The following is a 57,229-nucleotide window of genomic DNA, read 5'->3' on the forward strand; positions in this document are numbered from 1 at the left end:
CCAGCGCGCCGGCCAGGTGCGCGAGCCGGTCCCAGGGCGCGGTGCCCATGACCACGGGGGTCACGTCCGGCTCCCGCTCCCACAGCGCCAGCGACTCCTCCAGCGTCGCCGCGCCGGCCTCCAGCCTGCGCACCACGTCGATCAGCTCGTCCCTGGCCTGCTCGTAGCTGAGGGCGGTGCCCGCGTCCGCTTCGGTCATGGCCGCCACCCTATGCCCGCGCCCTCCGGCCGCCCGTCGACCGTCACCCGGAACGAGCCGTCCGCCACCCGGGCCCGCAGCGGCTCGCCCTCCGTCACCTCGTCCGCCGCCCGCACCGCCGAGCCGTCCGCCCGCTGCAGCACCGCGTACCCGCGCCGCAGCGTCGCCGCCGGGGACAGCGCGATCACCCGCGCCCGCGTGTGCTCCAGATCCGCGCACGCGCGGTCCAGCAGATGTCCCAGCGTGCGCCGGGAGCGCCCGAGCAGCGCCGCGATCTCCTCCGCGCGACCGTCCATCATCCGGTGCGGCTCGGCCAGCACCGGCCGGCTCCGGGTGGCGGCCAGCCCCCGCTCCTCCCGGTCCAGCCGGGCCTGGAGCACCCAGCGCGCCCGGTCCCGCAACTGCCGCACCCGGGCCAGCTCCTCGCCCACGTCGGGCACGACGCGCTTGGCCGCGTCCGTCGGCGTGGAGGCCCGCAGGTCGGCCACCAGGTCGAGCAGCGGCGCGTCCGGCTCGTGCCCGATGGCCGAGACCACCGGCGTGCGGCAGTCCGCGACCGCGCGCACCAGCCGCTCGTCGGAGAACGGCAGCAGGTCCTCCACGCTGCCGCCGCCCCTGGCCACCACGATCACGTCCACCGCGGGGTCGGCGTCGAGGTCCCGGACCGCCTCGATCACCTGCGGCACGGCGTGCACCCCCTGGACCGCCACGTTCCGCACGGCGAAGCGCACCGCGGGCCAGCGCAGCCGCGCGTTCTCCAGCACGTCGCGCTCGGCCGCCGAGGCACGGCCCGTCACCAGGCCCACGCAGCCGGGCAGGAACGGCAGTGGCCGCTTGCGCTCCGCCGCGAACAGCCCCTCCGCCGCCAGCGCCCGCTTCAGCCGCTCCAGCCGCAGCAGCAGCTCGCCCATCCCCACCGCGCGGATCTCCGTCGCCCGCAGCGACAGCTCACCGCGCGGCGCGTACCACTCCGGCTTGGCGAGCAGCACGACCCGGGCGCCCTCCGCTATCACGTCGGCCACCTTGTCGAAGACCCCGCGATAGCACGTCACCCGCACGGAGACGTCCTGCGACGGATCGCGCAGGGTCAGGAAGACCACCCCGAACCCGGGGCGGCGGGAGAGCTGGGTGATCTGGCCCTCCACCCACACCGCGCCGAGCCGGTCGATCCACCCCCCGATGAGCCGGGACACCTCGCCGACCGGGATCGGCGCCTCCGACGACGTCTGCACAGCCATGCCGCAACGCTAGCGCCGGGCACTGACAGCGCGGACGGCGCGGTCCGGCCGCCCCCGGCCGTCCCCGTACCATGGGGCCCATGGCTGAAGACCCCGGGCGCCGCCGCGTCCTGCTCGCCGCCCCCCGCGGTTACTGCGCGGGAGTCGACCGCGCCGTCATCGCCGTCGAGAAGGCGCTGGATCAGTACGGCCCGCCGATCTACGTCCGCCACGAGATCGTGCACAACAAGTACGTCGTGAGCACGCTGGAGAAGAAGGGCGCGATCTTCGTCGACGAGACGGCCGAGGTGCCCGAGGGCGAGATCGTGATCTTCTCCGCGCACGGCGTCTCGCCCGAGGTGCACCGCGAGGCCGAGCGCGGCCGGCTCGCGACCATCGACGCCACCTGCCCCCTGGTCACCAAGGTGCACAAGGAGGCCGTCCGCTTCGCCGAGGCCGACTACGACATCCTGCTCATCGGCCACGAGGGCCACGAGGAGGTCATCGGCACCAGCGGCGAGGCCCCGGACCACATCACCCTGGTCGACGGACCGGACGACGTGGCGAACGTCGAGGTCCGCGACCCGGAGAAGGTGGTCTGGCTCTCCCAGACGACGCTGTCGGTGGACGAGACGATGGAGACCGTCGCGGGCCTGAAGCGCCGCTTCCCGCTGCTGGTCGACCCGCCCAGCGACGACATCTGCTACGCCACGCAGAACCGGCAGACGGCGATCAAGCAGGTCGCCGCCGACGCGGACCTGGTGCTCGTGGTCGGCTCGAAGAACTCGTCGAACTCGGCCCGGATGGTCGAGGTGGCCCTCGGCGCGGGCGCCGGCGCCGCGTACCTGGTGGACAACGCGGACGAGATCGAGGAGACGTGGCTGGACGGCGTGACCACCGTCGGGGTCTCCTCGGGCGCCTCGGTCCCCGAGGTGCTGGTGGACGGCGTGCTGGCGTGGCTGGCCGGGCGCGGCTTCGGCGAGGTGGAGGTCGTGCAGCCGATGCGGGAGCACATCCAGTTCTCGCTGCCCAAGGAGCTGCGCCGGGACCTGCGCGCGGAGGCCGCCGCCAAGGCGCGCGGCTAGCCGGCCGGCGGGCTCTGGCGGACCGGCGGGCGCCGGCGCAGCCGGGCGCGCAGCAGGGCGTGCGCCTTGCGCAGCAGCACGATCACGGCGGCCGTCAGCGTTCCCGCGAACAACCAGGGGGCGCGCAGGGCCAGTTCGGTCACGGTGTCCACCGGCCCGGCCGTGGTGACCAGGCCGGCGGCGAACGCGATCGGCGCCGCGACCGGGGCGCAGATCAGGTCGGCGGGCCGCACCCACAGCGCGGCGGCGGCCGAGGTCAGGACGGACAGCACCCCGTAGAACGTGGCGGCGCCGCCGAGCAGGTCGCAGAACCAGGCGGCGGCCACCATGCCCACCGTGGTCAGCACGCCGCAGCCCAGCCCGGTCAGCCGGGGCCGCCGCGGCCCGCCCGGGCCGCGCGCGCCGGGCCCGGCCGCCGGGCGGCGGCGCGGGTGCCACCGGGCCGCCGCCCCGCCCGGTGACGGCCGGGGCACCCTCGTCCGCACCACGGCGGGCGGGCGCCGTGTGTGATGAGTCGTGTGCGTAGTGTGTTCCACGCCACCACGGTAAGCGTGGCCCGGCGGCGTCCACGGTGATGGACACGCGTGCGGGCCGTATGACTGTCCGCCCGGCCCGGCGGGGGCGCGTGGCGGCGCCCGTAGACTGGTGCCTCGGCCCCGTCCCGCTTTCTCGCTCAGGGAAGTCTCACGTGTCACTCACGATCGGAATCGTCGGCCTGCCGAATGTCGGCAAGTCGACTCTTTTCAACGCCCTGACCAAGAACGACGTGCTCGCCGCCAACTATCCGTTCGCCACCATCGAGCCCAACATCGGCGTCGTCGGCGTCCCCGACGCGCGCCTGGCGAAGCTGGCCGAGGTCTTCTCCTCCCAGCGGATCATCCCGGCGACGGTGGACTTCGTGGACATCGCGGGCATCGTGCGCGGCGCCAGCGAGGGCGAGGGCCTGGGCAACAAGTTCCTGGCCAACATCCGGGAGTCCGACGCGATCTGCCAGGTCATCCGGGCCTTCCGGGACGAGAACGTGGTGCACGTCGACGGCAAGGTCTCGCCCAAGAGCGACATCGAGACCATCGACACCGAGCTGATGCTGGCCGACCTGCAGACGATCGAGAAGGTGCTGCCCCGGCTCCAGAAGGAAGCCAGGATCAAGAAGGACAGGCAGCCGGTGGTCAAGGCCGTCGAGGAGGCCAAGGCCATCCTGGAGGAGGGCCGCACGCTCTTCTCGGCCGGCATCGCCCAGGGCACCGAGCGCGCCGAGCCGCTGCGCGAGCTGCACCTGCTGACCGTCAAGCCGTTCCTCTACGTGTTCAACGTGGACGAGGAGGAGCTGACGGACGAGGCGTTCAAGGCGGAACAGCGCGCCCTGGTCGCCCCCGCCGAGGCCATCTTCCTCAACGCCAAGCTGGAGGCGGACCTCGCCGAGCTGGACGAGGAGGAGGCGCTGGAGCTGCTCCAGACGGTCGGCCAGAACGAGCCGGGTCTGGCCACCCTGGCCCGCGTCGGCTTCGAGACCCTGGGCCTCCAGACCTACCTGACGGCGGGCCCGAAGGAGGCCCGCGCCTGGACGATCAAGAAGGGCGCGACCGCCCCCGAGGCGGCCGGGGTGATCCACACCGACTTCCAGAAGGGCTTCATCAAGGCCGAGGTGATCTCCTTCGAGGACCTGATCGAATCCGGCTCCGTCCCCGAGGCCCGCGCCCGCGGCAAGGCGCGGATGGAGGGCAAGGACTACGTGATGCGCGACGGCGACGTGGTGGAGTTCCGCTTCAACGTGTAGCTGCCCACTTGGCATCGAATCGCCGAGTTGGCAAACATGCAGGTCGGCAGAGGCCTGGCTCTTCCGGGTCAGGCCCCTTCAGCACACCCGTGCTGACTTGGTGCTGACCCGGAAGGGCCCCTGATCACCCGTGAAGTGCACCAAGGGGGAGGTCAACTCCACGCCGAGGGACAGCGGAGTCGTCGAGGAGCCGTGTATCCACTCGTGCCACCGGGCGGGGGGTTCCCGGTGAGTGGCGTGACGTCGATTCTCCTGAGCGATGAGGAGTTGGGACAGGACCCGCATCCGGAGCTGTGTTTCCGGCTGGCGCTGGACGGCATCACCCACGACCCGTCCGGTCGGAAGCCGCCGGAACGGCTGGAGCTTCGGATATCGGCCGCTCAGCTCAGGGGGTTGATCGCAGGGCCGCGCGGCGCAGACCGCTCAGGTCACCCAGGCTCGGCGGCGGGCGGACGTGACTGAGGAGGCCGGGCGGCGGTGGCTTGCCATGACGCCCGTGTCGACACGGGTGCCATCCGGCGTGTGGCAGCGGCCCTCCCCGGGTGCGAACCCCCTCCCGCGAGCCTTGCGTTCCTCCGGCGCGGCGCTGGCCGGAGCCGCCGCTCCCTGTCCGTCCGCTGGGTGAGAGGCGGATGAGTGCCTGAAGTTCCCTGCCGGTCCAGGGCCGCCGGCCCTCCAAGCCGGGCCGGCAGGGCGCCCCTGTCCTCCGTCTGCGTGACCGGGGAAGGGACGGGACGGCGGTCCGCGCAAGCCTGGGGGTGACGCGGATCGCGGGCTCCGGCCGTCGGGCGGGGACGGCCGGAGCCCAGCCAGGACCATGGGCCTCACCGGCAAGTACCCACCCCTGCCGCTGGTGGAGCCCCTTCCGCTCCGGGCGCCGCACGTCGGTCGGCCACCCGGAGCAGGCCCCGGTCACCGGCTTCCCGTAGTGCTGGTGGCCGGGGCCCCGAAAACCCCTGCGCGCCGGACGGGCGCAGGTCCCCGTTCGTTCTCGGCCCCCGGCCGGGAACAAGCGGCCATCACCGAAGGAATCAGGGGCGAAGTGGGGTGCCGCGAACCAGTAGGGCCGTGTGTGCGGCCGTCCGGGCGGTGGTTCACGGCAGGGGAGCGGCCAGCAGGTCGATCCACGCGGATCGGACCTTCTCCAGCGAGTAGTGGTCGCGGAGCTGCTCGCGGGCCACGGCCGCCTCCTTAGCCCAGCCGTCGGCCGCCAGGGCCGCGATGGCCTCCGCCATGGCGGCGGGGCTTTCGTGGATCCAGCGCCGGTCGTAGATCGTCTCGGCGCCCGGCCAGGGCAGCAGAGCGGGGACGGCCCCCGAGGCCATGCCCTCGGCCGGGGCGAGGTGGAAGCTCTCGTCGTCGCTGGTGGAGAGGACGAAGCCGATCCGGCGCAGCCAACTCGCCACGTCCGAGCCGAAGTCGTCGAAGACCACCGCCCCGTCCAGGAGTTCGTCGTTCTGGACGCGACGCAGGATCGGCTCGTAGTGGCCGCGCTCATCGGGCTTGTTCCAGATCCACCAGTAGTCCCACGGCATCTTTGACTTCACCGAGAGCTGCCAGCGCGGGTCCCGGGCGCGCAGCGCGGCCAGCACGTCGAAGCCGAGGTCGAGCCGCTTCCGGGCCGGCGCGATGCCGATCATGCCGAGGCGGAACCGGGCGTCGGGCGTCTTGGCCCGGTCGAGCTGGTCGGCGTCGACCCAGTTGGGGACGGTGATCAGCTTCTCCTCGGGCCAGCCGGTCCGTTCCCGGGTCAGGGCGGTGTAGTGCGGGCTGACGCAGATCACCCGGTCGACGGCGTCGATGTCGACCTGGGCGGGCCAGTCGGCATACAACTCGAAACGGTGCAGCCGCACCAGCAGCCGGCTGCCGCGCCGTTTGTGTCTGCTGTACCAGACGGCGGCCGGGCCGCACCACTCCACGACGACGACATCGGCCCAGTCGGCGAGTTCCAGGCTGACCGCCGTGGAGTGCCGGGAGAGGGCCGGCCATGCGTCGACCCTGACCTCCAGGCCCGGCAGCGCGCGGAACTCGTCGAGGAGCCGGGTGAAGAACTTCAGGTCGTGTCCGGCGACGGCCACCCGCAGCGGCCGTGACCGGCGCCCGACCGCGGCGGGCGGCTCGGGGAAGGCCTGGTCGAGGTAGCCCCGCAGCCGCACGGCGACCCGGTCCAGCGCGAACCGCGAGGCCGCGTCGCGGCATCGAGTGGCGGCCGTCCGGTAGTCCCCGGGGGACCGGACCGCACGGGCGACGGCCCCGGCGGCGTCGTCGAGGGTGCCGCGCCCGGGAACGAACAGCGGATAATCGGTGCCGAGCAGCGCCTCGTGCACGGGGGTGCGGTTGAGCACGACCGGCAGTCCGAGGGTGCCGAATTCGAGCACCTTGGTGGACAGTTCCAGACTGGCGTCCAGTTCCGGGTGGCGCCAGCCCAGGCCGATGTCGCAGCCGGCGGCGATCCGCATGGCCTCCTGGCGTGGCACGCCGCCGTGGTGCACGACACCGGGGAAGCCGTGCAGCGCCTGCTCCATCCGGATCCGGAAGTCCGGACGCAGCCGGTCGTCGTGGATCTTGTCGCCGACGGTGTGCAGCTCGGCCGTCAGGCCCCGCCCGGCGAGCGCACGCGGCAGCCCGGTCATCTCCAGCGTGTTCCAGCGGGGCGCGAACTTCCCCATGTAGACCAGGCGCACCGGATCACCGGCCGCGTCGCGCGCGGCCGGCTCGACGTCGGGGGCCGGTACGTTCGGCGGATAGAGCAGGCACTTGCCGCACGCCGACGGCACCCAGGTCTCGATGAAGCAGCGCATCTCCTCGGTCTGGCACAGCAGGTGGCGGGAGGCGTCCGCGATGCGGCCGAGATCCGCGGCGGCCTCCTCGGTCATCTCGGCGGCCGACTGCGGGATGTCCGTGAGGTAGGCCCAGATCCGTCCGTCGAACCGGCCGTCCGTGACCACCTGCGCCACCAGCTTCCGGCCGCGCAGCAGCAGCAGGTCGCAGGACTCGTCCTCGTCCAGCCGGGTCAGCAGGTGCGATGCCTGGACGGGGGACAGCGGCTCGCGCGCGCTGTCGGGCCGGCGGACGACGGTCACCCCGGGCAGTTCCAGCAGCGGGTCCACCAGCCGCCCGGTGCGCACCGGGGCCTTCAGCACCAGCCGGACATCGCAGCCGGCCATCGTCAGGGCCTGGACCATCGACTGGGCCCAGATCGCGGAGCCGTCGATGAGGTTGAGGTCGACATCGCCGTAGACCAGTGCCTGGATCGTGCGGGTCATGGAGTCTCACCTCGCGGAATGGCGAAAAGCCGCTGCCCGCGCCGGGCCCATTCGCCGGGCGGGACGCCGGAGTTCATGAGGGACCTCCGGACCAGGGCGGGTTCGAGGGCGGGGACGAAGGCGTAGCCGTCGGTACCGGGGCCGGCGAAGCCCACGGCGTCGGCGCCGGAACACTCCTGGCCGCACATCAGGTCCAGCAGATGCGTGGCGGGCCGGTCCGCGGACAGGTCGGCCCAGTCCGCCACCCAGGGTGTGGTGGGCCCCTCGTCGACGGTGCGTACGGTCACCCCGCTGGCGGTGAGCTCGGCCAGCTCACGCCCGGGCACGGGGACCACCACCTCGGCCGGCCGGTGGAGCTGTGCCAGCACTTGCCTGACGAGCACCCGCACCTCGGGCATGCCGCGGGGACGGGCCAGCACGGCGACCCGCCGCGCGTCCAGGGGGTCCGCCGCGTCCGTGAGCCCTGCCGCCCCGGCCAGGGCCGCCAGCCGGACCCGGGTGGCGCGCGAGACGAAGATCCGCCGCAGCTCCTCGCTGCCCAGGGCCCCCGGATCGAGTCGCGCCGGCTGCACCCCGGCGTCGGCCTCCAGGACGGCGTCCCAGGGGAAACGGGTCAGGCCCGGTGCGGCCGAGATCTCGGCGTCCAGCCACAGCACCGACGGCCGCCCCAGCGCCCGTGCCGCCGCCAGCACCTGGGCCAGGCGCCGGTCCAGGTCGGGCGCCGTGCCGGTGCCGGTGTGGGCCCACGGCCCCTCGGCGCAGGCGGTGAGCTGGACCACCAGCACATCCGGGTCGGTGCGTTCGACCATCAGCCGTCCGTCGTGCGGCAGCGGCCGGTTGACGACCGCGTCCACCGCGAGATCGGCCGCCGTCCCGGGGCGCAGCACGCCCGCGATCACCAACCGGTCGCGCGGGCCCACCGCGACCGCGCGATGGGCCAGATGGAGGCCGGCGTCGTGGCCGTCGACGGCGGCGTAGCGCCGGTCCGTTCCGGTCACCGGGGCCGTCCCGCTCGCCGCCCCGCGGCGCCGGCCGCGCCACAGCCCGTACAGGTCGCGCGGCAGCCGGGCGGCGCCGCGCACCGGATCGCGCGCGGCGGCGACCAGCGCCTGACCGACCCGCAGCGATGCCGAACCCTGGAGCATCTCCACCCTGGCCTCCAGGACGCCGAGCCGCTTCCGTGCCTGGCTCAGCGCCGCCGCCAGCCGGTCCCGCTCCCGCACGGTCTCCGCGAGCCGGGTCTGCTGGTCGCGCGCCGCCTCCAGGGTCTGCGCGTCGGCCTCCCGGGCGGCCTCCAGGTCCAGCAGCCGCACCCGCAGCGCGCGCGAGACGAAGTCCGCCAGGACGTACTCGTCCGACATCCGCAGGGCGTTCGCCGCCGTGCCGTCCGGCAGGGGGCTTCCCGAGGCGTCGTCGTACGGCGGAAGGAGTTCCCGGGCGTGGGCGAGGACCGCGCCGCCGTGCAGATGCAGATAGTCCAGGGAGGTGGCCCGCAGGACCTGGCAGCGGTTGCGCACCAGGTCGTCCAGCAGCCGGTGGTAGGGCAGTTCGGCGCTCCGGTAGCCGAACACGAGCAGGCCGCGCCCGCCGGGCCGCATCCGCCCGAGCAGGCGGCGGCAGTCCTCGGGATCGCCGTGCAGTCCGGGCTCCGGCCCGTAGCTGAGCAGCATCAGGGTGCCGTTCCCGATGGGCGACTCACCGTCGTCCGGCCGCAGCTTGACGCCGTCCGGCAGGTGCAGATAGGGCTTGATGTCGAGGCCGCCGCCGGTGGCGTCCAGGACCGTCGTCACACCGTCCAGGTGCGGTAGGAGCAGGTTCATGAGGCGCATCAGCGGATCCTCGCGAAGACATGGAAGCCGGCCCGGTCCCCCTGGAAACCGTAGGGCGCGAAGCCGTCGTACCGCATGCCGAGCGGTTCCAGGACGGCCCGGTACGTGGCCGTGGGACGGCGCGGGGCGTCGTCGTCGCGCGGTACCGGCGCGGGCACGTCCTCGTCGGTGACGACGAGGGTGCCGGTGAGCCGCACCAGCGAGGCGAGGCGGGTCAGCGCGGTCTCCCAGGCCGCCCCGCCGGGGACCCGGGGGAGGACGTCCAGGCACAGCACGGCGTCGTAGAGCCAGGGGCTGTGCCACTCGGCCAGGTCGGCGACGGCGTAACGCGGGCCGCCGCCCTCGGCACGGCACCGGTCGACGGCCTCCGGATCGGAGTCGAAGGCGTCCACCCGGTGCCCGCAGCGGGCCAGCGCCCGCGCGAGACGGCCGTCGCCGCAGCCTGCGTCGAGCAGGAACAGCGGTTCACCGGCGGCGGGCCGGTCACCGATGATCCGCAGCAGGGCGGCCAGCCGCAGCGCGTGGAGCATCTCCCTGCCTCCCTCGTCGTCGGGCTCGACGACCAGGGGTGCGGGGGTGCGGGACGCGGTGTGGTCAGCCATGGCGCTCCAGCCAGCGGGTGATGACCCGCGCGATCCGGGCCCCGGACCGGCCGTCCCACAGTGGCGGCCCCTCGGCGGTCCGGGCGGCGGTCCCGTCGTCCAGTGCCTGGCGCAGCGCGGGCCCCAGGGTCTCGGCGGAGACAAGGCGATTGGTGCCGTGGGTGACCGTCACGGGCCGCTCGGTGTTCGGACGCAGCGTCAGACAGGGCACGCCCAGCACGGTGGTCTCCTCCTGGACCCCGCCCGAGTCCGTGATCACCGCCGCCGCGCCGCGCAGCAGCCCCATGAACTCCACATAGCCCAGCGGATCCAGGATCCGCACCCCCGCCACATCGCTCAGCCCGGCCGCTTCCAGGGCCGCCCGCCCCCGGGGATGGAGCGGGATCGCCAGCTCCACCTGCCCGGCCGCCTCGCGCAGCGCCCGCACCGCCGTCGCGGCCGACGCGGGTGTGTCCACATTGGCGGGCCGGTGCAGCGTCACGACGGCATAGCGCTCCGGGAGCCCGTGGGCCGTCCGGACGGCCCGCGCGTCGAACCGGGGCAGATGCTTCATCAGGGTGTCGATCATCGGGTTCCCCACGAAGTGGACGCGGTCGGGGTCCACGCCCTCGTTCGCCAGATGGCCGATGGCCTCCGGACTGGTGACGAAGAGCAGATCCGCCAGTTGGTCGGTGACCCGCCGGTTGACCTCCTCCGGCATCGCCATGTCGAAGCTGCGCAGGCCCGCCTCGACGTGCGCGACGGGCAGCCCCAGCTTGGCGGCCACCAGCGCGGCGGCCAGCGTCGAGTTCACGTCCCCGTAGGCCACGACCAGGGCGGGGGCGCGGGCGGGCAGCTCCTTCTCCAGGGCCGTCAGCAGCGCCGCGGTCTGCTGGGCGTGGCTGCCCGAACCGACGCCCAGGTCCACGTCGGGTCGGGGCAGTCCGAGCTCGCGGAAGAAGACGTGCGACATGCGTTCGTCGTAGTGCTGCCCGGTGTGCACCACCGACTGCGGTCGCCCCTCCGCGATCAGCGCGGCCACCACGGGAGCGGCCTTGACGAAGTTGGGCCGGGCCCCGACCACATGGACGACAGGTCCAAGCACTGTGCCTCCCTTCCCGCCGCCCGCGTGCCCGCCCGGCCGGGGCGGGCTCCGCGGGGGCTCCGGGATACCGGGCGCGCCGTCCGGTGGGGCGCGACAAGCGCCGGGTTAGCGTGAAGAGGTGCGCCGTCGTACCGCTCCCGCGTTGATTCTGGGCGCCTCCGTGGCATGGCGCCATGTACGAGACGATCCCGCACGAGCGGGCATGCTCGCACTCCGGATGACCCCCGAACGGGTGAAAGCGCCCGCGTTCCGCCTGGTCGGCGCGGCTTTCCCCCGGGCGGTGCTGCCGCGGGTCATCCGGCTGTGGGACGCCGGGCACCAGCGCCGCGCGCTGATGCTGGCCGACTGCGTACAGGGCCCGCCGGGCGCGCTGCGGCGGCTGGCCGTGTGGGCCGCCGCCGTGGACCGGCCGGCGACCGCGGCACGGGCGCTGGCCAGGCTGCCCGAGGACGACCGGCGCCGGGAACGCCTGCTCGCGGCCCTCTCCGGGCGGTCGGCCGACCAAGGCCCGGCGGCCGTCCCCGCCCCGGCCGCCCGCGCGGTCCGCCCGGTGCCGGGCCGGGTGCTGCACCTGGTGACCAACTCCCCGCCGTACCGGAACGCCGGATACACGGTCCGCACCCAGGGCATCGTCCGGGCCCAGCGCGCCGCCGGACTCGACCCGCACGTCGTGACCCGCCTCGGGTTCCCCGTGGCCCAGGGCAGGTGGGACGGCCGCCGGACGCACGACGTGGACGGCGTGCTCCACCACCGGCTGCTGCCCGGGTGGATGCCCGCGACCCCGGCCGCGGTGCTCGCCCGCAACGCGGAGCTGGCGGCGCGTCTCGTCGAACGGATCCGCCCCGCGGTGCTGCACGCCGCCACCGATCACCCGAACGGCCGAGTGGCCCTGGCCCTTCGTGAATCCTTCGGCATCCCGGTCGTCTACGAGGTGCGCGGCTTCCTGGAGGAGACCTGGCTGACCCAGGCCCCGGGGCGGACATCCGGCTCTCCCGCCTACCGCGCGAGCCGGGCGCTGGAGACCCACTGCATGCGCGCGGCGGATCTGGTCATCACCCTCGGCGAGGTCATGAAGGAGGAGATCATCGCCCGGGGTGTCCCGGCGGAGAAGGTCCACGTCGTGCCCAACGCCGTTGACGACGTCTTTCTTCAACCGCTGCCCGACGCCGAGGAGTTGCGCGCCCGACTCGGGATCGCGCCGGACGAGCCGGTGGTCGGCACGGTCTCCACCCTGACGCCGCACGAGGGCCTCGGCACCCTGCTGGACGCGGCGGCCGAGCTGCGCCATCGCGGGCTCCCCGTCCGGTTGTTGATCGCCGGCGACGGACCGCAGCGCCCCGCCCTCGCGTGCCGGGCGGCCGACCTCGGGCTGGACGGCGCGGTGATCTTCACCGGTCGGGTGCCCTTCGGTGAAGTGCGCGCGCATCACGCGCTGCTGGACGTCTTCGCGGTGCCCCGCACGAACGCGCGGGTGTGCCGTCTGGTCACGCCGCTCAAGCCGGTGGAGGCGATGGCGAGCGGCCTCCCCGTCGTGGCCAGCGATGTCCCGGCACTCGCCGAACTGGTGGCGGAGGGGGTGACCGGACACCTCGTCCCGCCCGGCGATCCGTCCGCCTGGGCCGACACCCTGCAGGCGCTGCTCGGCGACCCCGGTGCGCGGCGGACCCTCGGGAACGCCGCGCGGGCACATGTCGCCCGGGACCGCACCTGGGCCCACGCCGCCGAGCGAACCCGGGAGATCTACCGGACCCTGGGAGCCGTGTGACAGGAAAGGTGGCGCGGCATGACGGTAGATCTCGCGGTCATAGGACTCGGTTATGTGGGCCTGCCGCTCGCACGGGAAGCGACGCGAGTGGGCATGAGCGTGGTGGGACACGATCTGGACTCCCGCATCGTGGACGGGCTCAACGCCGGACGTTCGCACGTCGACGACGTCTCCGACGAGGACGTCCGGCACATGCGGGACGCGGGCTTCGTGGCGAGCGCCGCCGAGGAATGCCTCGCCGCCGCCCAGACCATCGTGATCTGTGTACCGACCCCGCTGTCCCAGGACGGCTGGCCGGACCTGACGGCGGTCACCGGGGCCGCCGAGGCCATCTCCCGGCATCTGGGGCCCGGCGCCCTCGTCGTCCTGGAGTCCACGACCTACCCGGGAACGACCGAAGAGGTGGTCCGGCCGATCCTGGAGAGATCCGGCCTGCGGGCCGGCCACGACTTCGCGCTGGCCTTCTCACCGGAACGCATCGACCCCGGCAACACGGAGCACGGCCTGCACGACACCCCCAAGATCGTCGGTGGATACACCCTGGAGTGCGCGGCCCAGGCGTCCGGCTTCTACGGCAAGTTCATCGACACCGTCGTCCGGGCGAAGGGCACCCGTGAGGCCGAGATGGCGAAGCTGCTGGAGAACACCTACCGGCACGTCAACATCGCCCTGGTCAATGAGCTCGCCATCCTGTCCAGGGAACTGGGCATCGACGTCTGGGACGCCATCGCCTGTGCCGCCACCAAGCCCTTCGGCTTCGCGGCCTTCCGCCCCAGCGCGGGTGTCGGCGGCCACTGCATCCCCATCGACCCCCACTACCTGTCGTACAAGGCTCGGACGCTCGGTCACGAGTTCCGCTTCATCGAGCTGGCCCGGGAGATCAACAACCGGATGCCGGACTATGTGGTGCGCCGTGCCCAGGACATGCTCAACGAGGCGGCCAAGCCGATGCGGGGCTCCCGGGTGCTGCTGCTGGGCGTCACCTACAAGCCGGACATCGCCGACGGACGCGAGTCCCCGGCCGTTCCGGTGGCCCGGCTGCTGAGCCGGCTCGGCGTCGACGTCTCGTACCACGATCCGCACATTCCGGCCTGGGAGGTCGACGGCCGGACGGTGCCGCTCGTCACGGACCTGCCCACCGCGCTGCGCGAGCACGACCTGACGATCCTGCTCCAGAACCACAGCGTGTACGACCTGCGGGCGGTCGCCGACACCGCCCGTCTGCTGTTCGACACCTGTGGGCGTCTCTCCCGGCCCGATGTCGAGGTGCTCTGATGCACGTACTCGTGGCCACTGTCGTCCACCACCCGGAGGACGCCCGCATCCTGCACCGGCAGATCGCGGCGCTCCTCGAACACGGCCACACCGTCACCTACGCCGCGCCCTTCGCGGCCTGCGGGGTCCAGCCGCGTCCGGGGTACGAGCCCGTGGACCTGCCCAGGGCCACCGGATCCGACCGGCGCCCGGCGCTGCGCGCGGCCCGCCGACTGCTCACCGAGCGCGGCACCGCGGCGGATGTCCTCCTCCTGCACGACCCCGAACTCCTCCTCGCCCTGCCCGGAGCGGCGCGCCACTGGCGCCGGCAGGGCACGGCCGCGCCCGCCGTCGTCTGGGACGTCCACGAGGACACCGCGGTCGCCCTCGGCATGAAGAACTGGCTGCCGTCTCCCCTGCGGCCCCCCTTGCGCCTCGCCGTACGGGCGGCGGAGCGAGCCGCCGAGCGTCGCATCCACCTGCTGCTCGCCGAGGACGCCTACCAGCAGCGTTTCCGCTTCCCCCATCCCGTCGTCCCCAATCTCGTCCACGTTCCCGAAGGACCGCCGCCCCCGCCCGGCGACGACCGGGTCGTCTACCTCGGCCACCTCTCCCGGGCCCGTGGCGGCGAGGACCTCATCGAGCTGGGCCGCCTCCTGGCCCCCGGGGTCCGGGTCGAGGTGATCGGCGCCGCCGACGCCGACCTGCGCGCGCGGCTGGCCGCCGCCGACCGCGACGGCGTGCTGCGCTGGCACGGCTTTCTGCCCCACGACGAGGCGCTGCCCCTGCTCCGCGGCGCGCTCGCCGGGCTCTCCCTCCTCCATGACCAGCCCAACTACCGCCACTCCCGGCCCACCAAGGTGGTGGAGTACATGGCCTACGGGGTCCCGGTCGTCACCACGCCGAATCCCCTCGCCGCCGATCTGGTGCGGACCCACGGCTGCGGCCTGCTGGTGCCCTACCGCGCCCCCGGCGCGGTAGCCGACGCCATCCGCGCACTCCGGGACGGCCCCGGTCTGCGCCACGCCATGGGCGCCCGGGGCCACGCCGCCGCCAGGAAGCACCTCCACTGGCCGGACGCCGCCCCGCGTTTCGTGCGGTACCTGGAGGACTGGGCGACCCCGCTCCGACCGGCCAGCTGTTCCCCGGCGGGATGAGCTTGCCGAGGTTCGGACCGATCCCGAAAGGCACCGGGCGCCGAAGCGCGCCCCGGAAGATGCCGGACGGGCCCACCGGTGCCTACGTGCCGGCCCCGGCTTCGTCCCCGGCACCGGCCTCACCGGCCACGCGGGCCCCGTCACCCGGTTCGCGGTGCGCCGCGTCCTGCCGGTGATGACCCGCACGCCGTTCGCCACCGGCCGTCGTGCCGCCGGGAGCCACCTCGCCGACTCCGTCCTCGGCGCGACCAGGGCACCGACCGGGTCCTACGTCGACCGCGGCGGTGTGTCCCGGTCGTCCCCGGAGTCCTGCGACCCGCTGCGCGAGGGCGAGTTGTGGGACGCCGCCGAACGGTTCACCGCCGCGTTCGCCGCCTGGACCCCCGGTGCGTGACCGGGCTCAGTCCGTGGTGGTGGCCGCGGCGGGCTGCTCGCGGTAGATGTCGGGCTCCAGGTAGATCACGCGGGCGATCGGCTCGGCCGTGCGGATGCGGGTTTCGGCCTCGTCGATCGTCCGGGCGATCGTGGCCGCGTCGTCGTCGTGGCGGACCGCGATCTTGGCGGCGACCAGGAGTTCGTCCGGGCCGAGGTGCAGCGTCCGCATGTGGATGATCCGGGTGACCCGGTCCCCGTCCACCATCGCCGCGCGGATCCGCGCCACCGACTCCTTGCTGCCGGCCTCGCCCAGCAGCAGCGACTTGGTCTCGGCCGCCAGGACGACGGCGATCGCCACCAGCAGCACGCCGATGCACAGGGTGCCGATGCCGTCCCACACGCCGTCGCCGGTGGCCAGCGCCATCAGCACGCCGCCGAGGGCCAGGAACAGGCCGACGAGCGCGCCGAGGTCCTCCAGCAGCACCACGGGCAGCTCGGGGGCCTTGGCCGTCCGCACGAACTGGAGCCAGGACTGCCCGCCGCGCACCTCGTTGGACTCCTTGATGGCGGTGCGGAAGGAGAACGTCTCGGCGATGATCGCGAAGACGAGGACGCCGACCGGCCAGTACCAGTGCTCCAGCTCGTGCGGGTGACGGATCTTCTCCGCGCCCTCGTACAGCGCGAAGACGCCGCCGACCGTGAAGAGGACGATGGAGACGAGGAACGCGTAGATGTAGCGCTCCCGGCCGTAGCCGAAGGGGTGCTCCTCGCTCGCCGCGCGCTTGGCCCGCTTGCCGCCGAGCAGGAGCAGCGCCTGGTTCCCGGAGTCGGCCACCGAGTGCACGCCCTCGGCGAGCATCGAGGACGAGCCGCTGAACGCCGCCGCCGTGAACTTGCTCACCGCGATCGCGAGGTTGGCGCACAGCGCCGCGACGATCGCCTTGGTTCCGCCTGACGCGCTCATGGTCGTTCGGGTTCCTTCCGTCGCTTTCGCCGGCCGCTCCGGCCGCACATTCTGTCAGGCCCTGGCCCGTGCGGACGCCTTCCCCGGTTCCCGGAAAGCGGTCATCACATCGGGTGAAACTCTGGCCGTTCCTTGCGGTTGGCAACCCTCTGTTGCCAAGCTGTTGCCGATTGTCAACACGCGCCGCGCCCCGGGTGACCGGGGAGGCACCCCGAGGGAGGGGACCGTGCCGTTCGGTGAGCAGCCCGCGTATCTACGAGTCGCGGAAGACCTTCGACAGCAGATCGCCGACGGCACCCTGCCGCCGCACACCAGGCTCCCCTCGCAGGCCACCATCCGCGCCAGGTACGGCGTCTCGGACACCGTCGCCCTGGAGGCGCGCAAGGTGCTGATGGCGGAGGGACTGGTCGAGGGCCGGTCCGGCTCGGGCACGTATGTCCGCGAGCGGCCCGTGCAGCGGACGATCTCCCGCAGTGGATACCGGACGCTGGGGGAGTGTTCGCCCTTCCGGCAGGAGCAGGCCGACGAGCGGGTGCGGGGGACGTGGGAGGGGCACAGCGAGCGGCAGGAGGCCACGGCGGCCGTCGCCGAGCGGCTGCGGATCGACCCGGCGGAGCCGGTGATGTGCACGCGGTACGTGTTCCGCGTCTCCGGCGAGCCCGCCATGCTCTCCACCTCCTGGGAGCCGCTGCGGCTGACCGGCCGCACGCCCGTGATGCTGCCCGAGCAGGGCCCGCTCGCCGGGCGCGGGGTCGTGGAGCGGATGGCGGCCATCGACGTCGTCGTGGACAACATGACGGAGGAGGTCGGCGCGCGCCCCGCGCTGGCGGCCGAGGCGCGGGTGCTGGGCGGCCTCGCGGGCCATCCGGTGCTGGTCGTCACCCGCACGTTCCGTGCCGGGGGCGTGCCGGTGGAGACGGCCGACGTGGTGGTCCCGGCCGACCGCTTCCGTCTCGCGTACCACCTGCCGGTGCGCTGAGGCCGTCGTGCCGGGGGCACGGCCGGCGGCCTCAGCCCGGGCCGCCGGGAACGTCCAGCTCGAACCAGACCGTCTTGCCCACCGGCCTGCGCCGCGTGCCCCAGCTCCGGGACTCCCGCGCCACCAGCGGCAGGCCCCGCCCGCCCTCGTCGTCGGGGCCGGGCACCCGTTCGCGTGGCGGGTCGGGGATCGGGTCGGTCACCTCGATCAGCAGCGAGCACCCGAGCGCCATCCGCACCTCGACCGGGCCGTGGGCGTGCCGCACCGCGTTGGTCACCAGCTCGCTGACCAGCAGCCGGGCCGTCTCGGTGAGGGCGTTCAGGCCCCAGTCGCGCAGCGTCCCGGTGACGGCCTGGCGGGCGCGGCGGACCATGGCGCGCTCGGCCGGGAAGATCCAGGACGCGACCCGCTCCCCGGGCACCCGGCCCAGGCGGGCGGCGAGCAGCGCGATGTCGTCGGAGGTGCCCTCGCCCGCGCGGGGGCGCAGCCCGGCGATGACGTCGTCGCACACCTTCTCCAGCGGCGTGGCCGGCCCGGTGGTGCGCGCCAGCAGCGCGCACAGCCGGTCGATGCCGTCGGTCAGGTCCTCCTCGCGGTTCTCGATCAGCCCGTCGGTGTACAGCACGAGGAGCGAGCCCTCGGGGATCTCGATGCGCCGCTCCTCGAAAGAGATGCCCTCCATGCCCAGGGGCGTGCCGGGGGCCAGTTCGAGCGGGGTGGCCGTCCAGCGGCCGGTCACCGGGTCGGGCCCGGCCAGCACCGGCGGGAGGTGCCCGGCCGTGGCCAGCGCGCAGATGCCGGTGGCCGGGTCGTAGGCCGCGTAGACGCAGGTGGCCAGCAGCGGGTCGTCGGGGTGCTGGGCGATGTCCGCGCCGAGGTCGTTGAGCCTGCCCAGCACTTCGGCGGGGGCCAGTTCGAGGCCGGCGAGGGTGCGCGCGGCGGTGCGGAGCCGGCCCATGACCGTGGCGGCCCGCAGCCCGTGCCCGGTGGCGTCGCCCACCACGAACGCGACCCGGCCGCCCGCCAGCGGGATGACGTCGAACCAGTCGCCGCCGATCTCCGTCCCGGTGGCGCTCGGCAGGTACCGGTGGCTGACGTCGACCCCGGCGACGTCGGGCAGCCACTGCGGGAGCAGGCTGCGCTGGAGCATCAGCGCGCCCTCCCGCTCCCGGACGTAGAGGCGCGCGTTGTCCAGCGAGATGGCGGCGCGGTTGGCCAGCTCCATGGCCAGGGCGAGGTCGTCGCGGTCGAACGCGATCCGTTGCCCGGAGCGGCTGACGGCCAGCAGCCCGAGCACCGTGCCCCGGGCGCGCAGCGGCACGGTCAGCAGGCAGTGGATGCCCAGCTCGCGGGCGGCGGCGACCCGCGGGTCGCCGGGGCCGACGCCGGCCGCCAGCTCCTGCGGGGTCGCGGCCAGGTGCGGAACGCCCGTGGTGAGCACGGTCTCGAAGACGGTCCCCGGCTGCGCGCCCAGGTCCCGGCCGGGCTCGAAGATCGCGTCGACGGCCGGGCCCTCCTCCTTCGCCGCGGTGCCGAGCTGGACCAGGGCGACGTCGCCGAGCTCCCCGATGGGCGGCGGCTCCTCGCCGCGGACGACGGACTTCAGGATCTCGACGCTGGCGAAGTCGCCGAACCGGGGGACCAGGGAGTCGCACAGGGTCTGCGCGATCGGCCGGACCTCCAGCAGATCGCCGAGAGCGGTGCCCACGTCGTCCAGCAGCGCCAGCCGCTGCCGGGCGCGCTCGGTGCGGGCCATGGCCTCGCGGCGTTCGGTGATGTCCAGCACGACGCAGCTCACGCCGATGGGCTGCCCGGAACGGTCGGTCAGCGGCCCGAGGGACACGGACTGGGCGCCCCGGCCGTCCGGCGACGAGGTCACCAGGTCGGTCACCGAATGCCCCGAGCGCAGCACCTCCCGCTGGAGCCGGTGGATCTCCTGCGCCATCGGCGGCGGCAGCACCTCCAGGACGGTGCGGCCCAGGACGGACTCGGCGGGCATGCCGTGCAGCCGGGAGAGGGCGTCGTTGACCCGCGTGTAGCGCTGCTCGGCGTCGAAGAGCGCGACGCCGAGCGGCGAGGCCGTGAACAGGGCGTCCACGGCGGCGAGGTCCTGCTCCACGGCGGCCATCCGGCTGGTTTCCACCAGATTGGCCAGAATGAACCGGCTGTCCGCGGCCCCCGTGAGGTGGGTGGCGCGGCACGCCAGCTCGACCGGGTGCCCGTCGCGGTGGCGCAGCGACAGAGTGCCGCGCCAGTGCCGTTCCCCGGGGGCCGGTTCGAAGGCACAGGCGCGGCCGTCGGGAGTGAAGTCGGTCAGGGGGCGACCCACCGCGTGGTCGTCCGGCCAGCCGAGGATCTCCTCGGCCATCGGGCTCCACACGACGATGTCGCCGTCCACGGTCAGCAGAATGGTGCCGACGCGCAGCACGTCGAGAAGGGAACGCCGGGCAGGGCGGCGGTCGGGGACCTCCTCCTCGCCTCGCGGCCCGGTAGGTTCTGTGCGCAAGCTCCACGCCCCCGTCGAGTGTCCTCACCGGCCTGTGTCCGGCGAAGCAGGGCTGAATGTCCCTTATACCCGATGGTGGCCGGTCTTACGGGTGAGCGCGACTGCCCAGGTCGACGCGCTCCACGAGATAGGTCGGCCCGCCGTCGGCGGGATCCGCCGTGTCGCTCAGACGCAGGCGCTGGATGAGGCGCTGTGCCTCGGCGCGCGTGGCGCAATGTCCTATGCGGTAACGGCTGCCGTTCGCGTCCTCGCGGACCACCTGCCAGGGCTGCAGGGTGCTGCTGTTCATTCATCACCCCCCTTCTGCATATGCCAGACCATACGCCAGCGCCTCACCCACCGCACAGGGATCAAGCCACCGAACCGGCGTCCCGCAGCGCCGCCGCGCACGCCTCCCGGGCCAGCGTGTCCGCCCGCCACGCGAACGGCAGCGCCGCCGCCGCGTCGTGCGGCGCGGCGCCCAGGGCGCGGTCGCGCTGGTGCTCCGCCTCGGCCAGCTCCCCGCGGGCCGCGCTGCCCACCGCGCCGCGGTGGGTCGTCACATAGTCGCGCGCCGCGGCGAGCGTGCTGTCGGCGGTCAGCACGGCCTGATCCAGCAGCACGCGGATCCGCCGGTTCCGCGCCTCCCGGTCCCGGCCCGGGGCCAGCGCCTGGGCCAGCGGCGTGCCCGTGTCGGCGAGCCGGCGCAGCGCCGCGAACGGGTCGCTCTCCCGCCGGGCCCGGGCCAGCCCCTCCCGCGCGCGGGCCACGGAGTCCCGCAGGGCGGGCACCGCCGGGGCCTCGGCGAGGTCGTGCTCGGTCGCCCGTACGGCCTCGGCCAGCGCGGTCTCGGCCGCCGCCAGCTCCCGCCCCCGGCGGAGCACGCCGTCCGCCAGCGTCTCCGCCTGGGCGATGGCGTGCTCGGCCGCCAGGACCGCGTCGGCGGCGGACCGCTCGTCGCCGTGGGCCAGCGCCCGTTCCGCCCGGCCGAGCGCGTCCTCGGCGGCGGCCAGCCGCTCCCCGGCCTCGGCGGGGTGGTCGCGCACCGGCGCCAGCGCCGACTCCGGATACCGCCCGGCCAGCTCCCGGCACCGGGCCCGCGCCGCGCCGATCCGCTCCGGCAGGGCTCCCGCGCGGCGGCGGGCGTGCTCCAGCGCCTCGGCCGCCCGGCCGGGCAGGCCCCGGGCCCGCGCGAACGAGCCCTCGACCGACTCCAGACGGGCCCGGGCGCGGGTACAGCGGCCGATGATCTCGTGCAGCCGCCGGCGCCGCTCGGTCTCGTTGCGGCGGAGCGCCGGGTCGTCCAGCCGGTGGCGGAGCCGGAGCGTCTTCCCGGCCTCCGCCCCGGCGTCCGCGACCACGGCGCGGAAGGGGCGCGTGGCCTCCTCGCCCGCCTGCCCGGCGGCGAAGTCCAGCTCCTCGCGCCGCGCGAGCACCGCGTCGTCCAGCCGGATCAGCAGGCCGCGGGCCTCGGCGTCGAGCTGCTCCACGGGCGGTTCGGCGGCCTGGGCCCTGGCCTCGGACGGCGGGGCGGTGGGCCGCCCCCGCCAGCGGAGCGGCACGTTCCGGTAACTGCCGGGCGGCGCCGGCCTGCGGGCGCGGTACAGCACCACCAGGACGGTGGCCACGAGCAGCGCGATCGGCAGCAGGAGGGCGACGGCGTCCGGTTCGCGGGCCGTGTTCATGAGTCCGCCCTTCGCAGGAGGGAGAACGGTCCTTGTTCCGACGGTAGGCCGGTCGGCGGACCCCCGCGACCCGCGGGGCGAGCGTCGCGACGGAGCCGCCGGGCCGGGGCGGTGGCGGCGGTGACCGCCGGACGGGTGGCCTCGGGGGTGCCGGCCGTCGTGTCGTCGCCGTCCCGTCCGGGGGCTCCCCTTCAGTGGGCGCATACGTGTGATCAGCGCACCGGTGGAGCCGGAGGTAACAGCATGTCAGGGGTGCCAGCGAGACCAGGCCCGGTCCGGGCGGTCCGTTACGCGGTGACGCTCCTCGCCGGGGCCCTGCTCGTCCCGCTCCTCGCCGGCTGCACCGGCCAGGACGAGCACGACGCCGCCGTCGCCGGCGCGGCGCAGTCGGTCACCACGGCCCGGCGCGCGCAGCTGAAGAGCGGCGGCTCCGTCACCTGGGGCATCGACCACCTCCCCACCACGCTGAACGCCTTCCAGAGCGGCGCCGACCGGGTCACCGACCAGGTCGTCGGCGCGGTCCTGCCGATGCTCTTCACCATCGACGGCCAGGGCCGCCCCCAGCTCAACACCGACTATCTGCGCTCGGCCGAGATCACCGAGCGGGAGCCCCGGCAGACCGTCGTCTACACCCTCCACCCCGAGGCCCGGTGGAGCGACGGCGAGCCGATCGGCGCCGCCGACTTCGTCGCCCAGTGGAAGGCCCTGGGCGGCAAGGACACCGCCTTCCGGTCCGCCCGCGACGCCGGGTACGACCGCATCGAGAAGGTGGCCGAGGGCCCCGGGCGGCACCAGGTGAAGGTGACCTTCGCCAAGCCCTACGCCGACTGGAAGTCCCTGTTCACCCCGCTCTACCCGCGCTCCGTCACCGGCGACGCCGAGGTCTTCAACGAGGGCATCCGCGACGGACTCCCGGCGGCCGGGGGCCCGTTCGAGCTCAAGGAGATCGACGCCGAGGAGTCGACGGTCACCCTCGTGCGCAACGACAAGTGGTGGGGCGACCCCGCCCTCCTCGACCGGCTCGTCTTCGCCGCCGTGCCGCGCGACCAGCGGCGCGCCGCGCTCATCGACGGCAAGCTCGACGTCGCGGAGCTGAGCCCGGCCGACGCGGACCGCGTCACGGCGGCGGGCGGCACCGGGGACGGCGACGGCGACGGTGACGCCGACGGGGACAGAAAGGGGGAGCCGGGCCGCCGCCACGCCGGCACCGTCGACGCGCTGCACGACCTGGCCGCCGCCCGCCTCGCGGACACCGGGGACGAGGCAGCCGCACGGGAACGGTTCGCGCGCTCCTTCGCCGAGTCGGAACGGGCGCGCGAGCGGGCCTTCGCCACCCGCGAGGAGGCCGCCAGGGAGCGGCTGCGCGGCTTCACCGTGCACCGCGCCTACGACGCCACGTACACCCACCTCGCCCTGAACGGGTCCTCGCCCGCGCTCAGCGACGAACGCGTCCGCTGGGCCATCGCCCGCGCCCTCGACCGCGAGGCGCTCGCCGCCGAGGTGCACGAGCCGGCCGGCCTGCCCGCCCGGCCACTCGGCAACCACCTGCGCGTCCTGGGCCAGAGCGGCTACCGCGACAACAGCGACGCGCTCGGGGAGACCGGCGCCGACGCCGCCCGGGCCGTGCTGGAGGAGGCGGGCTGGCGCCAGGCCGGGGCCGGGGCCGAGCCGGACGCGGACGACGGCCGGGCCGGGGAAGGAGCGGCGGCGGTCCCGGTGCGGGCCAAGGACGGCAAGCCGCTGGAGCTGCGCTTCGTACTCCCGTCGGGCGCCGAGGGCGCCCCCCTGCGGCAGGTGGGGCGGAGCATCACGCGGATGCTGGCGGAGATCGGGGTGGCGGCCGAGACCACGGAGGTCGACCCCGCGGACTACTTCACCCGGCACATCGCCGAGGGCGCCTTCGACCTGGCCCTCTTCGCCTGGCCCGCGACGGCCTACCCGGCGACGGACGCGGGGCCGCTGTTCGCCAAGCCGCGGTCCGTCCCGGGCGGCGAGACGCTGATCGCGCAGAACTACACCCGGGTCGGCACCGACTACATCGACCAACTCCTCGCCCAGGCCGCCGGCGAGCTGGACGAGAAGGAGCACGACCGGCTGCTGAACAAGGCCGACGCCCGCCTGTGGGCCGCCGCCGGATCCATCCCGCTCTTCCAGCGCCCGCACCTGGTCGCCACCCCCACCGACCTGGCCGGCGTCGGCGCGTTCGGCATGCAGACCCCCCGCTACCAGGACATCGGCTACCGCCGCTGACCCGGCGGCTCTCCGCGGGGCACGGAACGCCGTCACCGGGCGCCCGGGGCTCGGCCCGACCGGTGCGGGCGCCGCACCGTACGATGGCTGTGAGGCCGGTGTCGCGGCCTGTCCCGCGGACAGGCGCTCTCTGCCGAGCCGTCTCAGTCACGATCTCGGGAGAACCCCCCAGCCATGCCTACGCGCCATGACATCCGTAACGTCGCCATCGTCGCCCACGTCGACCACGGGAAGACCACCCTGGTCGACGCCATGCTCCGGCAGGCGGGAGCCTTCGCCGCGCACCAGCAGGTCGACGACCGGGTCATGGACTCCAACGACCTGGAACGCGAGAAGGGCATCACCATCCTCGCGAAGAACACCGCCGTCCGGTACCACCCCAAGGGCGGCGGCAGCCCGGTCGTCATCAACATCATCGACACCCCGGGCCACGCCGACTTCGGCGGCGAGGTGGAGCGCGGCCTGTCCATGGTGGACGCGGTCGTCCTGCTCGTCGACGCCTCCGAGGGACCGCTGCCGCAGACCCGTTTCGTGCTGCGCAAGGCCCTCCAGGCCCGGCTGCCGGTCATCCTCTGCGTCAACAAGACCGACCGCTCCGACGCCCGCATCTCCGCGGTGCTCAACGAGACCTACGACCTCTTCCTCGACCTCGACGCGGACGAGGAGCAGATCGAGTTCCCCATCGTCTACGCCTCCGCCCGGGCCGGGATCGCCTCGCTGACCCAGCCGGCCGACGGCACCATCCCGGCCGACAGCGACAGCCTGGAGCCGTTCTTCTCCACCATCCTGGAGACGGTCCCCGCGCCGGTCTACGAGGAGGACGCACCGCTCCAGGCGCACGTCACCAACCTCGACGCCGACAACTTCCTCGGCCGCATCGCGCTCTGCCGCATCCGGCAGGGCAACCTCCGCAAGGGGCAGACCGTCGCCTGGCTGCGGCGGGACGGCAGCGCGCAGAACGTCCGCATCACCGAGCTGCTGATGACCGACGCGCTCACCCGCAAGCCCGCCGAGGAGGCCGGGCCCGGGGACATCTGCGCGGTGGCCGGCATTCCGGAGATCATGATCGGCGAGACCCTGGCCGACCCGGAGAACCCGGTGCCGCTGCCGCTGATCACCGTGGACGAGCCGGCCATCTCGATGACCATCGGCACCAACACCTCGCCCCTGGTGGGCCGCGGCGGCAAGGGCCACAAGGTGACCGCCCGGCTGGTGAAGGACCGTCTGGACCGCGAGCTGATCGGCAACGTGTCGCTGCGCGTGCTGCCCACCGAGCGTCCCGACGCCTGGGAGGTGCAGGGCCGCGGCGAGCTGGCGCTGGCGATCCTGGTGGAGACGATGCGCCGCGAGGGCTTCGAACTGACCGTCGGCAAGCCGGAGGTGGTGACCCGGGTGGTCGACGGGTCGGTCCACGAGCCGGTCGAGCGGATGACGATCGACGCGCCCGAGGAGCACCTGGGCGCGATCACCCAGCTCATGGCCACCCGCAAGGGCCGCATGGAGACGATGACGAACCACGGCTCGGGCTGGGTGCGCATGGAGTTCCTGGTGCCCTCGCGCGGACTGATCGGCTTCCGGACCGAGTTCCTGACCGAGACGCGCGGCACCGGCATCGCGCACAGCATCTACGAGAAGCACGAGCCGTGGGCCGGTGAGCTGCGCACGCGCAAGAGCGGCTCCCTGGTCGCCGACCGGCCCGGCACGGCGACGCCATACGCGATGCTCAACCTCCAGGAGCGCGGCACGATCTTCGTGGAGCCCGGCACCGAGGTCTACGAGGGCATGATCGTCGGGGAGAACTCCCGCTCCGACGACATGGACGTGAACATCACGAAGGAGAAGAAGCTCACCAACATGCGGGCCGCGGCGGCGGACACCACGGAGAACCTCATCCCGCCGCGCAAGCTTTCGCTCGAGCAATCTCTGGAGTTCTGCCGCGAGGACGAGTGTGTGGAGGTCACCCCCTCCGAAGTGCGGATCCGCAAGGTGGTCCTGGACCAGCGGGAGCGCGCGCGGGCCACGGCGCGGGCCAAGAGGAACTGATTCCGCCCGGTTCGTCCGGGGATGGGGACGCGGGGTCCATGTCAAGTCTGTTTCGGGCCGGAGACCGGATCAACTGTCCGGTATCCGGACCGTGACGCTTGCTCCGACTCGCAACAGTCCGGATACCGGAGAGTGTTCACTCGTACTTTGTCCGCTTATGGGGGTTCGACTCTCCTCATCTTCATCAAAATGAAATCGGGGATCGGTGGTTCACCGAAGATTCATGCCCAATAGTTGTGGGCATTGCGAACCGGGCGCGTGTTGACGCGGGTAGATGTCTTCGCGTTCCGGGGTTCCCGGTGCATTGAGAGCGGACTCCAAGGAGGCAACCACATGCGTGGTGCGCGCAGCGCCAAATGGGTCGCTACTGCGATAGTCGTGGCCCTGGCCGCGACGGCCTGCGGTGGCGGTGATGACAGTGCGGGCGAGGCGAACCCCGACGGCATCGTCCGGGTCGACGGCGGCGAGCCGCAGAACCCGCTGATCCCCACCAACACCAACGAGCAGTTCGGCGCGCTGGTGATCCAGAACGTCTTCTCCAAGCTCCTCGACTTCGACGACCAGGGCCAGATCTACATGGTCGCCGCCGAGTCGGTCGAGCCGAGCGAGGACAACGGCACCTGGACCGTCACCCTCCGGGAGGGCTGGACCTTCCACGACGGCACCCCGGTCACCGCGCAGAGCTACGTGGACGCCTGGAACTGGGCCGCCAACATCAACAACAACCAGAACAACAGCTTCTGGTTCTCCGACATCGTCGGCTACGAGGACGTCCACCCGGCCGAGGAGGGCGCCGAGCCCACCGCCGACACGATGTCCGGTCTGCAGGTCGTGGACGACCTCACCTTCACGATCGAGCTGACCACCCCCGTGTCGTACTACGACTACAAGCTCGGCTACGACGCCTTCACCCCGCTGCCCGAGAGCTTCTTCGAGGACCCCGAGGCGTTCGGCGAACACCCGATCGGCCAGGGCCCGTACGAGTTCACCGCGTGGAACCACGGCGAGTCCATCGAGCTGACCCGCTACGAGGACTACGCCGGCGAGCCCGCCAAGAACGGCGGCATCCACATCGAGTCGTACGACTCGCTGGAGGCCGCCTACACCGACCTGCAGTCGGGCAACATCGACATCATCCGCCAGGTCGCCCCGCGCGACCTGCCGCTGTACCGCCAGGACCTCGGCGAGGACCGCTCCGTCGCCCAGCCCTACAACGGCATCCAGACCATCGTCCCGGTCTGGTACGAGTGGGAGGGCACCGACCCCAAGGTCCTCCAGGGCGTCTCGATGGCGATCGACCGGGAGACCATCACCCGCACCGTGCTGGACGGTTCCCGCACGCCGGCCGACAGCTTCGTGCCGCCGGGCGTCTACGGGTACCAGGAGGGCGCCGCGGGCGGCCTCACCGACTTCAACCCGGAGGAGGCCCGCCGCCTCGTCGAAGAGGGCGGCGGCATCCCGGGCGACAAGATCACCATCCAGTACAACAGCGACGGCGGCCACCAGGAGTGGGTCGAGGCCGTCTGCAACAGCATCATCGAGACGCTGGACGTCGAGTGCGTCGGTGACGCCAAGGTCGACTTCGACACCGACCTGGAGGCCCGCGAGGCCAACGAGGTGCAGAGCATGTACCGCGGCGGCTGGTTCGCGGACTACCCGCTCAACGTCAACTTCCTCAAGGAGCTTTACCACTCCGAGGCGCAGAGCAACTACGGTCGTTTCGACAACCCGGAGGTCGACGAGCTCTTCGCCCAGGGCGACGCGGCGGCCACGCTGGAGGAGACCGCCCAGGCCTACGCGGAGGCGGAGCAGGTCCTCTGGCAGGAGATGCCGGCCATCCCGCTGTGGTTCAACAACATCAACGGCGGCTGGGGCGAGAACGTCGAGAACGTCCGCTTCAACAGCGCCGGTCAGCCGGTGCTGACCGAGGTGACGGTCGTCGAGTAGGACCCGGCCGGGTGCCGGCACCAGCAGTGAAGGGGGGCCGGCGGGCCGTTCCGCGAACCGGAGCGCCCGCCGGCCCCGCCGAATGACATGGAGGAATGATGGGGCGATATGTCGTGCGGCGACTGCTCCAGATGATCCCGGTGTTCGTCGGCTCGACGTTCATCATCTTCATGATGATGTACGCCCTGCCCGGCGACCCGGTGCGGGCCCTGTGGGGCGAACGCGCCCCCGACGAGGCCCAGATGGAGGCCCTGCGCGCGGATCTCGGCCTCGACGAGCCGATCCTGCGGCAGTACTGGAACTACCTGACGGGCCTGCTCCAGGGCGACTTCGGCACCCAGATCGCCAGCAGACGCGAGGTGATCGACGTGATCTCCGACGCGCTGCCCGCGACGATACGGCTGACCCTGCTCGCCTTCGTCATCACCGCCGTGCTGGGCATCGCGATGGGCCTGCTGGCCGGCCTCCGGGCCGGGGGCAAGACCGACGCGGCCATCCTCTTCTTCACGCTGCTGCTCATCTCCGTGCCGGTCTTCGTCATCGGCTACCTGTACCAGACCTACTTCGGCGTCAAGTGGGAGCTGATCAGTCCCACCGTCCAGGACTCCGAGGCATGGGACGAACTGCTGCTGCCCGCACTGGCGCTGGCGTCGCTCTCCCTGGCGTACGTCGCCCGCCTGACCCGCACCTCCATCGTGGAGAACCGGCGCGCCGACTACATGCGCACGGCACGGGCCAAGGGTCTGAGCAGGGCCCGCGCGGTCCGCGTGCACCTGCTGCGCAACTCGCTGATCCCCGTGGTGACCTTCCTCGGCGTGGACATCGGCAACCTGATGGCCGGCGCCATCGTCACCGAGGGCATCTTCAACATCCACGGGATCGGACAGGCGATCTTCCAGGCGCTCAACTCCCGCGAGGGCGCCACCGTCGTGGGCATCGTGAGCTTCATCATCCTCGTCTATCTCGTTGTCGCCCTGCTCGTCGACCTGCTCTACGCGGTCCTGGACCCGAGGATTCGCTATGCCTGAGGCTCCCGAGCCCCTGAAGAAGGAAGCGATACCGACGGCGGCGGCCCCCGCGACGGCGGCGGCCGTGGAGGCCGGGCCGGCGCCCGGCAAGCCGCGCAGCCTCTGGTCGGACGCCTGGCACGACCTGCGCCGCCGGCCGATGTTCCTGATCTCGGCCGTGATCATCGCGGTGCTGCTGGTGATGGCCGCGTTCCCCGGCTGGTTCACCTCGGTCAGCCCCCGCGAGGCCGACCTGACGGCCAACTACCTGAGGGAGCCGCAGCTCACCCACTTCTTCTCGCCGGAGTGGCTGGGCTACAACCAGCAGGGCCAGAGCATCTGGGCCCGGATGGTCTACGGCACCCGCGCCTCGATCATCATCGGTGTCGCGGTGACCGCGATCGTCCTGGTGCTGGGCGGCCTGGTCGGCATGCTCGCCGGGTACTTCGGCGGCTGGATCGACGCCGTGCTCTCCCGCGTCGTGGACATCTTCCTGGGCATCCCGTTCCTGCTGGGCACCATGGTCGTCCTGGTCTCGTTCGACACCCGGACCGAGTGGACCGTGATCATGGCCCTGGCGTTCCTCGGCTGGACCACCATCGCCCGCGTGATGCGCGGCTCGGTGATCGCCATCAAGCAGGCCGACTACGTGGCCGCCGCCCGCTCGCTGGGCGCCGGCACCTGGCGCATCCTGCTGCGGCACATCCTGCCGAACGCCCTGGCGCCGGTGATCGTCGTCGCCATGGTGGCCCTCGGCGGGTACATCACGGCCGAGGCGGTGCTGTCGTTCCTGGGCATCGGCCTGACCGAGCCGGCGATCTCGTGGGGCGGCGACATCAACCGTGGACAGGAGCGCATCCGGGTCGCGGAGCACATCCTGCTCTACCCGTCGCTGCTGCTGAGCATCACCATCCTGTCCTTCCTGATGCTGGGTGACGCCGTGCGTGACGCCCTCGACCCCAAGCTGCGCTGAGGGAGGCGTGACGATCGTGTCGATCGAAATGACGAAGGCGGACGTGCCCGGCGTCCCGCTGCTCGAAGTCCGCGACCTCCACGTGGAGTTCCACACCCGCGACGGCGCCGCCAAGGCGGTCAACGGGGTCAGCTACACGGTGGACGCGGGCGAGACGCTGGCCGTGCTCGGCGAGTCCGGGTCCGGCAAGTCGGTGACCGCCCAGACCATCATGGGCATCCTCGACACCCCGCCCGGCCGCGTCACCGGCGGCCAGATCCTCTTCCGCGGCGAGGACATGCTGACGATGCCCGAGGAGCGGCGGCGGGGCATCCGCGGCGACAAGATAGCGATGATCTTCCAGGACGCGCTGTCGGCGCTCAACCCGGTGCTGTCCGTGGGCTATCAGCTCGGGGAGATGTTCCGCGTCCACCGCGGCATGTCCCGCAAGGACGCCAGGGCGAAGGCGATCGAGCTGATGGACCGGGTCCGCATCCCCGCGGCGAAGGAGCGGGTCGGTGACTATCCGCACCAGTTCTCCGGCGGCATGCGGCAGCGCATCATGATCGCGATGGCGCTCGCCCTGGAGCCGGACGTGATCATCGCGGACGAGCCGACGACGGCCCTGGACGTGACCGTGCAGGCCCAGGTGATGGACCTGCTGGCCGAGCTCCAGCGCGACTTCCGCATGGGCCTGATCCTGATCACCCACGACCTGGGCGTGGTCGCGGACGTCGCGGACAAGATCGCGGTGATGTACGCGGGCCGGATCGTGGAGAACGCGCCGGTGCACGAGCTGTACAAGCGGCCGGCGCACCCGTACACCAAGGGCCTGCTGGACTCCATCCCGCGCCTGGACCACAAGGGCAGGGAGCTGTACGCCATCAAGGGCCTGCCGCCCAGCCTCACGGCGCTCCCGGGCGGCTGCGCGTTCCACCCCCGCTGCTCGATGGCGCGCGACACGTGCCGTACCGAGGTGCCGCCGCTGGCGGACGTCGCGGAGCAGGACGGCACGCCGATCGGCGGCCGGTCCAGCGCCTGCCACTTCTGGAAGGAGACGATCCATGGCTGACCGGGGCGAGCCGATCCTCCAGGTCCGCAACCTCGTCAAGCACTTCCCGCTGACGCAGGGCATCCTGTTCAAGCGGCAGGTCGGCGCGGTCAAGGCCGTGGACGACGTCTCCTTCGACCTGTACCGGGGCGAGACCCTGGGCATCGTGGGGGAGTCGGGCTGCGGCAAGTCCACCGTGGCCAAGCTGCTGATGAACCTGGAGCGGCCGACGGCGGGGGAGATCCGCTACAAGGGCGAGGACATCGCCAAGCTGTCGGGCCGGGCCCTGAAGGCGGTGCGGCGGAACATCCAGATGGTGTTCCAGGACCCGTACACCTCGCTCAACCCCCGCATGACGGTGGGCGACATCATCGGGGAGCCGTTCGACATCCACCCGGAGGTGGCGCCCCGGGGCGACCGGCGCCGGAAGGTGCGGGAACTGCTGGACGTGGTCGGGCTCAACCCCGAGTACATCAACCGGTATCCGCACCAGTTCTCCGGCGGTCAGCGGCAGCGCATCGGCATCGCCCGCGGGCTGGCGCTCAACCCGGAGATCATCATCTGCGACGAGCCGGTCTCGGCGCTGGACGTCTCGGTGCAGGCGCAGGTCATCAACCTGATGGAGCGGCTGCAGAGCGAGTTCGAGCTGTCCTACCTGTTCATCGCGCACGACCTGTCCATCGTGCGGCACATCTCCGACCGGGTGGCCGTGATGTACCTGGGCAAGCTGGCGGAGGTGGGCACGGACGCGCAGATCTACGACCACCCCACCCACCCGTACACCCAGGCGCTGCTGTCCGCGGTGCCGCAGCCGGACCCGGCGGCGCGGGAGACCAGGGAGCGGATCATCCTCACCGGCGACGTGCCCTCCCCGGCCAACCCGCCGTCGGGCTGCCGCTTCCGTACCCGCTGCTGGAAGGCGCGGGAGAAGTGCGCGCGGGAGGTGCCGCTGCTGGCGGTGCCCGAGCGCTACCGGGACAGCGACGGCGGGGCCGGCCACCCGTCGGCCTGCCACTTCGCGGAGGAGAAGGACATCGTCCACGCGTAGGAAGCGTTCCGCGCCGTCCGCGGCCCCGGTGCCCTCGTGGCCCGGGGCCGCGGCGCGTCCGGCATTCGGGGGGTTTCGAGCAACACTCCGCAGGGTGAAAGGGAGGCTTGGCGGTCATCGGGTGACATCAGCGGTCTTATAGGTGGACGACGTGACTTTCCGTTGCCCAAGGAGGCCCTGCATGCGCGGAAGCACCCGGACCCGCCTGACCGGCGTCCTCGCCGGCGTCACGGCCCTCGCGCTGGCCGCCACCGGCTGCGGCGGGGGGAACGGCTCCGGGAGCGGCGCGGGCGGCTCCTTCGTCCGCGCGTCCTGGGGGGACCCGCAGCATCCGCTGGAGCCCGCGAACACCAACGAGGTGCAGGGCGGCAAGGTCCTGGACATGATCTTCCGCGGTCTCAAGCGCTACAACCCCGAGACCGGCGAGGCCGAGGACGCCATGGCCGAGTCGATCGAGACCGACGACCAGCGGACGTTCACCGTCACGATCAAGGACGGCTGGACGTTCAGCGACGGCACCCCGGTCACCGCGCAGTCCTACGTGGACGCGTGGAACTACGGCGCCCACATCGACAACGCGCAGATCGCCAGCTATTTCTTCCAGTTCATCGAGGGCTACGACGAGGTCCACCCGGCCGACGAGGACGCCGAGGCCACCGCCGACAGACTCAGCGGCCTGGAGGTGATCGACGACCACACCTTCACCGTCCGGCTCACCGAGCCGTTCTCCCTGTGGCCGGAGACCCTGGGCTACGCCGCCTACGCGCCGCTGCCGCGGGCGTTCTTCGACGACCACGACGCCTGGCTGGCGAAGCCCATCGGCAACGGCCCGTACACGATCGAGTCCTACCAGCCGAGCCAGAGCATGCGGCTGGTCCGCAACGACGCGTACGCCGGGGACGACAAGGCCAAGAACGACGGCGTCGAACTGCGCGTCTACACCGACAACAACACCGCCTACACCGACCTCCAGGCCGGCAACCTCGACCTCATCGACGACGTGCCCGCCTCGCAGCTCGCCAACGCCGAGGCCGACCTCGGGGACCGCTACATCAACCAGCCGGCCGGCATCATCCAGACCCTCTCCTTCCCCCTGTACGACAAGGCGTGGAAGGGCGAGGACGGCGCCCGCCTGCGCCGCGGCCTGTCCATGGCGATCAACCGGGAGGAGATCACCTCCCGGATCTTCCACGACACCCGCACCCCCGCCAGCGACTTCACCTCCCCGGTGCTCGGCGAGGCCGGCGGGTACCGGGAGGGGCTGTGCGGCGAGGTCTGCGACTACGACCCCGAGGCCGCCCGCGAGCTGATCGAGGAGGCGGGCGGCCTGCCCGGCGGCAAGGTCACCCTCACCTCCAACGTGGACACCGGCTCCCACCGGCAGTGGATGGACGCGGTCTGCAACAGCATCAACAACGCGCTGGACGACACCGGCGCCTGCACCGTCAACCCGGTGCCCACCTTCGCCGACTTCCGCAACCGGATCACCGGCCACGAGATGACCGGCATGTTCCGCACCGGCTGGCAGATGGACTACCCGCTCATCCAGAACTTCCTCCAGCCGCTGTACTACACCGACGCCTCCTCCAACGACTCCGGCTACAGCAGCGAGGAGTTCGACCGCCTGATCGACGAGGCCAACTCCGCGGGCGAGGAGGACGAGGCGATCGAGAAGTTCCAGCAGGCCGAGGAGGTCCTGGCCGAGGACCTGCCCGCCATCCCGCTGTGGTACCAGAACGGCACCGCCGGCTACTCCGAGCGCCTCGGCGGCGTCAGACTCAACCCCTTCTCCGTGCCCGTCTTCACCGACATCACGGTGGACTGACCGTTATGGGGCGCTACGTCATCCGACGCCTGCTCCAGATGATCCCGGTCTTCGCCGGCGCCACCTTCCTGATCTTCGTCATGGTGTACGCGCTCGGCGACCCGGTCTCCGCCCTCTTCGGCGACCGCGGCCCCGACCCGGCCACCGCCAAGGCGCTGCGCGAGGAGTTCAACCTCGACAAGCCCGTGTGGCAGCAGTACCTGCTCTACATGGGCAAGATCTTCACCGGCGACTTCGGCACCGCCTTCAACGGGGAGCCGGTGACCGACCTGATGGACCGGTCGTTCCCGATCAGCTTCCGGCTGATGGTGATCGCGCTCGTGTTCGAGATGCTCATCGGCATCACCCTCGGCGTCATCACCGGCCTGCGGCGCGGCCGTTCGCTGGACACGTCGGTCCTCGTCCTCACCCTCGCGGTCATCGCCGTCCCCACCTTCGTGCTCGGCACCACCGCGCAGTACTTCCTCGGTGTCGAGTTCGGCTGGATCGACCCGGCCGTCAGCCCCGACGCGCGCCTCGGCGAGCTGCTCGTGCCCGGCCTCATCCTCTCCCTGGTCTCCCTCGCCTACGTCACCCGCCTGACCAGGACGTCCGTCGCCGAGAACACCAGGGCTGACTACATCCGCACCGCCGTCGCCAAGGGGCTGCCGCGCCGCCGGGTGACCGTCCGCCACCTGCTGCGCAACTCGCTGATCCCGGTGGTCACCTACCTCGGCGCCGACGTCGGCACGCTGATGGCCGGGGCCATCGTCACCGAGCGGATCTTCAACATCCAGGGCGTCGGCTACCAGCTCTACCAGGGCATCCTGCGGCAGAACGCGCCCACCGTCGTCGGCTTCGTCGTCGTCCTGGTGCTGATCTTCCTGCTCGCCAACCTGCTCGTGGACCTGCTGTACGCCGTGCTCGACCCGAGGATCCGCTATGCCTGACCAGGAGCAGTCCTCCCAGCCCCTCGCGGCGCAGGAGAAGGCCGCCGCCGGGGCGCTGTCCGCCGGTTCCGCGACGCCCGTTCCCGGCGCGGCCCGCGGCCTGTGGCGCGACGCCTGGCACGACCTGCGGCGCAACCCGGTCTTCGTGGTCTCGGCGCTGATGATCGTCTTCCTCGTCCTGATCGCGCTCTGGCCGGGCCTCATCGCCGGCCAGGACCCGCAGCGCTGCGAACTGGGCCGCTCGCTCCAGGGACCCACCTCCGGGCACTGGTTCGGCTTCGACACCCAGGGCTGCGACGTCTACACGCGCACCGTCCACGGCGCGCGCGCCTCCATCGCGGTCGGCGTCTGCGCCACGCTGGGCGTCGCGGTGCTCGGGGCGGTGGTCGGCGGCCTGGCGGGGTTCTTCGGCGGCTTCTGGGACACCCTGCTCTCCCGCCTCACGGACGTCTTCTTCGGCATCCCGATGGTGCTGGGTGCCATCGTCTTCCTGAGCATGATCACGCTGTCCGGGATCTGGCCGGTGGTGCTGGTCATCGCCGCGCTCGGCTGGCCGCAGATCGCCCGCATCGCCCGGGGCGCCGTCATCACCGCCGCCCGCAACGACTACGTGCAGGCCGCCCGCGCGCTCGGCGCGGGCAACACCCGGATGCTGCTGCGGCACATCGCGCCCAACGCCGTCGCGCCGGTCATCGTGATGGCGACGATCATGCTGGGCACGTTCATCGCGCTGGAGGCCACCCTCAGCTACCTCGGCGTCGGCCTGCGACCGCCCACGGTCTCCTGGGGCGTGGACATCTCGGCGGCCTCGGACGGCATGCAGTTCCGCAACGCGCCGCACATCCTGCTCTATCCGGCCGCCGCGCTCAGCGTCACCGTGCTGGCCTTCATCATGCTCGGCGACGCGGTCCGGGACGCGCTCGACCCCAAGCTCCGCTGACGGAAGGGAAACCGATGCTGCTCGACGTGCGCGACCTGCGCGTGGAGTTCCGCACCAGGGACGGGGTGGTGGGCGCCGTCAACGGGGTCAGCTACGCGGTGGACGCGGGCGAGACGCTGGCCGTGCTGGGCGAGTCCGGGTCCGGCAAGTCGGTGACGGCGCAGGCCGTGATGGGCATCCTCGACTCGCCGCCCGGCCGCGTCACCGGCGGCGAGATCCGCTTCAAGGACCGGGACCTGCTGACGCTGGACCGGGAGGAACGGCGGCGGATCCGGGGCGAGAAGATGGCGATGATCTTCCAGGACGCGCTGTCGGCGCTCAACCCGGTGCTGTCGGTGGGCTATCAGCTCGGGGAGATGTTCCGCGTCCACCGCGGCATGTCCCGCAAGGACGCCAGGGCGAAGGCGATCGAGCTGATGGAGCGGGTCCGCATCCCGGCGGCGCGGGAGCGGGTCGACGACTTCCCGCACCAGTTCTCCGGCGGCATGCGGCAGCGCATCATGATCGCGATGGCGCTCGCCCTCGAACCCGAGCTGATCATCGCGGACGAGCCGACGACCGCGCTGGACGTCACGGTGCAGGCCCAGGTGATGGACCTGCTGGCCGAGTTGCAGCGCGAGTACCGGATGGGGCTCATCCTCATCACCCACGACCTGGGCGTGGTCGCGGACGTGGCCGACCGGATCGCGGTGATGTACGCGGGCCGGATCGTGGAGCACGCCCCGGTGCGCGGCCTCTACGCGCGGCCGGCCCATCCGTACACCCGGGGTCTGCTGGACTCCATCCCGCGCCTGGACCAGAAGGGCAAGGAACTGCTGGCGATCAAGGGGATGCCCCCCAACCTGCTGCACGTCCCGGCCGGCTGCCCGTTCCACCCCCGCTGCCCGCGGGCGCGGGACGTGTGCCGGCACGACCCGCCCCCGCCGCTGTACGAGGAGGTCGGCCCCGGCCGGTCGAGCGCCTGTCACTTCTGGAAGGAGACGATCGGTGAGTGACCGTCCGCGCCACGAGGCGATCCTGGACGTGCGTGGCCTGGTCAAGCACTTCCCGCTGACCCAGGGTGTCCTGTTCCGGCGGCAGGTGGGGGCGGTGCGGGCGGTCGACGGCGTCTCGTTCGACCTGCGCCCGGGGGAGACGCTCGGGATCGTGGGGGAGTCGGGGTGCGGCAAGTCGACGGTCGCCAGGCTGCTGATGAGTCTGGAGCGGCCGACGGCGGGGGAGATCCGCTACAAGGGCGAGGACATCAGCAAGCTGTCGGGGCGGGCGCTGAAGGCGGTGCGGCGGAATATCCAGATGGTGTTCCAGGATCCCTATACGTCCCTGAATCCGCGGATGACGGTCGGGGACATCGTGGGCGAGCCGTTCGAGATCCATCCCGAGGCGGCGCCGAAGGGCGACCGGCGCCGCAGGGTGCGGGAACTGCTGGACGTGGTCGGGCTGAATCCAGAGTACGTCAACCGGTATCCGCACCAGTTCTCCGGCGGTCAGCGGCAGCGCATCGGCATCGCCCGCGGGCTGGCGCTCAACCCGGAGATCATCGTGGCCGACGAGCCGGTCTCGGCGCTGGACGTCTCGGTGCAGGCCCAGGTGATCAACCTCATGGAGCGATTGCAGAACGAGTTCGGCCTGTCCTACATGTTTATTGCCCATGATTTGTCGATTGTGCGGCACATTTCCGATCGAGTCGGTGTGATGTATCTGGGGAAGATCGTGGAGACCGGGACCGATCGCGAGATCTACGACCACCCCACGCATCCGTACACGCAGGCGCTGCTGTCGGCCGTCCCGGTGCCGGACCCCGCGCTGAGCCACCGCAGGGAGCGCATCATTCTGGCCGGGGATGTGCCGTCCCCGGCCAATCCGCCGTCGGGCTGCCGTTTCCGGACCCGGTGCTGGAAAGCGCGGCCCCTGTGCGCGGAGGTGGAGCCGCCGCTGGCGGTGCCGGCCGGGTTCGAGCGGGCGGCCGGGCCCGTCGCCCATCCCTCCGCCTGCCACTTCGCGGCGGAGAAACCGCGGGTGACCTCGGTCTGAGCGGCGCGGCGGCCCGGGAGACGCACCGGGGCGACGCGGACCCAATGGCCGCGCCGCCCCGGTCTACGGCACCCGCACGGCCGTACCGCCTCAGTCTGGGCCGTTCGCATCACCATGTAGGGTCTTGCATGTTGCCGCCTTGTTAACAGGCGGGTCCTCTCTTATCGCTACATTTCCCGATGGCCTGAGACCGCGTCAAGCACGATCGGGTGTCAATCCGCATAACCTTGACTCACTTATTGACCGTCATAGGTTTATACCACCGCTATCTCTTGACGAGAATCCGTGTGCCTTGCCACAGTCGCGATCTACTCGCATCACACGGCATGTCCACACAGGCGCAGGAGAATCGGGGGAGACGTGACAGCCACCGAAACCCGGGCGGTCGAAGCGGGACTGGTCGGCCGCTCGCCGGGGCAGCTCATGTGGCGGCGCTTCCGCCGTGACCGTGTCGGTGTCATATCCGCCTGCGTGGTGCTGTTCTTCTTCGCCGTCGGCCTGTGCGCGCCGCTCATCGCGAAGCTCTACGGCAAGGACCCCTACACCCGCTACGGGCAGATCGAGAGCGGCCTCCTCAACGAGTTCGGCTATCCGGTCAAGCCGAACGGGGGCATGGACGGCGAATTCTGGTTCGGCCTCGAACCGTTCCTCGGCCGGGACGTCTTCACGCAGCTCCTCTACGGAATCCGCACCTCCCTGATGATCGCCCTGGCGGTCACCGTCCTGGCCACGCTGACCGCCATCGTGCTCGGCATCACGGCCGGATATCTGGGCGGGCGCTGGGACTTCCTCATCAGCCGCTTCATCGACCTGCTGATGGCCTTCCCCCAGCAGCTCTTCTTCGTCGCGTTCCTGCCCATCGTCGCCACGCTGTTCGTCGACCCCCGCGAGGAGACCCCCACCTGGGTGCGGGTGGTCTCGATCATCGCGGTGCTCTGGGTGCTGGGCTGGATGACGCTGGGCCGCATCCTGCGCGGCGCCACACTCGCCCTGCGGGAGCGGGAGTTCGTGGAGGCGGCCAAGGTGAGCGGGGCCTCGCCCTGGCGCATCGTCCGCAAGGAGCTGCTGCCCAACGTGGTCTCGCCGATCCTGGTCCAGGCCACCTACATGCTGCCGAACTTCGTCACCACCGCGGCGGCCCTGTCCTTCCTCGGCGTCGGCCTGGTCGAACCGACCCCCGACTGGGGCCGGATGTTCGCCATCGGCGCGGAGGTCTACGAAGCCGACATCACCTACATGTTCTTCCCCGGAGTCTCGATGGTGATCTTCGTGGTCGCCTTCAACCTCCTCGGGGACTCGGTCCGCGACGCCTTCGACCCGAAGTCCGGCCGGCGCTGACAGCTCTGACACCTCCGACACCCGACAACGAATGGGCAGGTGTTCCGAAGACCATGACCACGAGATCACTGCGGACAGGGCGCGCCACGGGCGTCTCGCTCGCGCTCGCGGGGGCGCTGATCCTCAGCGCCTGCAGCAGCGGCGGCGGCGGAGGGGGCGACGGCGGCGGGGAGGACACCGGGCCCGGGACGCTGGGGGCCATAGCCTTCGGTGACGCCGAGGCGTCCACGGGCCCCGCCGAGGAGGTGCCCGGCGCGCAGCCCGGCGGCACCATCCACGTCCTCCAGGAGACCGGCCCCAACCACCTGGACCCGGCCCAGATCTACGTCTCCGACGAGTCCAACGTCGCCAAGCTCTTCCACCGTGGCCTCACCACCGTCCGGCTGGACAACGAGGGCACCTACACGGTCGTCGGGGACCTGGCCACCGACTCCGGCCAGGTGTCCGACGGCGGCCGGACCTGGACGTACACGCTGAAGGACGACATCTACTTCAACGACGGCTCCGAGATCACCTCCGCCGACGTCCGGCACACCTTCGAGCGGCAGTTCGCGGAGTTCATCACGCAGGGCCCGACGTTCGTCCAGCAGTGGCTGGCGGGCACCGGCGGCGCCGACTACCGGGAACTGCTGCCCGAGGGGCCGTACGAGGGCGACCACCTGCCCGACACCGTGCTGGAGACCCCGGACGAGGACACCATCGTCTTCCACTTCGAGGAACCGCAGGCCGACCTGCCGTACGCGCTGTCGATGATCGGCTACGCGGTCGTCTCCGAGGAGGGCGACACCCGCGAGCAGTACGACCAGGAGCCGCTGACCAGCGGCCCGTACCAGATCGCCGAGCACCGGCCCGGCCGTTCCATGACGCTGACCCGGAACGAGTACTGGGAGCCGGAGACCGACCCGGCCCGCACCGCCTACCCGGACCGGTACGAGCTGACCTTCGGCCACACCACGGACGACTCCACCCGGCGCCTGATGGCCGACAACGGCGACGACCGGTACGCCATCACCTTCAACAACGGCGTCGACCCCGGCAACGCGCCCGAGGTCTCCGCCAACCCCGAGTACCAGGACCGGCTCGTGCAGGGCTACCAGCCCTACGTCGCCACCCTCGCCATCAACACCGAGCGGGTGACCGACAAGCGCGTCCGCGAGGCCATCGCCCTCGCCGTGCCGCTCAACGGCGTCCTCAACGCCTACGGCGGCACCTTCGGCGGCGAGTACGCCGGCGGCTACATCAGCCCGCTGCTCCCCGGCTACGAGGAGGGCTACGACCCGTACGGCAAGCTGGCCACGCCGCAGGGCGACCCCGAGGCGGCCCGGGCGCTGCTGGAGGAGGCCGGCGCGGTCGGCTACGAGCTGAACTACGTCCACCACACCGCGACCGAGGACTCCCGCGCCGCCGTCGCCATCGCCGACGCCCTGGAGCAGGCCGGTTTCGAGGTCAACGAGACCCAGGTCCCGCAGGAGACGTACTACGACACGATCAGCGTCGTCGACAACGGCTACGACATCTACCGCAGCAACTGGGGCCACGACTGGCTGTCCAGCTCCACGGTGATCCCGCCGCTGTTCGACGGCCGCCAGATCCAGGACGGCGCCAGCAACTACAGCCACTTCGACAGCGAGGAGGTGAACGCGGAGATCGACCGCATCCGCGGCATCACCGACCCCGCCGAGGCGGCCACCGCGTGGTTCGAGCTGAACAAGACGATCCTGGAGGAGCACCTCCCGGCCGTCCCGCTCTACTACTACAAGCAGAACATCCTGCACGGCTCGCTCGTCGGCGGCGCGGTCTTCAACGACGACCTCGGCACCGTCGACATGAACCGGCTCTTCGTCATCCAGGAATAGCGCCGCCGCCCGGAAAGACAGCCAGCGGGTGCCCGCCCCCGGGCGGGCACCCGCGCCCCGACTCCGGCCGACTCACCCGAAGGCTGCCACGCGATGCTCCGATTCCTCCTCCGGCGATCACTGGGCGCCGTCGCCATCCTGCTGATCATCAGCGCCGTCACGTTCTTCCTCTTCTACGCGATCCCGCGCAATCCCGCCCTGCTCGCCTGCGGAAAGAGCTGCACTCCCGAGCAACTGGCCATCGTGGAGCGGAATCTGGGCATCGACGACCCCGTCCCCGTCCAGTACTGGGACTACATGACCGGCATCTTCGCCGGCCGCGAGTTCCCCGCCGGCGACTGCCCGGCCCCCTGCCTGGGCTACTCGTTCACCAACAGCACGCCCGTCCTGGACACCATCCTGGACCGGCTGCCGACCACCGTCTCGCTCGCGGCCGGCGGCGCCGTCGTCTTCCTCACCGTCGGCCTGTCGCTGGGCATGCTGGCCGCCTGGCGCCGCGGCACGCTGCTGGACAAGACGATGAGCTCCACCTCGCTGGTCCTCAGCTCTGCCCAGATCTACTTCATCGGCCCGCTCGCCCTCGCCCTCTTCGTGCACGGCGACGGCTTCCAGCTCTTCGAGCAGCCCGAGTACGTGCCGATCACCGAGGACCCGGGCGGCTGGTTCGCCGGGCTGCTGCTGCCCTGGCTGGTCCTGGCCACGATCTTCACCGCCAACTACACGCGCATGGCCCGCGCCGAACTCATCGAGCAGCTCCAGGAGGACCACGTGCGCACCGCGCGGGCCAAGGGCATGTCCCGGTCCACCGTCTTCTTCCGCCACGCCTGGCGCGGCTCGCTGATCCCGATCGTCACCATCTTCGGCATCGACCTCGGCTCGCTCTTCGGCGGCGCCATGGTCACCGAGGTCACCTTCACGCTCCCCGGCCTCGGCAGGCTCGCGGTCGACTCCGTGACCGAGTCGAACCTGCCCATGCTCATGGGCGTGATGCTCTTCGCCGCGCTGATGATCGTCCTGTTCAACATCCTCGTCGACGCCTGCTACGCGCTGATCGACCCGCGCGTGCGGCTGGCCTAGGAGCGACCCACGTGACCACCACCAGCCCGGCCCCGGGCGGCGGGACGGCGAAGGACGGCACGCCGTTCCTGTCCGTGCGGGACCTGAGGGTCCATTTCTCCACCGAGGACGGCGTCGTGAAGGCCGTCGACGGGCTGTCCTTCGACGTCCCCAGGGGCCGCACCCTCGGCATCGTCGGCGAGTCCGGCTCCGGCAAGTCCGTGGCCACCCAGGCCGTCCTGGGCCTGCACGACCCCGCCCGCACCGCCGTCTCCGGCACGATCGACCTCGACGGCCAGGAGCTGATCACCGCCACCGAGCGGCAGCTGGAGCGGCTGCGCGGCAACAAGGTGGCGATGATCTTCCAGGACCCGCTCACCGCGCTCTCGCCGTACCACACGATCGGTCACCAGATCGGGGAGCCGTTCCGCAAGCACCGGGGCGCCTCCCGCCGCGAGGCGCGGGAGCGGGCCGTCGAGATGCTCGGCAGGGTCGGCATCCCCCGGCCCCGCCTGCGCGTGGACGACTACCCGCACCAGTTCTCCGGCGGCATGCGGCAGCGCGCGATGATCGCCATGGCCCTGGTCTGCGACCCGGACCTGCTGATCGCGGACGAGCCGACCACCGCCCTCGACGTCACCGTACAGGCCCAGATCCTGGACCTGCTCAAGGACCTCCAGCGGGAGTTCGGCTCCGCGATCATCATGATCACCCACGACCTCGGCGTGGTGGCCAACGTCTCCGACGACGTCGTCGTGATGTACGCGGGCCGCGCCGTCGAACGCGGCACCGTCCGGGAGGTGCTGCGGAGCCCGCAACACCCTTACACCTGGGGCCTGCTCAGCTCCATGCCCCGGCTGCACGGCGACGTCGGCCAGGACCTGGTGCCCATCGCCGGCACCCCGCCCAGCCTGCTCCACCCGCCGCCGGGCTGCCCGTTCGAGCCGCGCTGCGCGTTCCGCGACGCGGTGACCGGCGACCTGGCCTGCTCGGCCGACCGCCCGGCGCCGCCCGGGACGCGCGGCGCGGCCTGCCACCTCACCGCGGAGCAGAAGCGGACTTTCTTCATCGAGCGGATCCGGCCCCGGCTCGGCGGGGGCGGCCCGGGAACGACGACGGAGGCGACGTGACCAGTGCGGGCACGAGCGAGGACCGGACGCCCCTGATGACCGTGGCGGGGCTGACCAAGCACTTCCCGGTCCGGGGCGGCTTCCCCGTCAAACGGACCGTCGGCGCCGTGCAGGCCGTGGACGGGCTCGACTTCACGGTGCACGCCGGCGAGAGCTTCGGCCTGGTGGGGGAGTCGGGCTGCGGGAAGTCCACCACCGGGCGGCTGCTGGCCCGGCTGCTGGAACCGACCGCCGGCACCATCACCTACCGGGGCCGGGACATCACCCACGCGACGCGGCGCCAGCTGGCGCCCGTCCGCCCCGAGATCCAGATGATCTTCCAGGACCCCTACTCGTCGCTGAACCCGCGCCAGACCGTGGGCACGATCATCGGCGGCCCGCTGGAGATCAACGGCATCGACCCGCCCGGCGGCCGGGAGAAGCGGGTCAGGGAGCTGCTGGAGACCGTCGGCCTCAACCCCGAGCACTACAACCGCTTCCCGCACGAGTTCTCCGGCGGCCAGCGCCAGCGGATCGGGGTGGCCAGGGCGCTGGCCCTGGAGCCGAAGCTGATCATCGCGGACGAGCCGGTGTCGGCGCTGGACGTCTCGATCCAGGCCCAGGTCGTCAACCTGCTCCAGCGGGTGCGGCGGGAGCGGGGCATCGCGTTCCTCTTCATCGCCCACGACCTGGCCGTCGTCCGGCACTTCTCCCAGCGGATCGCCGTCATGTACCTGGGCAAGATCGTGGAGGTGGGCGACCGGACCGCGATCTACGAGCGGCCCCGCCACCCGTACACGCACGCGCTGCTCTCCGCCGTCCCCGAGGTCACGGAGGCGGTGCGGGCGTCGGAGGCGCCGGCCGGGCCGCGGCGGGAACGGATCAGGCTCCGGGGGGACGTGCCCTCGCCCACCGACCCGCCCTCGGGCTGCCGGTTCCGCACCCGCTGCTGGAAGGCGGAAGAGAAATGCGCCACACAGGAGCCCCCGCTGGCCCGGGTCGCGGGGAACGCCGAAGGACACCTCACGGCCTGCCATTTCCCCGAGAAAGGGACCACACTTGCCCGCTGACCCGGCCGAACTCCCCCCGTGTGCGCCCCCGTTCTGCACCCGTGCACCGAGCGGTGCGTACCCTGCCCCTCGTTATGATCCATGACGCAACGTGGGTATGACTCTCCCGAGAAGGGAAGGGTCTCCTCGGCCTGCCCGGAACCGGGCACGACTCCATGGAGGTGATCTCGGTGTCCGTTTCCGCGAGTCTGCTGCTGTTGGTCATTACCGTGCTGCTGGTCAGGAAGGCCGGGCTGAAGGTGATGCACGCGATCGTGTGCGTGCTGCTGGGCTTCTACCTGGCGGGTTCCAACATGGCCCCCACGATCGACGGCTTCTCCAACGGCGTCGCGGACATGATCAACTCGCTGAGCTTCTGACCGGCGATGGCGTGCGGCGGGCCACGTAAGCTCGCCGCATGACAACCGGCCAGGCGCGTGTGCTGCTGGTGCACGCGCATCCCGACGACGAGTCGATCACCAACGGCGTGACCATGGCCGCCTGCGTCGCCGCCGGCGCCCGGGTCACGCTGGTCACCTGCACGCTCGGCGAGGAGGGCGAGGTCATCCCGGCCGCCCTGGCGCACCTGGCCGCCGACCGGGACGACGCGCTCGGCCCGTTCCGCGCGGGCGAGCTGGCCGCCGCCATGCGGGCGCTGGGCGTCACCGACCACCGGTTCCTCGGCGGCGCGGGCCGCTGGCGCGACTCCGGGATGATGGGCGTGCCGCAGAACGACCGGCCGACCGCCTTCTGGCGCGCCGACCTCGACGAGGCGGGCGCCGCGCTGGCCGAGGTGATCGCCGAGGTCCGGCCGCGGGTGCTCATCACCTATGACCCGCACGGGGGTTACGGTCACCCCGACCACATCCAGGCGCACCGGGTCGCCCTGCGCGGCGCCGAACTCGCCGCCCCCCGGCACCGGATCGACCGGCTCCTGTGGAACTGCGCGCCCCGCTCGGCGGTCGACGCGCGCCTGGCGGAGCTGCGGGCCGCGGGTCCCGGCCGGTTCCGCGGCGTCGCCGACGCCTCGGACGTGCCGGGCGTCGTCGCGGACGAGGAGGTCGCCCTCGCGGTCACCGGCACCTCCGGGCAGGTGGCCGCCAAGGCCGCCGCGATGGCGGCGCACGCCACCCAGATCGAGGTGGACGGCGCGGTGTTCGCGCTCTCCAACGGCCTGGCCCAGCCGCTGTGGGAGACCGAGTGGTACCGCCTGGCCGCCGGGACCCCGTTCCCGCCCGGCGCCCGCGATATCTTCGCGGGGCTGGACGGCGCGGAACGGGGAGGGGCGGCATGAGGATGGCGGCGTACGGCGGGCTCGGGGTGCTGGGGCTGCTGGTCGGGGTGGCCGGCTCCCTGGTGCAGGGCGGCTCGTTCCCGCTGGGGCTGGTGCTGGGACTCGCGGGCGCCGGGGGCCTGTTCTGGGGCGGCGCGCTGGCCCTGCGCTCGCGCATGGGCGCCGCGATCCCGGCGGGCGGCTGGGCGGTGGCGGTGCTGCTGCTGACGATCACGCGGCCGGAGGGCGACTTCGTCTTCGCGGCGGACGCGGGGAGTTACCTGTTCCTGCTCGGCGGGATGGCGATCGCGGTGGTCTGTGCCACGCTGGCCCCCAGCGAACGGCCGCTGTTCGCCGTTCCCGAGCCGCGTCCGCGGCCCGGGGCGCGCTCCTGACCCGTCTTTCGATGTGGCAATCCTGTGGGGGCGACGTGCGACTGCACGGTGCCCGATATCGTGGGGTCAGCCGTCCGGTTCCGACACGAGTCCCGGGCCGGCCGGTGAAGCCCAACCGGGAGACCCTGCCTTGAGTCGAGAAACAGACACTCCGCCCCCCGGTCCGTTGGGGTGGGGAGAGCCCCAGCGCGGCGCCGCGGACGGCGACGGCCGCGGCGCGGCCACCGGAGCCCCGCGCCCGGAGGAGAAGAAGACCGAGACGACGCTGACGACGCGCGCCCGGATCAACATCCCCGGGTCCCGGCCCATTCCGCCGATCGTGGTGCGGGAGACCGTCGAGGACCCGGCCGGGCGCGACGCCGTCTCGCCGCCACCGGCCCGCCCGGCGGCCCCGGTACCGGCCGCGGCCTCCGTGCCCGCCCCGGCGCCGGCCGCGGACCCGGCGGGGGGGCCGGGCAAGAAGACCAGCTCCTGGTTCGAGCCCAAGAAGCCGCCGGAGCCCAGGCCCGGCGGTCCGGACACCCCGGCGGGCGGTCATCCCGCGGTCGCCGAGACCCCGGCCGACGGCATCCCCGCCTCCTGGTTCCGGCAGCACCCCGAGACCCCGGCGGCCGGCACTCCGTACCCGGGCGGCATGCCGCCCGGTCCGGCGGGCCCGACCACCGGCCCGGCCACGGGCGCGATGCCGGTCGCGGTCCCGCCCGCGCAGCCGGTACGGCCGGTGCTCGACGAGGACCCGGCCGCCACCACCATGGACCTGGGCGGCCCCTTCCCGCCCGCGCCGCCGGCCGACGTCACCGCCACCGGCCCCACGGCCGTGGTCACCGACCCCCACGCCTCCGGCGCGACGCCGCGCGTCGCGGTCCCGCCCCCGGGCCCGCGCCCCCCGGCCGCGGCCGGACCGGCCCCCGAGCCGGAGCCCGCGCCCGCGGCGCCCAAGCGCAAGAACCGCGGCAGGCTGCTGCGCCCGCTGGTGACCGGCGTCGTCGGCGTCTCCGTGATTGCCTACGGCGCGGGGCTGTTCCTCAGCCCCGAGGACGTGCCGAAGGGCACCACGATCCTCGGCATCGACATCGGCGGCCTCGACGCCCAGGACGCGCTCAACCGCCTCGACGCCGAGCTGGAGAGGGCCAACAACACCGCCCTGACGCTGCTGATCGACGGCCAGGAGGTGGAGCTGAAGCCCAGCGTGGCCGGTCTCGCGGTCGACACCGAGGCCACGGTCCGCGCCTCCTCGGGCCAGGACTACAGCCCGGTCTCCGTGATCGGCTCCCTGTTCGGCGCGGAACGCACGCAGGAAGCGGTGTTCGCGGTGGACCGGGAGAAGCTGACCGTGGCGCTGGAGGACATCACCACCCAGGCGGGCTCCGGCGGACCGGTCGAGGGCACGGTCGTCTTCGAGAACGGCGAGGCGATCGGCAGGCCGGGCGAGCCGGGCACCGCCGTGGACGTGGAGGCCGCGGCGGACGTCGTGGAGGCGGCGTTCCGGGAGCGGGCCGCCACCGGGCGGAACCCGGCGATCGAACTGCCGGTCACCGCTCAGGAGCCCCGGGTGGGCGAGGCGCAGGTGCGGCAGGCGCTGGAGGAGTTCGGCGAGCCGGCGATGTCCGGCTGGGTCTGGCTCGTCGCGGCGGGCATCGAGCTGCCGATCAGCCCGGAGACCCTGGACGACTTCCTGAGCATGCGGCCGGGCGACACGGGCACCCTCCAGCCGGTCATCGACATGGAGGTGCTCGCCCAGACGTACGGCAGCACCTTCGACGGCGTGATGATCGACGCGGGCGCCGGCCCGGTGCCGATGGCCCCGGAGCACGCCGCCGCCGCCCTGATCCCGGCCCTGCGCGAGACCGCGACGACCGATCAGGGCGAGGGCAGGCGCGTCGCGGAGGTCGAGGGCGCGACGCTGGGCTGAATCCGTTGCGGAGGCGAATTCAGGCGAGATCGGCCCTCGTTGCGGTGTGATCGCGCCATAAGTGCCCGGTGGCCTTGTGCTGGTTCCACGCGGCTTTCTAGCGTGGAGCCAGTCGGCCGGGGGGGGGGCCGGCCTTGGGCATCAGGGGGTTGCCATGCGCAAACCGGGGGTTGGGGTGGTGCTGGCCGGTCTCACCGCGGCGAGCCTGACGTTCGCCGCGCCGGCGGGCGCCGCGTCGCCGGGGGAGGCCACGGCCCAGGCGGTCAACTGCGTCGCGCTGGAAAGCGTGACGATCCGGGAGCGGGCCACGACCCGGTCCACCGCTCTCGGCCTGTTCCCGAAGGGAGCCGGGGCCACCTGCGGCGCAGCCATCGAGGGCGGCACGTACACGGCGTGCGGCCACACCGACGGCTTCTTCTGGATCGAGATCGACTACCGGGGCGTCGAGGGGTACGTCGCTCTCTACTGCGTCACGCGTCCGTGATCGCCGGGAAGCGGCGCGAACCGGTAGTGGTAGTGGTGGTGGGTGGCGAAGCCCAGGCGCGTGTACAGGGCGCGGGCGGGCGGGTTGTCCGCCTCCACCTGGAGGTGGGCCGCGCTCGCGCCGTCGGCCAGGGCCGCGCGGGCCAGTTCGGCCATCACCGCCGTGGCCAGGCCGGTGCGGCGGTGGTCGGGGGCCACCCGTATCGCCGCGTAACCGGCCCAGCGGCCGTCCACCACGCAGCGGCCGACCGCCGCCGTGCGGCCGTCGGGGCCGGTGGCCGTGGCGAACCACACCGAGGGCCCGGCGGTCAGGATCCGGCGGGCCACCTCGGGGGACTCGGCGGCCCGGGGCCAGCCGCCCAGCCACTCCGGGGTCAACGCCCGGCCGACGCTCACCCGTTGATCCGGCATCCGGTCGGCCAGCGGCGCGAGCGGCGCCACCAGCACGACCGCGTGGCCGGACGCCGCCCAGCCCAGCCGGTCCAGCCCGGCGGCGAGCATCTCCGCGCCGGTCGTGAGCTGGAGCCCGGCGGGCAGGCCGCGCTCCCGGTACCAGGCCGTGACGCGGTCGAGGTCCGGCGGTCCCTCGCCCAGCGGGACCGCCGCGTTGGCCCGCCGGGTCCAGCCGCCGCCCGCCCTGGCCAGCCAGTCGCCGATCCGCTCGCTCTCGGGTGCCGCCCAGGCGCGCGCGGCGACCGCGGTCAGCTCGGCCACGCCCGCCGCCGGCATGCCGCGCGGACGGGCCGGGGTCGCGGGCACGACCTTGCCCGCCACCAGCGACGATTCCGCGAGCCGGACCACCCGCCCGTCGCGGCGTGTGACGCTCACCACACCACCCGTCCAGGATGTGAGAACACCGATGGTGTCGGTAAAACGTGCGCCGTGGTCCCCCGGGCCCGTCAGCGTCCGGACCGAGACCCGTTTGCCCACGTCAGCGGCCGTGATACGGACGGAAAGGCGTGCGCCCCCGGAGATTCCCACCGACTTCCCCGCCCCCTCCGTGTACGTTCACCCTGCTCAACCGGCGATACTAAGGCTGAGCACCGACGACGCCGCGCTCCCGCGCGCATCATGGCGGACCGCCGCCCCCAACGAGGAGGACTGAAGCGTGACCTACGTCATCGCGGAGCCTTGTGTCGACCTGAAGGACAAGGCGTGCATCGAGGAGTGCCCGGTCGACTGCATCTATGAGGGGCAGCGCTCCTTGTACATCCACCCCGACGAGTGTGTGGACTGCGGCGCGTGCGAACCGGTCTGCCCCGTCGAGGCCATCTTCTACGAGGACGACACTCCGGAGGAGTGGAAGGACTACTACAAGGCGAACGTCGAGTTCTTCGACGAGCTGGGGTCGCCCGGCGGTGCGAGCAAGCTCGGCCTGATCGAGCGGGACCACCCGTTCATCGCGGCACTGCCGCCGCAGGAGCACAACGAGTGACGCTCGGCGTCACCGGCTTGGACACCCGTCACCGGTCCCGTGCGGCCACCCGCCGTACGGGACCGCATCGTTGAGGTAAGGACCCCGCGTGCCGTCCGTCTCCGCCCGCCTCCCGGTCTTCCCGTGGGACCGGCTCGAACCGTTCAAGGCCACTGCCGCCGCGCACCCGGACGGGATCGTCGACCTGTCGGTCGGCACCCCGGTCGACCCGGTGCCGGACCTGATCCAGAAGGCCCTGGCCGACGCGGGCGACAGCCCCGGCTATCCGACGGTGTGGGGCACGCCCGGGCTGCGGGACGCGATCGTCGGCTGGTGCGAGCGCCGCACGGGCGCGCGCGGCCTCGGCCACCGTGACGTGCTGCCGGTGATCGGCTCCAAGGAACTGGTGGCGTCGCTGCCCGCGCAGCTCGGCCTGGGCGCGGGGGATCGCGTGGCCTTCCCCGAGCCCGCCTACCCGACCTACGAGGTGGGCGCGCGGCTCGCGGGCGCCGAGCCGGTGCCGTACCGGGGGTCGCCGCTCGGACTGGACCCGGCCGGGCTGAGCCTGCTGTGGCTGAACTCGCCGGCCAACCCCAGCGGCCGGGTGCTCCCGGCGGCCGAGCTGCGCGCGATCGTGGCGTGGGCGCGGGAGCACGGGGTGCTGGTGGTCAGCGACGAGTGCTATCTGGAGCTGGGCTGGACGGCCGAGCCGGTGTCGGTGCTGCACCCCGAGGTGTGCGGCGGCGGCACGGAGGGCGTGGTGGCCGTGCACTCGCTCTCCAAGCGGTCCAATCTCGCCGGGTACCGGGCCGCGTTCCTGGCCGGTGACGCGGCGGTCCTGGGCGAGCTGCTGGCCGTCCGCAAGCACGCCGGGATGATGCTGCCGGCGCCGGTGCAGGCCGCCATGATCGCGGCGCTCGGCGACGACGCGCACGTGGCGGAGCAGCGCGCGCGGTACGCGGCGCGGCGCCGGGCGCTGCGGGACGCGCTGGTGGGGCGGGGCTTCCGGATCGAGCACAGCGAGGCGTCGCTGTACCTGTGGGCGACCCGGGACGAGCCCTGCTGGGAGACGGTCGCCGCGCTGAGCGAGCTGGGCATCCTGGTGGCGCCCGGGGACTTCTACGGCCCGGTCGGGGACCGGTTCGTGCGGGTGGCGTTCACCGCGACCGACGAGCGGGTGGCCGCGGCGGTGCGCCGCCTGGCGTGAGCCGGCCCCGGGCCGGTGGATCCGGTTCCCGGGGCCGCGCGGCGGCGCAGGGCGTCGGGTGGGGCGTCAGAGCAGGCTGAGGTCGTTCATCCGCCGGTTCGCGAGGGTGGGCAGGAGCGTGTCGAGGGTCTTCGGATCGGCGGTCCGCTCGGTGAGGACGCGGGTGAGGTCCTCGGCCGCGGAGCTGGTGGTCTGCCCGGTCTCCGAGACGACGTGGTGGGCCAGGGGCGCGACGATGGGCATCGCGGCCTTGACGGCGCCGCCGCCGATGTCCTCGGCCAGGCCGGTCGCGGTCGTCGTCGCGTTGTTCAGCGTCTTCTCCAGCTCTCCGTTGTCCAACGAGGTCAGCCCGCTCAGGTCCAGGGACTGCGGCTGCTCCGCCGCGCCCGCCTGACCGGCCGCGGCGACGGGAGCGGCGCCCGCCGCGAGCAGCAGTGCGGCCTTGGCCAGATGGCGCTTCAAGGGGTTGGACATGATGCTCCTTTGCCGGAGTGGTGCGTTTCGGACGCTGTGCCTATCGGCCGCGGGCAGGGTGAGGTTGCGGCCGAAGACGGTAAAGGATTGGTAATGCATCGCATTATCTGGGGCGCCGGAAACGGGTCATCACCCGTCATGGAAAAATGGTTTGGCGTAGGTCATATCCGCGCCCGGACCGGAAATGGCACCGGGCGCGGCGCCCGGTTCACCGGAATTCCCGGCGACATTCCCGGAGTTGGGAACGCGGTCGGCCTCGCGGGCGGAGCGGATTACTGCTCGGGGACGAGGACCGACATCCGCAGCTCGGTGGTGGAAGCCGCCCCGGACCCGCCCGAGTTCTCGCCGTCGTCCCCGTTTCCGTCGTCCCCGGAAAACTCCCGCCAGCCGTCCGACGAACGACTCGCCTCCCAGATCCGGTCCCCGTAAACGATCCGCTCGATGCCCAGACCGGCCGAGTGCGCCACCGCCCAGTGCGCCAGCTCCCAACCGCGCTCCGGCACCCCCTCCTCGGCCACCGGAACGGTCACCGCGGCCCCGTCGCCCACCGGCCGCACGTCCTCGCCGAACTCCCGCACCATCCGCTCCAGCACCTCGGCCGGACCGGCCGGCACCCCGGGCGCCTCCTCGGGGTCCTCCGGGTCCCAGACGCAGGTCAGCGCCTCGGCCGTGCGGCCGGTCAGCGCGCCCGACAGCAACTCCGCCTCGTCCTCGTGCTTGGCGTACTCGTCCGGATAGGCGCTGCGCTGCACCTCCTGCGCGGCCTCGGTGAGCGGCATCGTCATGTAGTCGGGCACCTCCACCAGCCGGTCGTAGAACGCCCCGGCCGCGTACACCGGGTCCATGACCTGCTCCTCGGTGCCCCACCCCATCGAGGGCCGCTGCTGGAAGAGGCCGAGCGAATCCCGGTCCCCGTAGTCCAGGTTGCGCAGCGCCGACTCCTGCATCGCCGTGGCGAGGGCGATGGTCACCGCCCGCTCGGGCAGCCCCCGGGAGGAGGCCACCGCCTCGATGGTGGCCGCGTTGGCCGCCTGCTGCGGCTCCAGCGTGAAGGCCCGCTCCCCGTCCTCGCGCGCCACCCAGCAGTGCGGCGGCTCCTGTGTGTCCTGCCACAACCGCACGGCCGCGTAGCCGCCCGCGCCGAGGCCGGTGAGCAACAGCGCGGCGACAGCGCCGCGGACCACGCGGTGACTTCGGTTGGCGGACGTCCGTTCGGGCACGCGACGAGCGTATCGGGTCCCCCCGGAGCCCCTACCCCGCCCGGGTACGGTGAGGCCATGCGAACCCCCGCGACCGGAACCGGTGTGCTCGACCTCGGCCTCGACGCCGCAGCGCTGACCGCGCGGCTCGTCGACATCCCCTCCGTCAGCGGCTCGGAGAAGCCGCTGGCCGACGCCGTCGAGGAGGCGCTGCGCACCCTCCCGTGGCTGCGCGTCGACCGCCACGGCAACAACGTGGTGGCGCGTACCGAGTTCGGCCTCGACCAGCGCGTGGTCCTCGCCGGACACATCGACACCGTGCCGATCGCGGACAACGTGCCCTCCCGCCTCGACGCGGACGGCGTGCTGTGGGGCTGCGGCACCAGCGACATGAAGTCCGGCGTGGCCGTCCAGCTCCGGATCGCCGCCACGGTGCCCCGGCCCAACCGCGATCTGACCTTCGTCTTCTACGACAACGAGGAGGTCGAGGCCGCGCGCAACGGGCTCGGCCGCCTCGCCGCCGCCCATCCCGACTGGCTGGCCGGGGACTTCGCCGTCCTCCTCGAACCCTCGGGCGGCCAGGTCGAGGGCGGCTGCCAGGGCACGCTGCGCGTGCTGCTGCGCATGTCCGGCCAGCGGGCCCACTCCGCGCGCGGCTGGACCGGGTCCAACGCCATCCACGCCGCCGCCCCGGTGCTCGCGAGGCTGGCCGCCTACGAGGCGCGCCGCCCGGTCATCGACGGCCTGGAGTACCGGGAGGGGCTCAACGCGGTGCGCATCGAGGCCGGGGTGGCGGGGAACGTCATCCCCGACGAGTGCGTCGTCACCGTCAACTACCGCTACGCGCCCGACCGCGGCGAGGAAGAGGCCGTGGCCCACGTCCGGGAGGTGTTCGCGGACTGCGGCGTCGCCGGGTTCACGGTGGACGACCACTCGCCGGGTGCCCTGCCGGGGCTGTCGCACCCCGCCGCCCGCGCGTTCATCGAGGCGGTCGGCGGCGAGCCGCGCCCCAAGTACGGCTGGACGGACGTCTCCCGCTTCAGCGCCCTCGGCGTCCCGGCCGTCAACTACGGGCCGGGCGACCCGAATCTCGCGCACAAGCGGGACGAGCGGGTGGCGACGGAGACGATCCTGCACTGCGAGGAGCGGCTGCGCGCCTGGCTCGCGGGTCCCCCGGACGCGTGACCGTACGCTGCTTGACAGGCCCGGTCGCCGGGCCCCAGGAGACGCACGAGACGAGGAGCACGGCATGAGCGACGGCACCCCGGAACCCGACGAGCGGCGTGAACAACGCCTCGGCCCGGTGCTGCGCCGGCGTGGCCAGATGACCCCGGGCCAGGCCGACCAGCGGCTGCTCGACACCCGGGGGCCGTCGGACTGGGTGCACGGGGACCCGTGGCGGGTGCTGCGCATCCAGTCGGAGTTCGTCGAGGGCTTCGGCGCCCTGGCCGAACTCGGCCCGGCGGTCAGCGTCTTCGGCTCGGCCCGCACGGCGCCCGGCTCGCCCGAGTACGACCTGGGCGTCCGCATCGGGCGCGGCCTGGCCCGGGCGGGCTTCGCGGTGATCACGGGCGGCGGCCCGGGCGCGATGGAGGCGGCCAACCGGGGCGCGAGCGAGTCGGGCGGCGTCTCGGTCGGCCTGGGCATCGAGCTGCCCTTCGAGCAGGGCCTGAACGAGTACGTCGACATCGGCGTCAACTTCCGGTACTTCTTCGTCCGCAAGACGATGTTCGTGAAGTACGCGCAGGGCTTCCTGGTGCTGCCCGGCGGCCTCGGCACGCTGGACGAGCTGTTCGAGGCGCTGACGCTGGTGCAGACGCGCAAGGTCACCCGGTTCCCGATCGTGCTGGTCGGCACGGAGTACTGGAGCGGGCTGGCGGCCTGGCTGCGCGGGACGGTGATCGCCCAGGGCAAGGCATCGCCGGTCGACGACGGCCTGTTCAGCATCACCGACGACGTGGACGAGGCGATCCGGCTGGTCACCAAGCCGTAGCGGGCCCCGGAGCGGCCCGGACGGCCCCGGCGCGGCGGGGTCAGGCCAGGCCGCGGCGGGTCGCGGCCGGAGGGCGGTGGCCCGCGATCGAGGCGACCATCCGGAGCACCTGCCGGGTCTCCGCCACCTCGTGCACCCGGTAGACCCGGGCGCCGAGCCAGGCGGAGACCGCGGTGGTCGCCAGCGTCCCGATCAGGCGCTCCTTGACCGGCAGGTCCAGGGTCTCGCCGACGAAGTCCTTGTTGGACAGCGACACCAGCACCGGCCAGCCGGTCGCCGTCATCTCGCCCAGCCGCCGCGTCGCCTCCAGAGAGTGCCGGGTGTTCTTCCCGAAGTCGTGGCCCGGGTCGATCAGCACCGCATCGCGGCGCACCCCGAGCGCCACCGCCCGCTCCGCCAGACCGACGGTGACCCGCAGGATGTCCGCCATCACGTCCTCGTACGCCACCCGGTGCGGCCTGGTGCGCGGCCGGGCCCCGCCCGCGTGCGTGCAGACCAGGCCGACGCCGTGCCGGGCCGCCACCTCGGCCAGCTTCGGATCGACCCCGCCCCAGGCGTCGTTGAGCAGATCCGCGCCCTCGGCGCAGACGGCCTCGGCCACTTGGTGCCGCCAGGTGTCCACGCTGATCACCACCGACGGGTGGCGGCGGCGCACCTCGGCGACGAACCCGGCCGTGCGCCGGATCTCCTCCGCCGCGTCCACCTCCGCGCCGGGGCCCGCCTTGACGCCGCCGATGTCGATGATCGCGGCGCCCTCGGCCACGGCCCGCTCCACCCGCGCCAGGGCCGCGCCGTCCTGGAACGTGGCGCCCTGGTCGTAGAAGGAGTCAGGGGTGCGGTTGACGATGGCCATGATCACCGGCTCGTCCGCCGCGAACTCTCGTGTGCCAAGGCGCAGCATCCCGCTCAGCTCTCCGTTCCCGCGTGGCGTCGGCGTTTTCCCACCGAACCTACCCGGCCGGTCCCCGCGCCGCTGTCACCGCGGCATGCGACGATCGGCACAGCAGGAGGTTCGAAGCCCAGGGGAGGCACGGGTGTTGTTCTGGTTCCTGATGGCGGCGATGGTCATCGTGATCGCCGCCGTCACGCTGGCGGTGCTGGGCAGCGGGGACGGCTCGGGCGGGCAGGCCACCGGCGGGCTCGCGGACGCCGAGCCGGACCGGCTGTCCGATCCGCTGCCCATGGACCGGCCGGTCGGCCCGGCGGACGTGGTGAAGGTGCGGCTGCCGGTGGCGCCGCGCGGGTACCGGATGGCCGAGGTGGACGACGTGCTGGACCGGCTCGCCGCCGAACTGGCCGAGCGGGACGCGCGGATCACCGAGCTGGAGACGGCGCTGGCGGGCGCCCAGGCGGTGACGCCGGCCCAGAAGGACGCCCCGCCGGCCGAGCAGGACTGACCGGCGCGCCGCCGCCCGCGGCTCTCGCGCGCGAACGCGGCCCCGGCGGCCCGGTGGCCGGCCGGGGAGCCGACCGCGTCCTGCGGCCGGGCCGCCACTTCACGGGCCGCCTCCGGCCGTTCCTCGTCGGGCGCCACGCGCCGCGCGACGCCCAGCCCCCGGCCTCCGCCGCGTCGATCCGGCCGCGGAAGCGGAATCCGGCGCCCGCGGCCACTCCGCTCACCGTCGCCACGACGGGTTTCCGCATTCCGGCGGGCGCGCTCGTGCGGCCGTTCCCGTCATCGGCGGAACGGCCCGCACCCGGGAATCCGGCGCGGCCCGCCGCGGGGAGTCCCGCGGCGCTTCCTTCGCCGTGACATTCGGGGCATTCACCGCCCCGGGGCGATTCAGCGTGACAGTGGCGAGACTGTCGGTCACTTCGCGGAGCACGGTCCCGGTCTTGGCGGACAGCGTGACCGGGGGCCCGTGGTATGGCGAGACAATCGGTGAATTGAGTGGTTTTGCGCGTGCGCGTTGCCGAAGGGATACCGCCCAATGTTGGTCATCGGGACGTTCCATGCGGGATAATGACCTGAAGCAATGTGTTCGACGCCGGTGACCCTCGCGTCGTCGGCTGCGACGAGCTGGTCCAGGAAGGGGAACGAGCATGGCGGCCATGAAGCCGCGGACGGGCGATGGTCCGCTTGAGGTGACCAAGGAGGGGCGGGGCATCATCATGCGCGTTCCGCTTGAGGGCGGTGGCCGACTCGTCGTCGAGCTGACCCCGGACGAGGCGGTCGCGCTCGATGAGGAACTCAAGAAGGTGACCGGCTGAGCCGCCGCACCCCGGGCTGATTCCCTCGGCCTTTTCGGCGCTGCCCCGGATCGTGTTCCGGGGCGGCGCCGTCTTGTCGGCCGTCTCGCCGTCGCCGTCTCGCCGGTCGATCCTCCGCCCCGGGAACCCTCAGACGCGGGCCGCGCACAGCAGGCCGTCGCCGACCGGCAGCAGCGCCGGCATGAGGTCCTTGCTCTCCCGGACCGTGCGCAGCAGCTCGCGCAGCCGGCGCACCTCGGTGGGCTGGGCCGCCGAGTCGACGGTCCGCCCGTTGGCGAAGACGCCCGCGAAGCACAGCAGCCCGCCGGGACGCAGAAGCCGCAACGATTCTGCGAGGTACTCCAGGTACTCCAGCCGGTCGCCGTCGCAGAACACCAGGTCGTAGCCGCCGTCCGCGAGCCGGGGCAGCACGTCCAGGGCGTGGCCCGGGATGAAGCGGGCCCGGTTGGCGGCGAAGCCCCCCATGCGGAACGCCTGCCGGGCGAACTGCTGCCGCTCCGGCTCGATGTCCACC

The 57,229-nt window shown here is 72.7% G+C and carries 51 protein-coding genes and 1 pseudogene (1 of these 52 cut by a window edge); 35 read left to right on the top strand and 17 right to left on the bottom strand.

Annotated elements, in window-relative coordinates:
* Together xseB and xseA are read right to left on the bottom strand one after the other, a co-directional pair.
* The coding region (gene xseB, locus ACSNOC_RS04835; protein WP_436745969.1) for an exodeoxyribonuclease VII small subunit at positions 1–199 on the bottom strand (199 nt) is incomplete at its 3' end.
* Positions 196–1,437, bottom strand: a complete 1,242-nt coding sequence (gene xseA / locus ACSNOC_RS04840) for an exodeoxyribonuclease VII large subunit (RefSeq protein ID WP_436745970.1) — start codon at positions 1,435–1,437, stop codon at positions 196–198. The genes xseB and xseA, both read right to left, overlap by 4 nt.
* An 80-nt stretch (positions 1,438–1,517) precedes the next feature.
* Here xseA and ACSNOC_RS04845 point away from each other — a divergent pair, with 80 nt between their 5' ends.
* Positions 1,518–2,501, top strand: a complete 984-nt coding sequence (locus tag ACSNOC_RS04845; RefSeq protein WP_436745971.1) for a 4-hydroxy-3-methylbut-2-enyl diphosphate reductase — start codon at positions 1,518–1,520, stop codon at positions 2,499–2,501.
* Here ACSNOC_RS04845 and ACSNOC_RS04850 read toward each other — a convergent pair.
* Complete coding sequence (locus ACSNOC_RS04850; RefSeq protein WP_436745972.1) at positions 2,498–3,037, bottom strand: DUF6542 domain-containing protein; 540 nt, start codon at positions 3,035–3,037, stop codon at positions 2,498–2,500. The two genes, ACSNOC_RS04845 and ACSNOC_RS04850, sit on opposite strands and share 4 nt — an antisense overlap.
* Before the next feature lie 152 nt (positions 3,038–3,189).
* On the opposite strand from ACSNOC_RS04850, the gene ychF reads away from it, so the two are divergent.
* Complete coding sequence (gene ychF, locus ACSNOC_RS04855) at positions 3,190–4,278, top strand: redox-regulated ATPase YchF (RefSeq protein WP_436745973.1); 1,089 nt, start codon at positions 3,190–3,192, stop codon at positions 4,276–4,278.
* 1,094 nt (positions 4,279–5,372) lie between these two features.
* On the opposite strand, the gene ACSNOC_RS04860 is transcribed toward ychF, so the two are convergent.
* The 4 genes from ACSNOC_RS04860 to wecB are packed head-to-tail and all read right to left on the bottom strand — an operon-like array spanning position 5,373 to position 11,059.
* Positions 5,373–7,544 carry a glycosyltransferase family 1 protein gene (locus ACSNOC_RS04860; protein ID WP_436745974.1) on the bottom strand — a complete coding sequence of 724 codons (2,172 nt, stop codon included), beginning with the start codon at positions 7,542–7,544 and terminating at the stop codon, positions 5,373–5,375.
* Positions 7,541–9,373: a hypothetical protein gene (locus tag ACSNOC_RS04865; RefSeq protein ID WP_436745975.1), complete on the bottom strand. Its 1,833-nt coding sequence runs from the start codon at positions 9,371–9,373 to the stop codon at positions 7,541–7,543. Before ACSNOC_RS04865 ends, ACSNOC_RS04860 begins: the two co-directional genes overlap by 4 nt.
* Complete coding sequence (locus ACSNOC_RS04870; protein ID WP_436745976.1) at positions 9,373–9,975, bottom strand: class I SAM-dependent methyltransferase; 603 nt, start codon at positions 9,973–9,975, stop codon at positions 9,373–9,375. Before ACSNOC_RS04870 ends, ACSNOC_RS04865 begins: the two co-directional genes overlap by 1 nt.
* Positions 9,968–11,059: a non-hydrolyzing UDP-N-acetylglucosamine 2-epimerase gene (gene wecB, locus ACSNOC_RS04875; RefSeq protein WP_436745977.1), complete on the bottom strand. Its 1,092-nt coding sequence runs from the start codon at positions 11,057–11,059 to the stop codon at positions 9,968–9,970. The genes ACSNOC_RS04870 and wecB overlap by 8 nt, the downstream gene beginning before the upstream one ends.
* A gap of 202 nt (positions 11,060–11,261) precedes the next feature.
* Here wecB and ACSNOC_RS04880 point away from each other — a divergent pair, with 202 nt between their 5' ends.
* The 4 genes from ACSNOC_RS04880 to ACSNOC_RS04895 all read left to right on the top strand — a co-directional run bounded on the left by ACSNOC_RS04880 (position 11,262) and on the right by ACSNOC_RS04895 (position 15,629).
* Positions 11,262–12,824 (top strand): glycosyltransferase family 4 protein, encoded by a 1,563-nt coding sequence (locus tag ACSNOC_RS04880; RefSeq protein WP_436745978.1) that lies wholly within the window; start codon positions 11,262–11,264, stop codon positions 12,822–12,824.
* An 18-nt stretch (positions 12,825–12,842) separates the two neighbouring features.
* The gene (locus ACSNOC_RS04885; protein WP_436745979.1) at positions 12,843–14,099 is read left to right on the top strand and encodes a nucleotide sugar dehydrogenase; all 1,257 of its coding nucleotides are present in this window, start codon (positions 12,843–12,845) and stop codon (positions 14,097–14,099) included.
* Positions 14,099–15,235 carry a glycosyltransferase gene (locus ACSNOC_RS04890; protein ID WP_436745980.1) on the top strand — a complete coding sequence of 379 codons (1,137 nt, stop codon included), beginning with the start codon at positions 14,099–14,101 and terminating at the stop codon, positions 15,233–15,235. Before ACSNOC_RS04885 ends, ACSNOC_RS04890 begins: the two co-directional genes overlap by 1 nt.
* A 175-nt stretch (positions 15,236–15,410) precedes the next feature.
* A complete protein-coding gene (locus tag ACSNOC_RS04895; RefSeq protein ID WP_436745981.1) occupies positions 15,411–15,629 on the top strand; it encodes a hypothetical protein in 219 nt (72 codons plus the stop codon).
* A gap of 6 nt (positions 15,630–15,635) precedes the next feature.
* Here ACSNOC_RS04895 and ACSNOC_RS04900 read toward each other — a convergent pair whose 3' ends face one another.
* On the bottom strand, positions 15,636–16,574 hold the full coding sequence (locus tag ACSNOC_RS04900) for a cation diffusion facilitator family transporter (protein ID WP_436745982.1): 939 nt from the start codon (positions 16,572–16,574) through the stop codon (positions 15,636–15,638).
* A gap of 226 nt (positions 16,575–16,800) precedes the next feature.
* On the opposite strand from ACSNOC_RS04900, the gene ACSNOC_RS04905 reads away from it, so the two are divergent.
* A complete protein-coding gene (locus ACSNOC_RS04905; RefSeq protein ID WP_436745983.1) occupies positions 16,801–17,553 on the top strand; it encodes a GntR family transcriptional regulator in 753 nt (250 codons plus the stop codon).
* Positions 17,554–17,584: 31 nt separating this feature from the next.
* Here the strand turns inward: ACSNOC_RS04905 and ACSNOC_RS04910 are convergent, their stop codons facing one another.
* The 3 genes from ACSNOC_RS04910 to ACSNOC_RS04920 all read right to left on the bottom strand — a co-directional run bounded on the left by ACSNOC_RS04910 (position 17,585) and on the right by ACSNOC_RS04920 (position 21,723).
* A complete protein-coding gene (locus ACSNOC_RS04910; RefSeq protein WP_436745984.1) occupies positions 17,585–20,059 on the bottom strand; it encodes a SpoIIE family protein phosphatase in 2,475 nt (824 codons plus the stop codon).
* Between the two features lie 85 nt (positions 20,060–20,144).
* Positions 20,145–20,348 (bottom strand): SPOR domain-containing protein, encoded by a 204-nt coding sequence (locus ACSNOC_RS04915; RefSeq protein WP_436745985.1) that lies wholly within the window; start codon positions 20,346–20,348, stop codon positions 20,145–20,147.
* 61 nt (positions 20,349–20,409) lie between these two features.
* A complete protein-coding gene (locus ACSNOC_RS04920) occupies positions 20,410–21,723 on the bottom strand; it encodes a hypothetical protein (RefSeq protein WP_436745986.1) in 1,314 nt (437 codons plus the stop codon).
* Between the two features lie 252 nt (positions 21,724–21,975).
* Here ACSNOC_RS04920 and ACSNOC_RS04925 point away from each other — a divergent pair, with 252 nt between their 5' ends.
* The 22 genes from ACSNOC_RS04925 to ACSNOC_RS05030 all read left to right on the top strand — a co-directional run bounded on the left by ACSNOC_RS04925 (position 21,976) and on the right by ACSNOC_RS05030 (position 48,218).
* Positions 21,976–23,973: an ABC transporter family substrate-binding protein gene (locus ACSNOC_RS04925; RefSeq protein WP_436745987.1), complete on the top strand. Its 1,998-nt coding sequence runs from the start codon at positions 21,976–21,978 to the stop codon at positions 23,971–23,973.
* A gap of 174 nt (positions 23,974–24,147) precedes the next feature.
* Positions 24,148–26,016, top strand: coding sequence for a translational GTPase TypA (typA, locus tag ACSNOC_RS04930; RefSeq protein ID WP_436745988.1), 1,869 nt, complete (start codon positions 24,148–24,150; stop codon positions 26,014–26,016).
* A gap of 333 nt (positions 26,017–26,349) precedes the next feature.
* Entirely contained in the window at positions 26,350–27,963 is a 1,614-nt protein-coding gene (locus tag ACSNOC_RS04935) for a peptide ABC transporter substrate-binding protein (RefSeq protein ID WP_436745989.1), read from the top strand.
* Positions 27,964–28,061: 98 nt separating this feature from the next.
* A complete protein-coding gene (locus tag ACSNOC_RS04940; protein ID WP_436746016.1) occupies positions 28,062–28,991 on the top strand; it encodes an ABC transporter permease in 930 nt (309 codons plus the stop codon).
* Positions 28,984–29,943 carry an ABC transporter permease gene (locus ACSNOC_RS04945; protein ID WP_436745990.1) on the top strand — a complete coding sequence of 320 codons (960 nt, stop codon included), beginning with the start codon at positions 28,984–28,986 and terminating at the stop codon, positions 29,941–29,943. Before ACSNOC_RS04940 ends, ACSNOC_RS04945 begins: the two co-directional genes overlap by 8 nt.
* A gap of 28 nt (positions 29,944–29,971) precedes the next feature.
* Positions 29,972–30,994, top strand: coding sequence for an ABC transporter ATP-binding protein (locus ACSNOC_RS04950; protein WP_436746017.1), 1,023 nt, complete (start codon positions 29,972–29,974; stop codon positions 30,992–30,994).
* Complete coding sequence (locus ACSNOC_RS04955) at positions 30,987–32,021, top strand: ABC transporter ATP-binding protein (protein WP_436745991.1); 1,035 nt, start codon at positions 30,987–30,989, stop codon at positions 32,019–32,021. The genes ACSNOC_RS04950 and ACSNOC_RS04955 overlap by 8 nt, the downstream gene beginning before the upstream one ends.
* A gap of 181 nt (positions 32,022–32,202) precedes the next feature.
* Complete coding sequence (locus tag ACSNOC_RS04960; RefSeq protein WP_436745992.1) at positions 32,203–33,846, top strand: peptide ABC transporter substrate-binding protein; 1,644 nt, start codon at positions 32,203–32,205, stop codon at positions 33,844–33,846.
* 5 nt (positions 33,847–33,851) lie between these two features.
* Positions 33,852–34,775: an ABC transporter permease gene (locus tag ACSNOC_RS04965; RefSeq protein WP_436745993.1), complete on the top strand. Its 924-nt coding sequence runs from the start codon at positions 33,852–33,854 to the stop codon at positions 34,773–34,775.
* On the top strand, positions 34,768–35,715 hold the full coding sequence (locus tag ACSNOC_RS04970) for an ABC transporter permease (protein ID WP_436745994.1): 948 nt from the start codon (positions 34,768–34,770) through the stop codon (positions 35,713–35,715). Before ACSNOC_RS04965 ends, ACSNOC_RS04970 begins: the two co-directional genes overlap by 8 nt.
* Positions 35,716–35,729: 14 nt before the next feature.
* Positions 35,730–36,710, top strand: a complete 981-nt coding sequence (locus ACSNOC_RS04975; protein ID WP_436745995.1) for an ABC transporter ATP-binding protein — start codon at positions 35,730–35,732, stop codon at positions 36,708–36,710.
* Positions 36,703–37,746: an ABC transporter ATP-binding protein gene (locus ACSNOC_RS04980; protein WP_436745996.1), complete on the top strand. Its 1,044-nt coding sequence runs from the start codon at positions 36,703–36,705 to the stop codon at positions 37,744–37,746. Before ACSNOC_RS04975 ends, ACSNOC_RS04980 begins: the two co-directional genes overlap by 8 nt.
* A 360-nt stretch (positions 37,747–38,106) precedes the next feature.
* The gene (locus ACSNOC_RS04985) at positions 38,107–39,084 is read left to right on the top strand and encodes an ABC transporter permease (protein WP_436745997.1); all 978 of its coding nucleotides are present in this window, start codon (positions 38,107–38,109) and stop codon (positions 39,082–39,084) included.
* Between the two features lie 53 nt (positions 39,085–39,137).
* Positions 39,138–40,940 carry an ABC transporter substrate-binding protein gene (locus tag ACSNOC_RS04990; protein WP_436745998.1) on the top strand — a complete coding sequence of 601 codons (1,803 nt, stop codon included), beginning with the start codon at positions 39,138–39,140 and terminating at the stop codon, positions 40,938–40,940.
* A gap of 93 nt (positions 40,941–41,033) precedes the next feature.
* The gene (locus ACSNOC_RS04995; protein ID WP_436745999.1) at positions 41,034–42,017 is read left to right on the top strand and encodes an ABC transporter permease; all 984 of its coding nucleotides are present in this window, start codon (positions 41,034–41,036) and stop codon (positions 42,015–42,017) included.
* A gap of 11 nt (positions 42,018–42,028) precedes the next feature.
* Positions 42,029–43,126 (top strand): ABC transporter ATP-binding protein, encoded by a 1,098-nt coding sequence (locus tag ACSNOC_RS05000; RefSeq protein WP_436746000.1) that lies wholly within the window; start codon positions 42,029–42,031, stop codon positions 43,124–43,126.
* Positions 43,127–43,161: 35 nt separating this feature from the next.
* Positions 43,162–44,175, top strand: coding sequence for an ABC transporter ATP-binding protein (locus ACSNOC_RS05005; protein ID WP_436746018.1), 1,014 nt, complete (start codon positions 43,162–43,164; stop codon positions 44,173–44,175).
* Positions 44,176–44,339: 164 nt separating this feature from the next.
* On the top strand, positions 44,340–44,534 hold the full coding sequence (locus ACSNOC_RS05010; protein WP_436746019.1) for a hypothetical protein: 195 nt from the start codon (positions 44,340–44,342) through the stop codon (positions 44,532–44,534).
* Between the two features lie 38 nt (positions 44,535–44,572).
* Positions 44,573–45,448 (top strand): N-acetyl-1-D-myo-inositol-2-amino-2-deoxy-alpha-D-glucopyranoside deacetylase, encoded by an 876-nt coding sequence (gene mshB / locus ACSNOC_RS05015; protein WP_436746001.1) that lies wholly within the window; start codon positions 44,573–44,575, stop codon positions 45,446–45,448.
* Positions 45,445–45,822, top strand: coding sequence for a DUF6113 family protein (locus tag ACSNOC_RS05020; RefSeq protein ID WP_436746002.1), 378 nt, complete (start codon positions 45,445–45,447; stop codon positions 45,820–45,822). The genes mshB and ACSNOC_RS05020 overlap by 4 nt, the downstream gene beginning before the upstream one ends.
* A gap of 166 nt (positions 45,823–45,988) precedes the next feature.
* The gene (locus ACSNOC_RS05025) at positions 45,989–47,734 is read left to right on the top strand and encodes a hypothetical protein (protein ID WP_436746003.1); all 1,746 of its coding nucleotides are present in this window, start codon (positions 45,989–45,991) and stop codon (positions 47,732–47,734) included.
* Between the two features lie 154 nt (positions 47,735–47,888).
* Entirely contained in the window at positions 47,889–48,218 is a 330-nt protein-coding gene (locus ACSNOC_RS05030) for a hypothetical protein (protein ID WP_436746004.1), read from the top strand.
* On the opposite strand, the gene ACSNOC_RS05035 is transcribed toward ACSNOC_RS05030, so the two are convergent.
* On the bottom strand, positions 48,197–49,198 hold the full coding sequence (locus ACSNOC_RS05035) for a GNAT family N-acetyltransferase (RefSeq protein WP_436746005.1): 1,002 nt from the start codon (positions 49,196–49,198) through the stop codon (positions 48,197–48,199). The two genes, ACSNOC_RS05030 and ACSNOC_RS05035, sit on opposite strands and share 22 nt — an antisense overlap.
* Before the next feature lie 127 nt (positions 49,199–49,325).
* Between ACSNOC_RS05035 and fdxA the strand changes: the two genes are divergently transcribed.
* Entirely contained in the window at positions 49,326–49,652 is a 327-nt protein-coding gene (gene fdxA, locus ACSNOC_RS05040) for a ferredoxin (RefSeq protein WP_327359142.1), read from the top strand.
* An 88-nt stretch (positions 49,653–49,740) separates the two neighbouring features.
* Positions 49,741–50,838, top strand: coding sequence for a succinyldiaminopimelate transaminase (dapC, locus tag ACSNOC_RS05045; protein WP_436746006.1), 1,098 nt, complete (start codon positions 49,741–49,743; stop codon positions 50,836–50,838).
* 66 nt (positions 50,839–50,904) lie between these two features.
* Here the strand turns inward: dapC and ACSNOC_RS05050 are convergent, their stop codons facing one another.
* Positions 50,905–51,312 (bottom strand): ATP-binding protein, encoded by a 408-nt coding sequence (locus ACSNOC_RS05050; protein ID WP_436746007.1) that lies wholly within the window; start codon positions 51,310–51,312, stop codon positions 50,905–50,907.
* Positions 51,313–51,584: 272 nt separating this feature from the next.
* The gene (locus ACSNOC_RS05055) at positions 51,585–52,532 is read right to left on the bottom strand and encodes a hypothetical protein (protein ID WP_436746008.1); all 948 of its coding nucleotides are present in this window, start codon (positions 52,530–52,532) and stop codon (positions 51,585–51,587) included.
* Positions 52,533–52,589: 57 nt separating this feature from the next.
* Between ACSNOC_RS05055 and dapE the strand changes: the two genes are divergently transcribed.
* A complete protein-coding gene (dapE, locus tag ACSNOC_RS05060) occupies positions 52,590–53,696 on the top strand; it encodes a succinyl-diaminopimelate desuccinylase (RefSeq protein ID WP_436746009.1) in 1,107 nt (368 codons plus the stop codon).
* Positions 53,697–53,760: 64 nt separating this feature from the next.
* Positions 53,761–54,504 carry a TIGR00730 family Rossman fold protein gene (locus ACSNOC_RS05065; RefSeq protein WP_436746010.1) on the top strand — a complete coding sequence of 248 codons (744 nt, stop codon included), beginning with the start codon at positions 53,761–53,763 and terminating at the stop codon, positions 54,502–54,504.
* Positions 54,505–54,544: 40 nt separating this feature from the next.
* Here the strand turns inward: ACSNOC_RS05065 and folP are convergent, their stop codons facing one another.
* Positions 54,545–55,405 (bottom strand): dihydropteroate synthase, encoded by an 861-nt coding sequence (gene folP / locus ACSNOC_RS05070; RefSeq protein WP_436746011.1) that lies wholly within the window; start codon positions 55,403–55,405, stop codon positions 54,545–54,547.
* 133 nt (positions 55,406–55,538) lie between these two features.
* Here folP and ACSNOC_RS05075 point away from each other — a divergent pair, with 133 nt between their 5' ends.
* Positions 55,539–55,901 (top strand): DivIVA domain-containing protein, encoded by a 363-nt coding sequence (locus ACSNOC_RS05075; RefSeq protein ID WP_436746012.1) that lies wholly within the window; start codon positions 55,539–55,541, stop codon positions 55,899–55,901.
* A gap of 193 nt (positions 55,902–56,094) precedes the next feature.
* Here ACSNOC_RS05075 and ACSNOC_RS05080 read toward each other — a convergent pair.
* Positions 56,095–56,351: pseudogene (locus ACSNOC_RS05080) on the bottom strand (enoyl-CoA hydratase); the annotation flags it as partial.
* 196 nt (positions 56,352–56,547) lie between these two features.
* Here ACSNOC_RS05080 and ACSNOC_RS05085 point away from each other — a divergent pair.
* Positions 56,548–56,715: a DUF3117 domain-containing protein gene (locus ACSNOC_RS05085; RefSeq protein WP_019434894.1), complete on the top strand. Its 168-nt coding sequence runs from the start codon at positions 56,548–56,550 to the stop codon at positions 56,713–56,715.
* 129 nt (positions 56,716–56,844) lie between these two features.
* Here ACSNOC_RS05085 and ACSNOC_RS05090 read toward each other — a convergent pair whose 3' ends face one another.
* Positions 56,845–57,229, bottom strand: the 3' portion of a protein-coding gene (locus ACSNOC_RS05090; RefSeq protein ID WP_436746020.1) for an O-methyltransferase. 266 nt of this gene lie beyond the right edge of the window; 385 of the gene's 651 nt are visible here — the last part of the coding sequence; its start codon lies off the right edge, out of view — the gene reads right to left on this strand; the stop codon is at positions 56,845–56,847.

The organism is Streptomyces sp. URMC 129 (assembly GCF_051386415.1).
In the GTDB taxonomy this organism is placed as follows: Bacteria; Actinomycetota; Actinomycetes; order Streptomycetales; family Streptomycetaceae; genus Streptomyces.

Bases quoted from the DNA above. Each gene is read 5' to 3' on its own strand.
- xseA (WP_436745970.1), bottom strand. From the start codon at position 1,437: ATGGCTGTGCAGACGTCGTCGGAGGCGCCGATCCCGGTCGGCGAGGTG.
- ACSNOC_RS04845 (WP_436745971.1), top strand. From the start codon at position 1,518: ATGGCTGAAGACCCCGGGCGCCGCCGCGTCCTGCTCGCCGCCCCCCGC.
- ACSNOC_RS04860 (WP_436745974.1), bottom strand. From the start codon at position 7,544: ATGACCCGCACGATCCAGGCACTGGTCTACGGCGATGTCGACCTCAAC.
- ACSNOC_RS04865 (WP_436745975.1), bottom strand. From the start codon at position 9,373: ATGCGCCTCATGAACCTGCTCCTACCGCACCTGGACGGTGTGACGACG.
- ACSNOC_RS04870 (WP_436745976.1), bottom strand. From the start codon at position 9,975: ATGGCTGACCACACCGCGTCCCGCACCCCCGCACCCCTGGTCGTCGAG.
- ACSNOC_RS04880 (WP_436745978.1), top strand. From the start codon at position 11,262: ATGCTCGCACTCCGGATGACCCCCGAACGGGTGAAAGCGCCCGCGTTC.
- ACSNOC_RS04885 (WP_436745979.1), top strand. From the start codon at position 12,843: ATGACGGTAGATCTCGCGGTCATAGGACTCGGTTATGTGGGCCTGCCG.
- ACSNOC_RS04890 (WP_436745980.1), top strand. From the start codon at position 14,099: ATGCACGTACTCGTGGCCACTGTCGTCCACCACCCGGAGGACGCCCGC.
- ACSNOC_RS04895 (WP_436745981.1), top strand. From the start codon at position 15,411: ATGACCCGCACGCCGTTCGCCACCGGCCGTCGTGCCGCCGGGAGCCAC.
- ACSNOC_RS04900 (WP_436745982.1), bottom strand. From the start codon at position 16,574: ATGAGCGCGTCAGGCGGAACCAAGGCGATCGTCGCGGCGCTGTGCGCC.
- ACSNOC_RS04915 (WP_436745985.1), bottom strand. From the start codon at position 20,348: ATGAACAGCAGCACCCTGCAGCCCTGGCAGGTGGTCCGCGAGGACGCG.
- ACSNOC_RS04920 (WP_436745986.1), bottom strand. From the start codon at position 21,723: ATGAACACGGCCCGCGAACCGGACGCCGTCGCCCTCCTGCTGCCGATC.
- typA (WP_436745988.1), top strand. From the start codon at position 24,148: ATGCCTACGCGCCATGACATCCGTAACGTCGCCATCGTCGCCCACGTC.
- ACSNOC_RS04935 (WP_436745989.1), top strand. From the start codon at position 26,350: ATGCGTGGTGCGCGCAGCGCCAAATGGGTCGCTACTGCGATAGTCGTG.
- ACSNOC_RS04940 (WP_436746016.1), top strand. From the start codon at position 28,062: ATGGGGCGATATGTCGTGCGGCGACTGCTCCAGATGATCCCGGTGTTC.
- ACSNOC_RS04945 (WP_436745990.1), top strand. From the start codon at position 28,984: ATGCCTGAGGCTCCCGAGCCCCTGAAGAAGGAAGCGATACCGACGGCG.
- ACSNOC_RS04950 (WP_436746017.1), top strand. From the start codon at position 29,972: ATGACGAAGGCGGACGTGCCCGGCGTCCCGCTGCTCGAAGTCCGCGAC.
- ACSNOC_RS04955 (WP_436745991.1), top strand. From the start codon at position 30,987: ATGGCTGACCGGGGCGAGCCGATCCTCCAGGTCCGCAACCTCGTCAAG.
- ACSNOC_RS04960 (WP_436745992.1), top strand. From the start codon at position 32,203: ATGCGCGGAAGCACCCGGACCCGCCTGACCGGCGTCCTCGCCGGCGTC.
- ACSNOC_RS04965 (WP_436745993.1), top strand. From the start codon at position 33,852: ATGGGGCGCTACGTCATCCGACGCCTGCTCCAGATGATCCCGGTCTTC.
- ACSNOC_RS04970 (WP_436745994.1), top strand. From the start codon at position 34,768: ATGCCTGACCAGGAGCAGTCCTCCCAGCCCCTCGCGGCGCAGGAGAAG.
- ACSNOC_RS04975 (WP_436745995.1), top strand. From the start codon at position 35,730: ATGCTGCTCGACGTGCGCGACCTGCGCGTGGAGTTCCGCACCAGGGAC.
- ACSNOC_RS04990 (WP_436745998.1), top strand. From the start codon at position 39,138: ATGACCACGAGATCACTGCGGACAGGGCGCGCCACGGGCGTCTCGCTC.
- ACSNOC_RS04995 (WP_436745999.1), top strand. From the start codon at position 41,034: ATGCTCCGATTCCTCCTCCGGCGATCACTGGGCGCCGTCGCCATCCTG.
- ACSNOC_RS05005 (WP_436746018.1), top strand. From the start codon at position 43,162: ATGACCGTGGCGGGGCTGACCAAGCACTTCCCGGTCCGGGGCGGCTTC.
- mshB (WP_436746001.1), top strand. From the start codon at position 44,573: ATGACAACCGGCCAGGCGCGTGTGCTGCTGGTGCACGCGCATCCCGAC.
- ACSNOC_RS05020 (WP_436746002.1), top strand. From the start codon at position 45,445: ATGAGGATGGCGGCGTACGGCGGGCTCGGGGTGCTGGGGCTGCTGGTC.
- ACSNOC_RS05030 (WP_436746004.1), top strand. From the start codon at position 47,889: ATGCGCAAACCGGGGGTTGGGGTGGTGCTGGCCGGTCTCACCGCGGCG.
- ACSNOC_RS05050 (WP_436746007.1), bottom strand. From the start codon at position 51,312: ATGTCCAACCCCTTGAAGCGCCATCTGGCCAAGGCCGCACTGCTGCTC.
- dapE (WP_436746009.1), top strand. From the start codon at position 52,590: ATGCGAACCCCCGCGACCGGAACCGGTGTGCTCGACCTCGGCCTCGAC.
- ACSNOC_RS05065 (WP_436746010.1), top strand. From the start codon at position 53,761: ATGAGCGACGGCACCCCGGAACCCGACGAGCGGCGTGAACAACGCCTC.
- folP (WP_436746011.1), bottom strand. From the start codon at position 55,405: ATGCTGCGCCTTGGCACACGAGAGTTCGCGGCGGACGAGCCGGTGATC.
- ACSNOC_RS05085 (WP_019434894.1), top strand. From the start codon at position 56,548: ATGGCGGCCATGAAGCCGCGGACGGGCGATGGTCCGCTTGAGGTGACC.